This window comes from Paenibacillus sp. HB172176, from assembly GCF_011947265.1.
Lineage (GTDB): Bacteria > Bacillota > Bacilli > Paenibacillales > Paenibacillaceae > Pristimantibacillus.
This window is the reverse complement of sequence record NZ_JAATHD010000020.1, coordinates 1-56,866: the sequence shown is the minus strand read 5'-3', so window position 1 is coordinate 56,866 and position 56,866 is coordinate 1. Positions and strand designations below refer to the sequence as shown.

Genomic DNA, 56,866 nt, shown 5'->3' with positions numbered 1-56,866 from the left:
CTCGGTCTTGCGCGGCTGCTGGGCGGCGGAAGAATGCCAGGATATTCGAGCCGGGCAAGCGAGGCGAATCCCGAGCAATACGTAAGACGCGTCGTGGCGGGGGAATGGCAGGATCCAGTCCTATCCTTCTTGCTTCGCTGCGGCAGAATGCCGGTTGGCGTGCTGACCGACTACTTGGACGATGAAGAATCCCGCAACAATGCCGTCCTTATGGAATGGCGAAATCCTTTTAGAATGGAGCGATAGTTAATGGCATTAAACTACGAGAGAATTGCATCTATCGAGCATCCGCATTTTCGCGGCGTGCATCATCTGCTTCAGACGATATTTCCAGCAGAGGAGGTGCTGGCATACGAATTATGGCGTGAGCCGCTGGAGGACCCGGCGATTCATGTGTATGCCGCTTTGCACGGAAGCGAGGTCGTTGGCGCGACGGAATATCGCTATTATACGGATTTGTGCGTAGCAATGACCGATTTCACGATTATCGGCAAGTCCGGTCTTGGCATTGGGAGATTTTTGTTCAGGGAGCGGGAAAAGGATTTGCGGCAGCTCGCCTTGCAATCCGGTACCGAACCTTTAGGCATGTTCGCCGAGGTGTATGACGCTGAGCGGGCCGGCAATTATAGCTTCGGCGGCGTCTCGCCAATGAATCCATACGTGCGGCGAGAGGTGCTGTCTCATATGGGCTATAAGCGGCTTGACATGCGCTATGTGCATCCTTCCTGGGATCATGAAGGTAAGGCTGTGGAGGAGCTTGATCTTTGCTTCTTGCCGAGCGAGGAAGAGCTCGAAACCATTGATTCGTCTCTCGTGCATCGCTTTCTAGACCGTTACTACACGGCTCTTCCGCACAAGCCCAAGGAATGGCTGTCGATGATGGAGCAGCTTCAGTCGCGTGGGAAGCTCGAGCTGTTGCCGCTATGACCAAGCTGATCTTTCGCGGCACGGGAGATTCGCAAGGCGTGCCTCGCGTCTACTGTGACTGCGGAATATGCGCAGGCGCGAGATCTCCGCAGGGAATCAACAGAAGATTACGTCCTTCGCTGCAGATGTCGAATGAGGAAACGGGAACCACATGGATCGATTGCGGACCGGACTGGAGCAAGCAGATGGAGCTCGCCGGTCTTCGCGGCATCGACCGTTTGCTCCTGACGCATGGCCATTTCGACCATATCGGGGGCTTGGTGGAATGGTATGATGTGTGCAGATGGACGGAGAGGCGCGGCGAGGTCTATTGTCCTGCTGAAGTGATACCGGAGATCCATGCGCGATTCCCTTGGCTGACTTCCCGGATGGCGTTTATTGCTATCGACGAAGGATTGCGAATCGGCGAATGGACCGTTCGGGCTTGGCGCGTGAATCACGGCAAGAACGGCTATTCCTACGCCTTTCGCTTTGATTCGATGGAATCCGGATTCAAATGGGTTTATTGCCCGGACTCGATCGATCTGACGGAGCAGCAGCAAGAGCCGCTGCGGGAGGTGGATCTTCTGATACTTGGCACAAGCTTTTACAAGGAGCCTTACGCACGCGAGTCAAGATCGCTCTACGATGTAACGGAGGCGATCGAGCATGCCGCGAAGTGGAAGCCCGGCCGGATGCTGCTCACGCATCTATCCCATGACATTGATATTCGCGAGCGCAGGGCATTGCCCGAATATATCGAATATGCCCATGAAGGATTAGCGATCCATGTGTAGATTGGCCAATGAGGATTAGTCCATGCTGGCGATGACAAGCAGCTTGCCTTGCGCAATTTGAATAAAGCCTTCGCTTTCCAGCAGCACATTGCTGATTCCGAGCGATTGACCGATTGAAAGCGTTGCGTCGTGAAGCGGATATTGAAACCCGATTAACGAAATGCCGGTAACCTTTTCCGACAAGGGAAGCAGCGAAACTTGAGTATACGGGCCCGCTTTCATGCGGCATTGATCGACGACCAGCCGTATTTCGTTATGCTTGTCCCGCAGGATGGCTTCTATGCCGATATCGGCAGCTAAAGCGAGCAAATGAACATTGGCCAGCGTATGATCGAAGCGTGTTCCCGTTGCGCCCAAGAGCAGAATGACGCCCGGATGTATATCCAGCGCAAGCCGCATAGCCATTTCCGTATCCGTATCGTTTTTGTCAATCGGATCACATGCGATTGTTTTTCCACTGCAGGCTTGAATGCGTTCGAATGCTTCGGGCGAGACGGAATCGAAGTCACCTATCGCAATATCGGGATTAACGCCGTGCCGAACGAGAAAGTCCGCCCCTCTGTCCGCTGCTATGATGAAATCGGAACTATCGAACTGCTCGAGCGCCCAGTCGTCCAGATGACCGCCAGAAACGATAACAATGCGTGAGTGCATAATGGCCTCCCAGTTTTCATAATCCCATTCAGTATATCGCTGCGGCTGCCAGTCAACAACGTTAAGCGTACGACTTATTCAGTCAGGGAAGAAGAATCGAGAAGAGAAGGGGAAGAAGATGGAGAATAGAGTCAATGTTTTGTTTGTATGTCTCGGCAATATTTGCAGATCGCCTATGGCTGAAGCTGTCATGAGGCATTTGGTGGAGCAAGAAGGATTAGACGGCCAAATTCGAGTGGATTCGGCCGGCACCGGCGACTGGCATCTTGGGAGCATTCCGCATGAGGGCACGCGCAAGGTGCTTCAGCGGCATCATATCTCTTATGAGAATATGAAAGCCCGGCTTGTCATTCCGGAAGATAAGGAAGCCTTCCAATATATTCTGTGCATGGATCACAAAAACCTGAAGGATGTTCGGCGAATTTTCAACCTGAACGACGAGCAAGCGTCGAATGGTTCGACAAAGCTTATGACGTTCATGAATTTGCTCCCTGACAGCGGAGTGGACGAAGTGCCGGACCCCTATTACGACGGCAGATTCGATTATGTATTCGAGCTTGTCGAGCAGGGCTGCAAAGCGCTTCTGGAACAAATTAAAAGGGGCTTGGAACAGGGATAGCATCCATTTCCAAGCCGCTTTTTCTTTCCTATTCGATTTCGATGAAATGCCGCAGCGCCTGAGGGAGCTCCTTCTGCCAAAAGCCCCACTGATGCTTGCCGTCCTTCTCTTCGTAAAAAAGCTTCGCCTGCTTCAGCTCCAGCAGGGCTTTCATATTGCGATTGAGCGCGACGAAATCGAAGACGCCTCGATCGGTTTCATAATCGGTTTCCTGCAAGCCGACGATCATGTACATATTCAGCCAGCCGAGATCCATGCTGTTCACGATTTCGTTCTGCGCGCTGGCGTAGAAGGCGCCGGACAGCGACATAACATGCCGGAACAGCTCGGGATAGGCGAGAGCGAGCTGAAGCGAAACGGTTCCGCCGAGCGAATCGCCGGCGAGAATTCGGAAATTCGCTTCTTTCCGTACGGGATACCGCTCCTCGATATAGGGGAGAAGCTCCTCCGCGAAGAAACGGAGATAGGCCTGGTGGCGGCTGCCGTCCGGAGCGTATTCCTCCGTGCGATTCTTCTTGTTGACATCCACGCCGACGATGAGGAACGGCTCGAGTCCTTCGTCGAGAATGAGCTGCGTCGCAATCGTAGCCACTCTTCCAAAGTTGAAGAAATCCTCTCCGTCCTGACAATACAGAACAGGATAGCTGAGCAGTTCATTGTAGCCGGGAGGAAGGAAGATTCTAAGATTGCGTTCTCCTTCGGTCAGATAGCGGCTGTTTACCGTTTCTTTCAGAATCGTTCGTTTCAAATATTTCTGTTCAGTCATCTTGAATTCTCCTCGCTTATATTGAATGGAATGCGGTCGTAGTGGGTAAACAATAGTAAGGTGATCAAGGGGCGGAGTCTGTGCTGCTGTCATTTGTATTATTCTGTTATAGTCTTTTTGGAAGTCTGTTGCATATACAATTCCTTAATAGTAGATCAATTGTTAGTTAAAAAACAGCGGATTATTCCTGTTTTGCTTTGACCATTCATGCATAACAGGTTTATAATAATTCTATAACAGAGTACCCTGTATTTCAAATATTTCGATTGAGGTGAGCGTTCAAAATGAGCAAAAAGACCAAGTTGCCATACGAAGTTCAGACGGAACCGGTAACGCCGCTGTCCGTGCTGTCTCTCGATGGAGAAGTCGTAAACGCGGATGATATGCCGGAGTTGACGGATGATCAACTGAAAGAAATTATGTACCGCATGGTATTCACGCGCACATTGGACGAGCGCGCCGTAAATTTGGGCAGACAAGGCCGCCTTGGCTTCTACGCGCCTGTATCCGGCCAGGAAGCGTCCATGATTGGCAGCGAATACGCGGTTAACAAGGATGATTTCCTGTGCCCGGGCTACCGCGATATTCCGCAGATCGTATGGCATGGCTTGCCGTTATATCAAGCGTTCCTCTATTCCCGCGGTCATCAGCATGGCGGACAGGTGCCCGAGGATGTTAACGTTCTCATGCCGCAAATTATTATCGGCGCTCAGATTCTGCACGCTACGGGCATCGCGATGGCGTTCAAGAAGAAGAACGAGAAGCGCGTTGTCATGACTTATACAGGAGACGGCGGTTCCTCCGAAGGCGATTTCTACGAAGGCATGAACTTCGCGGGCGCTTTCAAGCTGCCGGTCATCTACGTGGTACAGAACAATGGTTATGCGATTACGACTCCGTTCGCGAAGCAGACCGGCGCAATGTCCATTGCACATAAAGCAGTCGCTGCCGGCATCAAAGGCGTTCAGGTCGACGGCATGGACGTTCTTGCCGTGATCAAAGCGGTCAGTGAAGCTGCTGAACGCGGCCGCAACGGCGAAGGCGCGACTTTGATCGAGATGGTTACGTATCGTTATCGTCCGCATTCCATGTCGGATGATACGTCGAAATATCGGACGAAGGACGAAGAGAACGAATGGGCGCCTAAGGATCCGCTTATCCGCTTCGGCAAATTCCTCGAAAGCAAAGGCCTGTGGTCGGACGAAGACACGGCGCGCGTGAAGGAAGAGGCGAAGGCGAAGGTAGCCGAGCAAATCAAGAAAGCCGAAGCAACGGAGAAAATGACGATTCCCGGCTTGATCGACTCGATGTACGAGACAACGCCGAAATATCTGGAAGAGCAAAAGGCCGATTTCCAATAACAAACGCGAAGTAAGGGAGGATCAATTGAACATGGCTCAAATGAATATGAAAGAAGCAATCCGCGACGCCATGCGGGTCGAATTGAAGAGAGATCCGAACGTCGTGCTGTTCGGTGAGGATGTCGGTAAGGTAGGCGGCGTATTCCGCGCTACGGAAGGTCTGCAAGCGGAATTCGGCGAGGAGCGCGTCTTCGACACGCCGCTGGCGGAATCCGCAATCGGCGGTTTGGCGGTAGGCATGGGCACGCAAGGCTTCCGTCCAATCGCGGAAATTCAGTTTGTCGGCTTCATTTATGAAGCTCTGGACCAAATGTTCGTGCAGGCAGCGCGCATGCGTTTCCGCTCCGGCGGCCGCTATAACGCGCCGATCGTATTCCGCACGCCTTTCGGCGGCGGCGTTAAAGCTGCCGAGCTTCATACGGATTCACTTGAGGGCTTGGCTCTGCAAACGCCAGGCATGAAGGTTGTAATCCCGTCGAATCCCTATGACGCGAAGGGCTTGCTAATCTCTGCGATTCGCGACAACGATCCCGTATTCTTCATGGAGCATCTGAACTTGTATCATGCGTTCCGCGACGAGGTGCCTGAGGGCGATTATACGGTCGAGATCGGCAAAGCGAATGTCGTGCGCGAGGGCAGCGACGTAACGATTATCGCTTACGGATTAATGGTTCACACGGCAGTCAAGGCGGCTGAAGAGCTGGAGAAGGAAGGCGTGAAAGCGGAGGTTATCGATCTTCGCACGCTGATGCCGCTTGATATCGATACGCTTGTTGCTTCGATTCAGAAAACGAATCGCGTTATCGTGGTGCAAGAAGCCCAGAAAACGGCGGGAGCAGCTGCCGAGGTTATCGCGCAAATCAACGAAAAGGCGATTTTGCATCTGGAAGCTCCAGTGCTTCGCGTAGCCGGACCGGATACGGTTTATCCTTTTGCCCAAATCGAGGATGCTTGGCTGCCGAATGTGGCGCGCATTAAAGCGGCAGTGAAGAAAACGATGGAATTCTAATTGTAAACTCATCTCGAGATTTAAATACGTTTCTACCAAAGGAGGTTGCCATAGGTGGCTAAATTCGAATATCGATTTCCCGAGCTTGGCGAGGGTTTGCATGAAGGCGAAATCATCAAGATGCATATCAAGCCCGATGCTGTAATTACGGACGATGACATTATTATGGAAGTGCAGAACGACAAAGCGATCGTTGAAGTTCCGAGCCCGGTTAACGGCAAGGTCCTGGAGGTACTGGTGAAGGACGGACAGGTATGCCGGGTCGGCGATGTGGTTGCAGTCATCGACGCGGAAGGCGAGGTTCCGGATCAGCATCTTCATGACGAGGCCGAGGCTTCCAAGGAAGAGGAGAAGAAGGAAGCTGTTACTGTAGAAGCAGAGGCTTCTAAGCCATCTGCCGGGGGAGAAAAGACTGCTTCCTCCAAAGCGCAGGTGCTTGCGACGCCAAGCGTTCGCAAATACGCCCGCGAGAAGGGCGTTGATCTGACGAACGTAACAGGAACAGGCAAGAACGGCCGAATTACACGCGAGGATGTCGACGGCGGCGAAAGCGCGGCTGCTCCATCCGCAGAGTCGAATGTTGCTGCGACAGAGGGCAAAGCGGCAGAAAGCGCGAAATCGGATTCGAAAGCTTCTGCGCCTGTAGCTGCGGGAACGCCTTATCGTCCGGAAGAACGCGTGCCGTTCAAAGGCATTCGCAAGGTAATCGCGAACGCCATGGTGAAATCCGTGTATACCGCGCCGCATGTTACCATCATGGATGAAGTCGACGTGACCGAGCTTGTCGCCCTGCGTTCGAAATATAAGCCTTATGCGGAGAAGAAGGGCTCTAAGCTTACGTATCTGCCGTTCATCGTGAAGGCGCTCGTGGCGGCTTGCCGTCAATTCCCGATCCTGAACTCGACGCTCGACGAAGAGTCGCAGGAAATCGTCTACCGCAAATACTACAATATCGGTATTGCAACCGATACGGACAACGGTCTCATCGTTCCCGTCATTGAGGATGCCGATCGCAAAAATCTGTTCATGATTGCAGATTCCATTCGTGATCTGGCAGCTCGCGGCCGCGACGGCAAGCTTGCAGCCAATGAGCTTAAGGGCAGCACGATCTCGATTTCCAACATCGGCTCCGCCGGCGGCATGTTCTTCACGCCGGTCATTAACTTCCCTGAGGTTGCGATTTTGGGAACGGGCCGTATTTCCGAGAAGGCCGTTGTACGCGACGGTGAAATCGTGGCAGCGCCAGTTATGGCCTTGTCCCTGAGCTTCGATCATCGCTTGATCGACGGCGCAACGGCGCAAAACTTTATGAACTATATCAAACAGCTTCTGGGTCAGCCTGAACTGTTTATAATGGAGGTTTAAAACATGGTCGTAGGAGATGCTTCATTAGATATCGACACTCTAGTCATCGGTGCGGGTCCCGGCGGATATGTTGCCGCTATTCGCGCGGCTCAGCTTGGCCAAAACGTATTAATTGTGGATAAAGAATATGTGGGCGGTGTGTGCTTAAACGTAGGCTGCATTCCATCCAAAGCCTTGATCTCGGCTTCGCATCAATACGAGTCGATCGGTCACGCTTCTTCCTTCGGTATCGAGGTTGGTGAAGCGAAGGTGGATTTCAGCAAGGTGCAGGAATTCAAAAACGGTATCGTGAAAAAGCTTACCGGCGGCGTTGCTTCCTTGCTCAAAGCGAACAAGGTGCAGTATTTCCATGGCGAAGTGATGTTCATCAACGAAAACGAAGCGCGCGTATTCAATGATCAGGAAGCTCCGCGTTACCGTTTCAAGAACTGCATTATCGCTACCGGCTCTCGTCCGATTGAGCTGAAGGCATTCCCTTACGGCGGCCGCATCGTGTCTTCGACAGGCGCTTTGTCGCTGCCTGAAATTCCGAAGAGCCTCGTCGTAATCGGCGGCGGCTATATCGGTATCGAGCTTGGCCAAATGTATTCGAAATTCGGCACGAAGGTTACCGTTATCGAAGGCTCCGATTCGATTCTTCCGGGCTTCGACAAGGATATGTCGAATATCGTGGCGAAGAAGCTGAAATCGACGAAGGTCGATATCGTTACCGGCGCGCAGGCGAAGAGCGCGGAGCAAACGGATAAGGATGTAACGGTTACCTATGCGGTTGGCGACAAAGAAGAATCCGTAACAGCGGATTATCTGCTCGTCACCGTGGGACGTCGTCCGAATACGGACGGCGAGCTTGGTCTGGACCTGATCGGTGTGAAAACAACGGATCGCGGCTTGATTGAGGTGAACGAGCAATGTCAAACGAATATCCCGCATATCTATGCGATCGGCGACATTATCGCAGGTCCTGCTCTGGCGCATAAAGCGATGTATGAGGGCAGAGTGGCGGCTGAGGCGATCTCCGGCCAGGCCAGCGTGATTGATTACAAATGCGTGCCGGCGGTCTGCTTCTCCGATCCGGAATGCGCAAGCGTGGGCTTGAGCGAGAAGGAAGCGAAGGATGCCGGCCATAGCGTGAAGGTTGGCAAATTCCCGTTCGCCATCAATGGACGCGCAATGTCGTTGAACGCAAACGAAGGCTTCGTGAAGCTTGTGTCCGACGCCGATTCCGGTCTCGTGCTCGGCGCGCAAATCATCGGTACGGAAGCCTCCAACATGATTGCCGAGCTTGCTCTGGCTATCGAGATGGGCGCTACGCTCGAGGATATCGCGCTTACTATTCATGCGCATCCTACGCTTGGCGAGATTGTTCTCGACGCTGCCGAGGTCGCGCTTGGTCATCCGATTCACACCTTCATCAAATAAGAATTGACCCCAGGGTCGTTTCTATCTCAAGAGGTCGCGCGGCACTTGTGTCTGCGCGGCCTCTTTGCGCGAGAAAGGGCATATTATAGTGAAGAGAAGCAATGAAGGAGTGAAAGCGAATGAGCGAAACCGGCGATAATGGCTTGAATGTGGGCAAGAAGGCGTCAGATTCCAGAACGCTGATGACTCAATTAATCTTCCCGCTCGATACGAATCATTACGATACGATGTTCGGCGGCAAGCTGATGGAATATATGGATAAGGTCGCGGCGATTGCCGCTATGCGTCATGCAAGATGCCGGGTCGTTACCGCGTCGACGGATAATATTGATTTTCTGGCGCCGATTCATGTCGGTGAAGTGATTGAGGTTGAAGCGTTTGTGACCTGGACGAATCGAAGCTCGATGGAGATTTACGTAACCGTCATATCGGAAAATTTGTACACAGGCGTGCGCACCATGATGGTGACGGCGTTTTTCACCTTCGTCGCGCTCAGCGAGGATGGCAAGCCGACTGGCGTTGCATCCATCCTTCCAGAGAGCGAGCTTGAGCAGAAATTGTTCGCAACGGCGCCCGAGCGTCATCGGCAAAGAAAGAAACGAAAGCAGGACAGGATTGTGAATTAATGATATAATAAGAGTTATTTTGTCATTGTTGGGGGGCGAACATAGATGAGCTGCAGCGAACGTTCCTATTTGCAATTATTGCAGGATGTGCTGAATTATGGCGCGAGGAAAGAGGACAGAACGGGAACAGGCACGATTTCGGCCTTTGGCTACCAGATGAGAATGCCTCTTCGAGAAGGGTTTCCGCTGATGACGACAAAGCGCGTTTCATTCAAGCTTGTTGCAAGCGAGCTGCTTTGGTTCATAAAAGGAGATACGAACATTCGATATCTGCTCCAGCATAATAATCATATTTGGAATGAATGGGCCTTCAAGCGGTGGGTGGAAAGCAGGGATTACACAGGACCCGATATGAGCGATTTCGGCCTTCGTGCGCAGCGTGACGAAGCGTTTGCGGCTCTGTATGAGGAGCAGATGAAACGGTTCGCGGACCTTATTCTGAGGGATGACGACTTCGCCGCGCAATACGGAGAACTGGGCAATGTATATGGAAAGCAGTGGCGGGACTGGAAAACAACGAAAGGCGAGACGATCGATCAGCTAAAGGACGTGATTCATGCCATCAAGCATACTCCCGATTCGCGCCGCTTAATCGTGTCCGCGTGGAATCCCGAGGATGTGCCGTCGATGGCGCTGCCGCCTTGTCATACCCTGTTTCAATTCTATGTATCAGAGGGCAAGCTGTCCTGTCAGCTGTATCAGCGCAGCGCGGATATTTTCCTTGGCGTTCCGTTTAATATTGCAAGCTACGCCTTGCTTACGCATCTCATCGCGCATGAATGCGGCCTGGAGGTAGGCGATTTCGTGCATACGTTCGGCGACGCGCATATCTACTTGAATCATCTGGAGCAAATCGAGACGCAGCTGGGCCGTGAGCCAAGAGCCCTGCCGAAGCTGAAGATCAATCCGGCGAAGACTTCGATCTTCGACATGGAGCTGTCCGATTTAAGCGTAGAGAATTATAACCCGCATCCTTCGATCAAGGCTCCGATTGCCGTATAGAAGAAAGGTCGGTGAAGCTGCATGTCCGTTACACTTATAGCCGCGATGGACAATAATCGCCTGCTGGGCAAGGACAACAAGATGCCTTGGCATCTGCCTGCCGAAATGGCTTATTTCAAAGAGAAAACGATAGGAAAGACAGTGCTTATGGGTAGGAAGACATTCGAATCATTAGGAGGGAGACCGCTTCCTAATCGTCGGAATGTGGTTCTGACCAGACAGTCCGGGCTGAAGCTGCAAGGATGTGAAATTGTACATTCGCCGGAGGATGCCGTGAAGCAGTATGGCTCGGCACAAGACGAGCTGATGGTTATTGGCGGCGCAGAAGTATACGGATTGCTTCTTCCTTTTGCCGACAAGCTCCTGCTGACCGACATTAACGTTGATCTTGGCGAAGGCGACGCCTATTTTCCCCTTTTTCCACGGGAGGACTGGCAGCTGGCGGATAGTCGATTCCGGGCGTCGGACGAGAAGAACAAGTATGATTTCACCTTACAAACCTATGTAAGGAAAACGTAATTACGCCTGTTCGGCAAATGTACGCTTAAACGAACATTACGTCATAAAGTGCAAATGATTATGCGGAAAATCCATTAACGAGTTCAACAAAGGAATGCTAGCATGTTATAATATGAATAATTGGATTCCCGGTATCGGACGAAATGCTGAATTGAACGAAGCAATGGGAATTAGGGATGGAGGAAAAGCGATCATGTCTACACCAACAGGGTTTATGGAATATCAGCGCGAATTGCCGGCCGATCGCGACCCGCTTGAGCGCATTAACGATTGGAATGAATTTCATAAGCATTTTTCCGAAGAACAGCTGCGCACGCAAGGCGCGCGCTGCATGGATTGCGGGACGCCGTATTGCCATACGGGCATTGAGCTTGCCGGCACGGTATCTGGCTGTCCGGTCAATAATCTGATTCCCGAATGGAATAATTTGATTTATAGAGGCTTATGGCGCGAAGCGCTGGAGCGTTTGCACAAAACGAATAATTTCCCTGAATTTACCGGACGTGTCTGTCCCGCGCCTTGCGAGGGCTCTTGCACGGTGGGACTTATCGGGGATGCGGTTACGATCAAGTCGATCGAACAAGCCATTATCGACAAAGGCTTCGAGGAAGGCTGGGTTGTCGCGCAGCCGCCGAAGATGCGCACCGGCAAGCGTGTTGCGGTTGTAGGCTCTGGCCCTGCGGGCATGGCTGCAGCTGCGCAATTGAACAAAGCGGGCCATACGGTCACCGTCTATGAGCGTGCCGACCGGATCGGCGGTTTGCTTACGTACGGCATTCCGACGATGAAGCTGGAGAAGGATATCGTTCAGCGGCGGGTAGATTTACTAATTGAAGAAGGTATTACGTTCGTGACGAATACGGAGATCGGCAAGGATATTTCGGCTAATGAGCTGATGGAATCCTTCGACGCGGTCGTGCTTTGCGGCGGCGCTACTCGCGCACGCGAAGTGGATATTGAAGGACGCGGCCTGGACGGCATTCATCTTGCTATGGATTATCTCAACGGAACAATCAAGAGCTATCTGGATTCAGGCTTCGAAGACGGTCAATTCATTGATGCCAAGGGCAAGGATGTCATTGTCATCGGAGGCGGCGACACGGGAACGGACTGCGTCGGCACAGCGCTTCGACAAGGCTGCAAATCGGTCACGCAATTCGGCACCGTCGGCAAAGCGCCGCTCGTTCGTGATTCGGCGAAGAATCCTTGGCCGCAATTCCCGAATGTCTATACGCTCGATTATGCCCAGGAAGAAGCGAAAGCCTTGTACGGCGAAGATCCGCGCGCATTCTCCGTATTGACGAAGAAATTCGTCGGCGACGAGAACGGCAAGCTGAAGGAGCTTCATACGGTGCAGATCGAACGCATTGTGGATGAAACCGGGCGCAAAATTTACAACGAAATTCCGGGTACGGAGAAGGTATGGCCGGCGGATCTCGTGTTCATCGCAGTTGGTTTTGAAGGTCCGGAATCCACTGTAATTGAACAGCTTGGTCTGGAGCAGGATCGTCGTTCGAACGTGAAAGCGGCTTATGGCAAATACACGACGAATGTTGATAAAGTATTCGCAGCAGGCGATATGCGTCGCGGTCAAAGCTTGATTGTATGGGCGATCAACGAAGGACGCGAAGCAGCGCGCGAAGTTGACAAATATTTGATGGGCTCTTCGATGTTGCCTTAGGTTAGAGGGCATGTCGTAATAAATTGCATTTTTGGAGAAGCGCCTGCGGGCGCTTTTCTTGACTTCCAAGCATATAAATGTTTTGCATAGAGCACTGCTTCGGCTGCAATCGTTAGCTGAACAATAAGAGGAATGGGGCTGTGTCATGATTAAATATGGTCTTGACCATTATGCTGAATTGCAATTTATTTCTTTCGAGGGGACGCTTGAGCAAAGGGATCATCAATGGATCGATATCTTTCTACAACCGAAGCTCAGCGAATCAACGCCTGTTCCAGACGATATTATCGCTTTCTCGATTCTGGTCATCTGCACGCATGACGGAACAGTCGTCCAGATGATTCCGCAGGATGAAGATTGCGATTGCGAATATGGCTTTACAGCTGACGAGAAGGCACAAATAACGGCCTTTGTGAACAGCGTTGAAATACAAGCGGCTATTCAAAAATTACACTCCCCTTGAGCAGGAAGGATGTGGTAAGATTCGTATAAGAATGCATGAAGGGAGAGCTTCATGATGGCCAATTCCGCTTATGTATTGACGCCAGGGGATGTGCGTATGATCAGACATTACGTGCAAGCGAAATATACCGGCTTGACGATGGACAAGCATGCCGATATAATCGCGAACGCCGTGAAACGAATCATACATAAGCAGTTGCCGGATTTCGAGCTGTCCTTGAAGGAGCGTTTGACGAGCGCGTTAATTCGCAAAACGGTGCTGGAGGAGCAAAAACCAGTGACCGCCGATGATATTTATAAGCTTTGTCTTGAACTGGATCATTCCCAAGATTCGATAGCGAAGCCTCTTCATGCTTGGCTGCGCGAGCAAGAGGTGCGACTGTTCTCTGCATCGCCCCTCGCGGGAGAGGACAATAATGGCAAGGAGGAAGCGCACCCCAAACAAGCTCTGGTTATACCTTTCCCTGTAGTCGCTCCCCCGTCCAGAATGAATCGTCGCAGAAGCCGAACATGGGTATTCGGGGCGTTGAGTCTGCTCCTGATCTCTGTGTGCAGCCTATACGGGATGCTGCAATCTGCGGCATCCGACATGAACACACCGCTCATTAACCCGCTGGAAACGGCATCAGCGCCGTTTGGCATGATGATTCCGATGGAGCTTCCGGAAGCTCCTTATCCGAATGAATTGCCAAAGGAGCTGCAGTATGAGGCGATTGATCAACATCAACTGATTGCTTTCTTGAAAAGCAGGGACTCCATGCTGGCTGAACCTGCCTTCTATGATGCGATTATGGAGGCTGCCGAAAGCTTCAATATTCATCCCGCGTTCTTGTTCGCCATTACCGGGCAGGAGCAGTCCTTTGTGCCAAAGTCGGACGGCAACGCCGAGAAGATTGCCAACAATCCGTTCAATGTGTTCTACAGCTGGCGGGATTACAATACATCCATCAAGGATTCAGCGGCTATCGCGGCGAGAACGATCGTAAGGCTGAGCAAGAACAGACCGCCGGGAATGGATGCGTTCACCTGGATTAACCGGGAATATGCCGAAGATCCGAATTGGGCCAACGGCGTTCGCGCGATATACAACAAAATTATCATTGAAACGAAGCAGTAACGAAGCAACCGGCTTGTAACGCCATAAAGGAGCGATCCAATCTTGAAGACGCTAATCATCGCGGAGAAGCCTGATATGGGCAGGAACATTGCGGCTGCCATCGAACCGAAAGCCAAAAATCATCGCACGTACATGGAAGGCGAGCGCTATATTATCACATGGGCAATCGGTCATTTGATTGGACTTGCCGAGCCGGATGCCTATGATGATCGATACAAAAAATGGAATATCAATGATTTGCCGATTATACCGGAGAAGTTCAAGCTTGTGCCGAACAAGAAGACGATGGATCAGCTCAAGGTAATCAGCGAGCTGTCTAAGCGCTGTGACGCGCTCGTAAACGGCTGCGATGCGGGGCGGGAGGGTCAATATATCTTCTCGCTTATTCAGCGTCATCTGAAGCTGAAGCAGCCTGTGAAGCGTCTCTGGATTTCCGATTTGACTCCGGAGACCATTCGCAAAGGCTTTGCGGAGCTGAGGGAAGGCTCCGAATACGAGCCGCTCACCAGAGCGGCGACAGCCCGCAGCGAAGCGGATTGGTTAATCGGAATGAACGGCTCCAGGGCCTTCACAACGAAGCACAACGTGCTGCTCTCGGTCGGTCGGGTGCAGACGCCTGTTCTGGCGCTCATCTATGATCGACAGAAATCGATAGAGGCATTCACTTCCTTGAAATTCTTTGATGTGGAGGGGCAGTTTGTCCAAGAGGAGACAAGCTACCGGGGAATGTGGCAGGGGGAGAGGATGACCGATGGGGATAAGGCCGGCGCGATTGCGGCCAAGGTGAAGGGGAAGCCGGCCCAGATTGTCTCATACGATCGCAAAAGCGTGAAGGAATTTCCATATAAGCTGTATGATCTGACTCTGCTGCAGCGGGAGGCGAACGGGAAGTTCGGCTTCTCCGCCAAGAAAACGCTTGATATTGCGCAGTCGCTCTATGAGAAGCATAAAGTGATTTCCTATCCGAGAACCAATTCGAACTATGTGAATGAACAGAACATACCCGAAATGCACAAAACCTTATCCGCTCTGCAAAATACGGAATACGGAGAGTGGGTTCAGGGCGCCAACCGCAGTATTGTGCATAAAGGGAACAAATATGTATGCAACCCGGCCAAGGTAGAGGATCATCATGCCATTCTGCCGACCAATCGCAAAGCGGGAGCTTTATCCGCGGAAGAGAGAAAGCTCTATGATCTTGTCGTGCGAAGATTTCTCTCCCAGTTCTATCCGCCGGCTGAATATGAAGCGCACAGCGTTATTACCGAAGTCGAGCAAGAGAGCTTCAAGACGAACGTGAAGGAGCTTGTCCGTATCGGCTGGAAAGCAATCTACGAGGATCAAAAAGAGAAGAAGGAACCCTCCGGCAAGAAGGATAAAGACGGAATTGCGGAGGAAGAGGATGAGGTGAATGAACCGTTCGTGTTGTCTTCAGGGGATCCGGCCCTCTGCATAAACGCAGAGGTGAAAGAGAAGGATACACAGCCTCCCAAGCCTTATACGGAAGGGACGCTGCTCAGGGCGATGGAAAGCGCGGGCAAGCAGATTGAAGACGAGGAAGTCCGGGATGCAATGAAGGATGGGGGACTTGGCACGCCTGCAACCAGGGCTGCCACGATAGAGAGACTGAAGAATGTCGGCTATGTCTCCATGGCCGGCAAAAGAATTATGATTAGTCAGAAGGGCAGAACGGCTATTGAATTAATTCGGAACGCGGGAGTGGAGCTGCTGACCTCTCCGGAGATGACCGGGATGTGGGAGAAAAGGTTGAATGAAATTGCCCGCGGCAGCGCTTCTGACGAACAGTTCATGGTTAATGTGAAGAAATTCGCTACGATGATTGTCGAGAAGGTAAGGCGGCAATCTCGCATGGATAAAGCCTTCTTCGAAGGAGAGGCCGAGCAGTCGCCTGCCAAGAGAAGAACGACCAAGAGCAAATCAGGCGCAGCCAAAGCAACTGTAAGCTCCCCCTCACGGAAGGCATCCTCCAGGAAGCTTTCAACTGGCGGTAAGGCTCAGGCATCAGAAGAGCGTACTGAACCAACAATCATCGGAGGCTGTCCGCGCTCAGGCTGTGGCGGCACAATATTTATGGGGCGCAAGGGCTATGGCTGTTCACATTATAAGTCAGGGTGCTCATTCGTCATTTGGAAGGAATGCTTCGGTCGTCGCTTGACCGATTCGCAAGTGAAAGCACTGATTGAGAAAGGCAAAACGGCAAAGCTGAAGCTCGTGCTAAGCAACGGGGAAGAGATGAGCGGTCGGATTGTGATGAAAAATAAAGAAACAGGCGAGTTAGCAACGGAGCAATAGGAAGAACGCACGTGAATTGGACGTCATGGGACACGCAGAATCAGGCATAGGCTAAAGCATCAAATGAAATTGGAGATGATGCGAGGCTATGCCTATTTCCACGCCGCTTGTTGTTCTAACCGTTAAGACAGCCTTTCCGAAGGCGGAGCTGTCAATTCCGTACATTGCCAAGGGCTCCAATCCTCAGGCCGTAAAAATAATGAATGACACGATAATGTCTCATGTGAAAAGGCTGGTGAGCAGTCAAGGCAGCTTGGAGGATCCGAAGGCGGAAATGCTGGGCTATTATGAATTGAAAACGAATGAAAAAGGCGTATTTAGTTTATCTCTCTACAACTACGCCTTCACTGGAGGCGCGCATGGCATGACCTTGCAGCAATCCTTGACGTTCATGACGGATACAGGGGCTTTGTTCGAGTTGGAGCAGCTCTTCAAGCCGGGAAGCGATTATATGGCCAGAATAAGCAAAATCGTAGCAGCGCAAATTGAAGAAAGAGGCATTGAGACGCTCGAGCCTTTCAAGCAGATCTCGGAGCAACAGTCATTCTATGTGGCCGACCGCTCGCTGGTCATCTACTTCCAATTGTATGAGCTTGCGGCTTATGTGTACGGCTTCATCTACTTCCCGATCTCTGTGTATGCCCTGCAAGACATTATTGCGGAGGAGAGCCCGCTTGGCGTAATGCTTGCAGGCGATTAGCGTTTCAAGTAAGAATGGATGGCCGAAGGAACATCAATCAGGCGTTCCAATGTCAGGAAGGCGCCTCTGGGCTGCACATCGATCTGCACCACGTTGTAATGCCATTCCTCCTCGCTGCGCATATGAATCGCGTGAATGCCTGCAGTCAAAGCAGGCACAACATCGGTACGTATCGAGTTGCCAATCATCCATGTCCGCTCTCGATTGAAGCTGCCGCTTGCCAATATATCCTCCAGCGCTTCATTATTCTTCAATTGCCGAATATAGACGCGGGATTCGAAGAAGCGGTCAAGCTTCATCTTCTCAATCTTGCGGGACTGGATCAGCGGTTCGCCGCCGGTATAGAGATGCAGCTCATGTCCTTCGGACGCGAGTCGCTCCAAGGTCTGTTCCATATTGGGGTAAGGCTCGGTATCGTGGTCATAGACGCTGTAGCCGAGCTTCCATAGGAAATCAACCTCTGTATCTGAGCGGCGGCGCCCGGTAATTGCACAGAAATGCTCGTAGGTTTCAACAAAGGATTGCGGGAAATGCTCGCTCTTGAAGCCAGTCTCGGCAATAAGGGCAACGTCTCTCTCCAGTTGCATGGCTCGTACGGAAGCGGGGGTGACGACCCCATAACCGTTGAACCATGTTGTAACGGTATCTATAAACTGATCGACTATAAAGAAAAAGTATTTGTTGCAATAGATTAGCGTGTCATCCAAATCAAATAATATTTGCTGCTTCATCCTCTGCATTTCTCCTTTGCGGCAGCTTCTGCTATTGTATGATCAATCTACCGCAAAAGACAGTGCCCAGTCAACGGACGAGCCTTCCAAAGGGGACAAATGGCAGAAATCGTGAAATCAACCGGTGTGCTTCTGCGCGTATTTCAATTGAGCGGCGGTTAGTTGGCTCTTGATAAACGCGATGCGTCTTCGAACGTAGAAATCTCTGCTGTCGCTCTTCAAATCCCCGGGGCTGATCACCTCCTCCGTTGCATTGTCGATAATGGTCAGCCGTCCGTCCTTATAAAACTTAAACGTCAAATCGCGGCATGGACGAGCCTTCTCTACATAGCGGAAATTTTCACAGTTCTTTTTCATGATGATCTAGCCTCCTCGGAAATGTTTTATAGGCGAAACAGGAACGTTTGTTCTTTTTCTATTATAGCAAACATTTGTTCGGGTGGAAAGTGTTTTTTATTTGCCGTAAACTAGCTTTATAGATACGCAATAGTGTTTCGGACAGAAGGGATGCGTGACATGTTAAAGATAAAGAAATTAACGAAACGAATTCCAGGCGGGCCCAAGGTGCTCGACGATATCAGCTTCGATGCTTATGAAGGAGATTTTATTGCGGTGAAGGGAAGCAGCGGGAGCGGCAAATCGATGCTGCTCAAATGCTTGGCTTTGCAGGAAAAATGGACTTCGGGTACATACATGTTTGAGGGGAAGGATGTCCTTAAGGAGGGATTTGCCGCGAAATATAAAGTGAAGCGGCAGGTTGCTTATCTGGAAGAGAAGCCGTTCCTGTTCCAGGACAAAACCGGTTTGAAAAATGTTATTATCGGCTCGGTGAGCCAGACACCGACATGGCGCAGATGGACGGGCATCGTGCGCAACGACGATTATATGGGCGCCATGGATATGATTGAGAAGAGGGGCTTGCTCGATAAGGCGAAAATGAAGGCGAAGCATCTGAGCGGGGGAGAGAGACAGCGCATCGCCATAGCGAGAGCGTTGGTTCACGGGGCGAAGGTGATTGTGGCGGACGAGCCTGTCTCGGGGCTCGACCCGCATGCCGCCGATCAGGTGCTGAGCGAGCTTAAGGCTCTATGCAAGGAAGAAGGATTGATCGTAATTGCGGTGCTGCATCAAGGCGACTGGGCGGAGCGCTACGCGGATCGGATTCTCGGTCTGAACAAAGGCCAATTGGTCGTGGATGTGTACGGAAGACGATTAACAGAACGGGAGAAGCAGCTGATCTAATCTGCTTCTGCGCGAATCAATCCATCGAACAAGTCCAAGCTCCGGCAAGCGGGAGTTTGGGCTTGTTCGCGTTGCCTGCCGGAATGCCGGGACGAAAAGGCTCATATGCTAGTACGGGAGGTGATGCGCGTGCTGGCCGCTTATCTCGGATTTGTACTGGCTTTTGGCGTCTGCATTGTGATTCTGTTAATAGGAATAAAAGCGCAGAGAGGGATTGAGAACAGTCGATATCAAAGCATGCTGCCATACGGCGAGGAGACGCAGCTTATGCAAGACAAGCACGAACTTCATCGATATGGCTTCGCGCAGCTGCTGCGAAGGAAAATGAATGGCATCTCGGCCCTTGGCTTGTCCTTTAATGTAATGGCATTAATCGGGGGGGCAGCGCTAATCTACGGTCCTGCCGTACAAGCCGGAGGTTTCACGGTCATTGCGGTCGGTCTTCCCGTCGTTGCCCTCTTCTCCATCCTGGTCTCCGCCTCGATCGCGGAGCTTTCTTCCCAGATGCCGACAGCAGGCGGAATTTATCATGCGGCGCTTCGCCTCGGAGGCAGGCGCCTCGGGATGCGCGTGGGCATTTATCAATGGCTCGGGCAGCTTGCGATGCTCGCGCTGTTCATCGGAGGCGCGGCATACCTAACGGACGGCTATGCGGCGCAAAGACTTGGTTATGGAATCAGCTTCTACAGCTTTTGGAGCTGGAGTCTGGTTATCTCGGCCTCCTATTTCGCCGTCAACAAATGGGGCGCAGCCATGAATCGTTTTGTTCAATTCGGCGCATTCTGGGGCCAATTGCTGCTTGCCGCTCTGATCATAGGGAGCCTTGCCTGGACATTCTGGCCCTTGGGGTTCGATCCGTCCGAACTGTATCATTGGCAAAATGCGGATTTGACCGGCGGAGTTTCTCCAGCTTCATTCGCTGTGGGCTTGCTGCTGCTCTCCAAGCTCTTTCTCGGCAACGAGGGAGCTGCGCAGGGCGCGGAAGAAATTATTGAGCCTCGAATCAAATCGCCGTGGGCAGTATTTCTCTCTTCGGCTTATATGTATGTGATCGGCTTCGTACTGCTCTTCTTCATGTCCTTGATTCTCTTGACGGCGGGAGGCGTTTCCTCGGCAATGGCATCGACTAGCCTGATTGATAACGGTATCCCGTTTCTGTTCCAGCAGCTTGCGGGCAGCGGCATTCTTGCTTCGCCTCTTATTCAACTGCTTATTCTTATCTCGCTGTGGCAGAGCGGGTCTCAGTCGATGTCGCATTGTTCAAGGCTGCTATTCAGTATGGCCAGGGACGGAAGCGTGCCTTTTAGCGGGAAACTGGGCCATGTACGCGCTGACCGCCGCATTCCTCTTAACGCGCTCCTTGCGAGCGGGCTATCGGCTCTAGCGCTGCTCGCATTGGCTTCAACCGCAACTGCTGGCTTCCCTGTCTTGCCTCTGTTGTCGCTCTCCATTCTCTGCTTGTATTCAAGCCACGGCATCTCAATCGGTTTAAAACTAAAGCAACAACTGGACAGTCGCGGGCGGACATTTCTCCATGCCGCGCGCAAAGACGAGCGAGGACCTTGGCAACTGGGCAGTTGGAGCACGGTCATTCATATCCTGGCTCTTCTCTGGCTGGGGATATCCATCCTGCTGGCCATTCTCTGTCTGCCATCCTTCGGCTTGATTGTGACTGCCGCAGCGACGCTTCTGTCTACAGCTCTCCTAATGAGATATGGAGCGACTGGAGGCGTATCCCCGCAGAAGTCCATGGACAAAAGGCGCGAAAGCGAGGATTGGTCGAGAATCGAACGCGATTATTCCGCATAGCTGTTTATTTTACGCAATATTCAGGCAATTGACGGGAAATAGTATGGGAAGGATGGGATCATTTCCCGGGGAACCGCAAAAAGCTACAGGTTTGATAGCGTTTCGACATGATTGCATGCGAAAAAATAATTAAAGCTGTGAAATAGATATGATTATAGCGAATGAAAGAACGATTTTGCCAAGGAATGGCTTTTGCTATTATACTATACTTGCAGCATGCACACAGAAGAGGTGTACAACTTATGAATGTCAATCGAACCCGCCCCATCATTTCATCCGTTCAAGTCGGAGAGCCCGTCTTGATCGACCACGGAAACAAGCAGGTGCTCAGCGGAATATGGAAGCGGCCGAGCGATCATCCGATCTATGCGAGCAGGCTGGGCATGGAAGGCGACGCGCAAGCCGATACTGTGAATCACGGAGGAGAAGACAAAGCGATCTGCGCGTATTTCGGATCAAGATATTCCTATTGGGAAGCCGAGTATGGAAGACCCTTTCCGAATGGCTCCTTCGGGGAAAATATTACGATCAGCGATTGGACCGAGGAGGAAATCTGCATCGGCGATGTAATCGCAGGCGACGAGGTCGTGCTTCAGGTTAGCCAGCCGCGACAGCCTTGCTTCAAGCTGGGGCTGCGGCATTCGCTGGCGGAATTGCCCGTTCGGGTGCGGGAAACCGGGTATTCGGGCTTTTATTTCCGCGTTATTCAGGAAGGCAACATTCGTTCGGGAGAGCCGTTAAAGGTAGTGCAGAAGCATTCGGCGGGCTGCAGCATCATGCAGGCGAATCAAGTGATGTACGTCCATACCGGGGATCGGGTCAAAATCGAACAATTGCTTACGGTGGAACCCTTGTCCGAGAGCTGGAAGAAACAGCTTCAGAGCCGGTTGAACAAGCTTTAGATTCATATTATGAGGGATGGGAGCTGTTGCGTCGTATGAGTTTGGCGAAAGCGCTGGGATACGATGAGTTCGAGAAATTGTTAATCATTAACGCGGATGATTTCGGGCTGTGCCATTCGGTTAATGGAGCGATTCAGCAGTTATTGACAGAGCATGCGGTAAGCTCGGCAACCATAATGATGCCTTGCTCCTTCAGCAGAGCCGCCGCCAGGTGGAGTGCATCCAATCCCCAATACGATGTTGGCGTGCATCTGACCTTTACCAGCGAATGGGAGCCTTACAAATGGGGGCCGGTCACAGCCAACGGCGATGTTTCGTCCCTGGTAACGAAAGAAGGCTATTTCCCGACGGGAAGCAAAGCATTCGAGGAGCAGGCAATGAAGGAGCATGTGAAGCTTGAGCTGCGGAACCAGATTGAACAGGCGATCAGCCTTGGCATGACGCCGACGCATGCGGACAATCATATGGGAAGCTTGTACGGCTTGCAAACGGGCAACCATTTTCTGGCCGAGACGCTGGAGATATGCGCCGAATACGGCTTGCCGTTTCGGCTGCCGCGGTTTTTGAACATGGAGAAGGGGCAGGTAGCGCCGAAGGAGATGGAGGAACAGGCGAAGCAAATTGCCGCGCTTGCGGACGCCAAGGGTGTGGTCATTCTGGATTATTTGATTGGCTTGCCGTTCCAGCTCGGGGCAGCGGAAACGCTCGACAGCTTCAAGGCCGACATGCTTGAGCTGCTTGGCAGTCTGAAGCCCGGCGTGTCGGAGCTGATTATCCATCCTTCTCTGGTGACAGACGAGCTGCGTTCCTTCCATATGGAGCCCGAGAAACGCGGGTTGGAGCACGCCCTGTTCCTTGATTCGGAATTTTCCACTCACATTCAAAAGCTTGGCATTCGCGTTATCAAGTGGAGCGAGCTCCAGAAGCTGCAGCGCGATCGCAAGAGAGCCTGACAATCCAATCCATCATTAATTCGATCATTGAAGGAGAGAACCCGAGTGTCTTATGAATCCATAGCGAGATTGGCTGGAGATGTAAAAGAAAACGTTAACAAAGTCATTGTCGGCAAAGAGGATATTATCGATTTGCTGCTCATCGCATTCATCACTTCGGGCCATGTGCTGCTTGAGGATGTTCCAGGAACCGGCAAGACGCTCTTGGCCAAGTCGTTCGCGCAGTCCTTGCATCTCGATTTCAAGCGGATTCAATTCACGCCCGACTTGCTTCCGTCCGATCTGAGCGGCATTCACTTCTACAATCAGAAGCTGGGAGAATTTCAATTCCGTCCGGGACCGCTCTTCACGAATTTGCTTCTGGCCGACGAGATCAATCGGGCAACGCCGAGAACGCAATCCAGCTTGCTCGAATGCATGGAAGAGCGACAAATCAGCATCGACGGCGAGACAATGAAGCTGCGGCCTCCGTTCATGGTTATCGCGACCCAGAATCCAATCGAGCAGCAAGGAACGTTCCCGTTGCCGGAAGCGCAGCTCGACCGATTCCTGTTCAAAATCAAGATGGGTTATCCGACAACGGAAGAAGGCGTGAAGCTGCTTCATCGATTCCGGGACAGCAACCCGCTTGCCGAATTGTCGGCGGTCGCGGGCGATGAGAGCATCCAAAGCGCGCAGCGAGCCTTCTCCTCCGTAAAGATATCCGATGAAGTTGTGCGTTATTTGCTTGCTATCGTCGAGAGCACGCGAAAGCGCGACGATGTGGCGGTAGGCGTAAGTCCTCGCGGGAGCCAGGCATTGCTGCGAGCGGCGCAGGTGCATACGATTTTGAGAGGACGGGATTTCGTAGCGCCTGACGATATTAAAGCGATGGCGAAGCCGGTGCTCTGCCACCGCATCGCGCTTCGCGGCATATCACGCACGGCGGGACAAGCGGAGCGCATCATCGAGGAAATTATTCATCAAATCGAGGTTCCGGCAGAAGCAGACCTGTCTGTACAGTAGGAGGAGCTGATCATGGCTATCTTATGGTTCGTCATCACGGCTGTCCTCTTAATGGGGGCTCAGACCTATCTATTCAAAAAATGGGCGCTCAGCAAGCTGACTTTCGAGAGGAGATTCAGCTCGAAGACCTGTTTCAACGGCGAGACGGTAGAATGGGTGGAGCAGCTGTCCAATCGAAAATGGCTGCCTGTTCCTTGGCTGAGGGTCGAATCCCAGCTCTCATCGCATCTCCGCTTCGGCAAGCAGGAAAACCTCGATGTAAGCAGCGGTCAGATGTATCAGAACCATCGAAGCTTCTTCACGCTAGCTCCTTACACGAAGATTACGAGGACCCATCGCATCACGCCGGACAAACGGGGCTGGTACAAGATGAATACGGTTACTTTGACGGGAGGAGATCTGCTCGGAAGCGCTCAGAACTCCATTCAGCTTTCGCTTCAGGAAGAGCTGATCGTCTTTCCGCTGCCGGCAGAGGTGCCGCTTGATCAGCTGCCGTTCCGAAGCTGGCAGGGCGAGAACCCGGTTCGCAGACATGTCATCACCGACCCGTTCTCGATTGCGGGCACGAGAGGATATCAGCCGGGAGATACGCTTCGACAGGTGAATTGGAAGGCGACTGCCAGAACAGGAGAGCTGCAGGTGCATCAATACGACTATACCGCCACGCGTTGTATGATGATCTATCTCAATGCCGAGGATGTCGAGGGCATGTGGAGAGCAATTTCGAATGAAGCCTTAATCGAACGCGGCATTGAATGGGCCGCGGGCGTCGCCGAACGCGTCATTGCGCAAGGCATGCAGGTTGGCTTCATGGCGAATATGCCGATCATGGGCACGATCGAGAGCGCTTATGCGGAGCCGCTGAGCGGACAAGATCATCTGTATGGTTTGTACGAGCTGATGGCCAAGCTCGCGATGGAGCGCACCCAGAAATTCACGGAGCTGCTTGAGGAAGCCGTAGAGCTTAGGTATGCCAATCGGGATGTCTTGCTGCTGTCGGCTTATTGGAATGATGAGCTGGAGCAGCTGGCTGAAGAGCTGCGGCATAATGGCAATGCGGTGGCATCATGGCTCATTCCCGAGAAGAACGAAGGAGCTAAGACGGGCAGTGCCGGGAAGGAGGGCGTCGCATGATCGAGGGGAGGGGTTCAATCGCCCGGCTTGCTTATGTCGGGATGGGTCTGGTGGAGATTCTATTCTACCTGCCGTTATTGCTTGTTGTTGGCGTGTATACCTTGCCTGATACTGCAGCGTTCATCTGGCTGGCTGCTCTGAGTCTCCTGTATGCGATCACGGCATTATTGTACAGACTGAACTGGACGCATAAGCCGTTATGGCGTATTCTGTTGTCTGCCGCGCTTAGCCTGGGCTTGATTGCGTCTGTTCTTCTGACGGCAGGGGAGGGGATGAAGCTGCCGGCTTTGCTTGCTTGCGGATTCATCGGGGCGTTGCTGACAGAACGCGGCTTTGCAATGCGCAGAGCGGGGTGGAATCAATCCTTCAGCTCAGCGCATCAATTTTTCGGAATTATGGCATACTTGGTTATCCTGTTCCTCAGGGCTATCTATCTGCATGAGCTGGACGCCTATGTACGTTTCCTGAACTTCAGCGGCATGGCAGCCGTTCTTGCTTTCCTTGCCCTTATGAATGAAAGACATCTGCGTAAGGAGCTGCTGGAATCTCGCAAGACGAAGGCGGCTGCAGCTTCTCAAAGACGAAATCGCGCGATGATGATCATCCTGTCGGCTGTTCTTATCGTGATTGCCTTCTTCCATCAATTGCAAAATAGTCTTAATCATGCCATTAAATCGTTCATGAAGTGGATTTTCTCCTGGTTCGGCGGATCGGAGTCGGCGCCTCCGCCTCCCGAAACGGCCCCCCCTCCCATACAGCCGCCGCTTGCTGCCGAGGCGAATGAGCGATCTCCAATTCTGGAGTTTATCGAAGAGTGGATCAAAAACATCGTATTGGTGCTCGTAGCCATTGCGCTGCTGGTTGCGTTGTATTTGATTATGAAGCGAGTCGCCGCTTATGTGATGAAGCTGTACGTCAGGCTAATGAACAAGGATCTTGACAATCGGCGAAAGGGCAAGGATGAATCGGGATACGAGGATGAAGTCGAAAGATTAATGTCGTTAAATGAATGGGGCAAGCAATTCGGCAAGAGATTCAAAGGAAAATCCCTTCATCCGCTCGACAAATGGGACGAGCTTACGGCCAACGATGCCAGAATTCGGTCATTGTTTCGTCAAATGCTTCGCAAGGAGATGCGGGAAGGCTATGAGCATCGGAGCTCGTTGACGCCCAGGGAAACGGCAGAGGAGCTTGGCAGGAGGACTGACGACAGATTGGGGGAAGAGCTGGAGGCATTGGTGCAAACCTATGAGGCTGCCAGGTACGGCGGGAAGCTGCCTAGCGATGAGCAAATCGCGAAGCATAGCAGCTGGCTCAAGCTGGTACACAAAAAATAACGGCAAATCGCCGTTATTTTTTGCTTGCTTCTACTCGTCCCAGCATATGATCAACGATTTTCTTGCCATGAAAGCGGCCGGATTCAATGAAAATTTCATTCGCTTCATGACGGGAAGCAACCACGCCGGCCAGATAAATACCGGGGATGTTCGTCTCCATGGTGTTCTCGTCAAAGGTCGGATAGCCTTCCTTCTCCATCGTTATGCCCGACTCTGTCAGGAATTGGCGATCAGGATGGAAGCCCGTCAAAGCCAGAACAAAATCGTTCGCAAGGTGAAAGCGCCCTTCGGGACCTTCTACCGAAATTTCTCTCGGTGAAATTTCAACGACTCTTGACTGGAAATACATCCCGATGATTCCGCTCTCGACCTTCTTCTCGAACATTGGCCTGACCCAGGGCTTAATGCTTGGAGAATATGATTCTCCCCGATAGACGATGGTTACCTCAGCGCCTATACGCTCCAGCTCCAGCGCGGCGTCAATAGCCGAATTGCTGCCCCCGATAATAGCAACCTTCATCCCCGCATACGGATGCGCTTCGCGGAAGAAATGACTTACTTTATCCATATTCTCTCCCGGAATGCCAAGCTCATTCGGATGGTCGAAATAACCGGTTGCGATGATGACATGGCTGCAGCGATATTCCAGAGGACTGTCAAATCGGTCATGTCCTGTCAGTTGAAATCCTTCGCCGGCTCTTACGATGGAAGTGATGGTTTCATAAGGTTGAATACGAATGCCGTGCCGCTGGGCGGCTATCCGATAATAATGCAAGGCTTCCAGGCGCGTGGGCTTCTCGCTTGCCGTGGTGAACGGAATATCTCCGATTTCCAGCTTCTCCGACGTGCTGAAAAATTGCATATAGGTCGGATATTGCGATATGGAATGAACGAGATTGCGTTTCTCGATAACGAGCGCTGAAATGCCGTTCTTCTGCAGCTCGATGGCGGCCGCCAAGCCGCAGGGCCCCGCGCCAATGATAATCGTATGTTCCATGTTCAAGGGAAAATCCTCCTTCATGCAGCTGTTCATGCAGTTATTGGATACAAAAATTAAGGCAAAAGCTTATCTTGAACCCCCAATCTTTTGATGTATAATGAAAAGAAAAACAAGTTATAGGGATGGGGGAGAGACGATGCGAAGACGATTTGTCATCGAGGCCGTGATGATCGCCACTTATGGACATTTGCTCGTGCCGCGCTATCCGGTGGATTATGTGATTCCCTATTCATCAATCGCCGAATTGTACGAAATACGAGAAAGCAATGATCCCGTGATGGACGATCTGGATGAAGATCAATATGTGAAGACGAAGGTGAATGAACTTATCCTCTTCTTCGAGGATGCGCTCAACCGCAAAAAAATCGAAAAGGCGATTGGGGCGCCTTGGCGCGAGAGCACGCCGCTATTGCTTAGCGAGCAAATTCAGTTCACGATCGTCAATGCCATGGATACCGCGCAATACGGCGAGCTGTTCGATCCGGTAGAAACCGAGCTGTTACTCACGGGCATCCGCCTCCAAATTCCGCTCCTGACCGATCAATTCGACTTTCAGGACAAATTAATCGAAGCTGAAGTTCCCGTTCAGATTTACGATATCGAGGATTTCGAATTCGCCGTGGAAGAAGGAATTTCCGCGATGGATATCGAAGGCTGAGGCGCGATTCGAAAAAAGCTTTGATTAGGAATTATCCGAATTCCTTCGATCGATCGCCTCGGCCATGGTTTTGTCCGTCAAATGGGCATAGATTTGCGTTGTTTCGGGAGAGGCATGTCCAAGCTGCTCCTGCGTTTTGTAAATATCATTCTGCAAATAATAATCGGTCGCGAAGGAATGCCGCAGCTTATGCACAGACAGATACGGCTTGCCGAAATGCTTCGCATATTTGATCACCATCGCCTGGATGGCGCGCTTGGTCATTCTCGAGCCCTCGTTCTTGCCGTTTGCAACAGCAAGGAACAGCGCCTTCTCTCTGCGCGGCGCCTTGTATCGGGCAGATCGCAGCTCCAGATAAGAAGCGAGATCCTCGGTCGCCTCCTGCCGGAAATAGACGGGCGTTTTGAAGTTATCGTCATTCTTGCCTTTGCGATAGACGTAACAAAGCTTCTTCTTCATGTCAATATCATCCATATTCAGATTGACAAGCTCCGATACCCGGAGACCGGAATGAAGAATGAAGGATATAATGCAAGCGTCGCGCACCTTGTTCTGTTCGAAGGCGTACAAGGCTTGTTTGTTGCGGCTAATCTCCTGTCCGTAATGCACCTTAACGAATGACAGAAACTCCGAAATTTCTTCCTCCTGCAGCAGCTTCCCCTCCAGCTTCGCCGCTGTATCCTTTGGCTTGTGCGTGCGCTTAATCGCGACCTTCGCCATTACATTCCGCTTCAGCAATGGATAGAATTCATCATCTTCGGCAATTTGGCTCAAGTAATGAAACAGGGAACGAAGGGAGCTGAGCTTCCTGGAAATCGTAATCCGTTGATTGCGCTCCACCTTGTAAGTGGATAGATACATCCGATATCCGTCTATGCTCTCCATCTTGAGCGTCTCAAGCTCCTTCAACGTTACATTCTTCATAGAATCCGCCTCCGACAAGCCTTCGGCCATGAGCCACTTCAGAAAGGTTTCATAATCCCTCATATATTCAACGAGCGAAGCGGGGGAGAGATCCGGAAGCTTATACTGAATAAATTGCTCAATGTACCAAGGCATGCAAGGCAGCTTGGCATCCAGCTCTTGTCGTTCCTTCTGCTTCAGTATATTCAAGATCGCATCGCCCCTTTCTCTTCCTACATTGTAGCAATTGACATAACGGGATTCAACACACATTCTATTTCGTGGGATGGGAAGCAAATTTATGTAATTCCTTCAATAAGGTTACATAATTCTGAAGCCCATGATACACTCTATCGTGTTGCAAACGACCATTCGCAGGACCGAATAGATAACTTCAATGGACAAGGAGGCAAAGAAACATGATGAAGAAAAAGATCTGGCAAGCTTTAATCGCATTCAGTTTGATAACAGCGCTTGTCACCACAGCGCCAAGCACTGCGGTTTATGCCGCTTCATCTTCAACGCTTTCTTATGGAAGCTACGACGGGGATGTCCCTGATTTGCAATTTCGATTGAAGACGCTAGCCTACTTTAATGCGGACGTTACCTCTTTCTTCGGAGAAGTAACGCGATATTCCGTCTTGCTGTTCCAGCAAGATTACGGTCTTACGGTGGACGGTATTGCCGGTCCTGAGACCTGGGCTGCGCTGAAGAAGGCTTCGGTGAATCAACATGAGCTTGATTTGCTCGCCAGAATTATATATGGCGAAGCCCGCGGCGAGATCTACGAAGGGCAGGTTGCTGTAGGCGCGGTTGTAATGAATCGACTGGCTTCGGCCCATTTCCCCAATTCCGTGCAAGGCGTGATTGAACAGCCTGGCGCCTTCACAGCCGTAAGCGACGGACAATATAATAAGGTTCCCGACGAAACGGCGTACCGGGCCGCACTCGATGCTGTCGCGGGATATGATCCCACCGACGGAGCGCTTTACTATTTCAACCCTGAAACGGCGACATCAAGCTGGATTTGGACGCGTAAGCAAACCGGCAAGATCGGCCATCATATTTTTGCGGTATAAACTATTCTTGCCATTGCAAAATAGTTACTCCACTCTGAAGGCCAGAAGCGTTAACAGACGCTTCTGGCCTCTTTCTCGTGAATTTGCAAGCGGGATTCATTCCTTGCCGCCGAACATGCTATAATAATGAGGTTAAATGGAAAACGGAGGTGAACATGCATGGCTGGCAGCAAGATGACCGTCGAGATTTGGTCGGACTTTGTATGTCCGTTCTGCTATATCGGGGAAACAAGGTATGAAATGGCATTGAAGCAATTCGAGCATCAAGGCCAGATTGAAACGGTATTCCGCAGCTTCGAGCTTGACCCGGGGGCAGTGTCCGACGAAGGCATGACAACATCAGAGATGCTCTCGAAAAAATACGGCTTGACGATGGAGCAAGTGAGAAGCTCCAATGAGCAGATGGTTCAGCGCGCCGCCGATGCGGGTCTGACCTTCCATCTGGATGATTTGCGAGTGCTTAATACCTTCGATGCGCACCGACTGTCCCATTACGCGGCGGAGCAAGGAAAGCAAGAGGAGCTTGCCGCTCTGTTGTTCCAGGCCTATTTCGACCATAATCGGGATATCTCGGATAGCTCTGTTCTGGTCGAATACGCCGTTCAAGCAGGGCTTCAGGAAGAGGGAGCGAGAGAGGCGCTTGGCTCGCATCGTTATGCGGATGAGGTTAAGCGAGATGAGGCGGAAGCTGTCGAGCTTGGCGTGCGAGGCGTTCCGTTCTTTGTCATTGACCGCAAATATGCCATTTCCGGTGCTCAGGATACGAACGTATTCCTGGAAACGTTAAACAAGGCTTGGCAGGAGAGAAATGCGGCACAATAACGATTCGAAATACGATCAGGGGGAATTTCTATTGACAGCAACGGCTAACAATCTGCTTCTATTCATTGGCTCGTACTCCGAAGGAGAGGATGAAGGCATACATATCTGTTCCTTCGACGGCGACCGCGAAGAGCTTGCCAGGCTAAGCTCGATTAGCGGGGTGAAAAATCCGACCTTTCTTAACGTTGACGAGAATCGGAAATTGTTGTACGCCATCGGAGAAGGAGAGGATGCGGAAGGCAAGAAGGCGGGAGAAGCGGTATGCTTCTCTTTCGATTCTGTGAGCGGCGGCTTGACGGAGTTAGGCCGCAAACAGACGGTGCATGCGACCACCTGCCATATTCAGCGCGATTCATCCAATGCATACTTGACCGTTACAAGCTATCATGGGGGATTGGTCGGATTATTAGCCTTGAATCCGGATGGCAGTATCGGCGAAGTGCTGGATGTGCAGCAGCATGCCGGCAGCAGCGTGCATCCGAATCAGGATCGGCCGCATCCGCATTCCAGCTTCTATAGCAGAGACGGACATTATTTGTTCGTTCAGGATCTGGGTCTCGATCTTATCGTCACTTATCGCATTGTTGACGGGAAGCTGGTCAAGCATCAGGAGACGGCGCTGCCGCCGGGCTCCGGTCCCAGACATCTCGTCGTTCATGGGACCCTCGATATGGTTTATGTCATTAATGAATTGAATTCAACGATTTCCGCTCTATCTTTCAACAGCAAGACCGGCTTGCTTGCACTCGAGCAAACGGAGAGCACGCTGCCAAGGGACTATGGAGGCGAGAACGGCTGCGCTGAAATCGCGATTTCAAACGATGGACGATTCTTGTACGGCTCGAATCGCGGCCATGACAGCATCGTCGTCTTCGCTATTGATCCTTTAACGGGAGGCATGACTACGATTCAGCATATTTCAACCGAGGGCGGACATCCAAGGCATTTCGCGCTCACGCCGGATGGGCGGCACATGCTTGTTGCCAATCGGGATGCGAATAATGTGGTCATCTTCCGTGTTTCGCCGAATCAGGGTACCTTGTCGTATTCGGGCAAGCAAGCGGCATTCAGCAAACCGGTATGCGTTATACCTAAAAAACTCTAATTCACGAACCAATTGGGAAGGGAACGAATATCAAGTTGACAACCAAAGACGAGCAAAAGCCTGCGCTTAAACCAACGAAAATTTTAAGATGCAAAAACCCGGAATGCAAGGCCTGGATCCGGGATATATTCACGGATAAAGAGCAGTTGGAGCAAACATGCCCGATTTGCAAGGGCCCCATGCTTCGCAGCATGAAGCATTTGCCGCCCGTTCAGAATAAGATCAAACGTGCGCCGCGCAAGAAGAACGATTAACTTTTCAAGCAGGAAGCAAGAGATGGGATGTCAGCCGGATGAAGAAATTCAAAAAATTTTATATCGAAACGACAAGTATATGCAATTTATCCTGCCATTTCTGTCCGCCGACGGAACGCGCAAAAGGCTTTCTTTCCGTAGAGGATTTCGCGAAAACGCTCGATCAAGTGAAGCCGCACACGGATTATATTTATTTTCATGTGAAAGGCGAGCCCTTGCTTCATCCCAAGCTAGACGAGCTGCTTGATATAAGCCATGAGAAGGGCTTTAAGGTCAACATTACGACAAATGGCACCTTGATCGTGAAAAATAGAGAGAAGCTGCTCGGGAAGCCGGCGCTAAGACAGATGAACTTCTCCTTGCACAGCTTCGACGGTCATGCCGGCTCGAAGGACAAAGCGGGCTATCTGGCTGCGATTATCGCATTCGCGAAGGAAGCGGTCGCTTCAAGCGATATAATCATTTCATTCCGCTTATGGAATCTGGACATGGACAATGAGGTGAATCGTCAGAGTCAAAAAAACCGGGAGCTGCTCGGGATGATCGAGAAAGCGTTCGAGCTCGATTATCATATTGAAGAGAAGTTCAAGCCCGGCACGGGCGTGAAGATCGCGGAGCGCATCTATCTGAATCAGGATCCTGAGTTCAAATGGCCCGCGCTGCATGAGCCGGAGGATGACGGGAAAGGATTCTGCCATGCGCTGCGCAGCCAAGCTGGCGTGCTGATTGACGGTACCGTCATTCCATGCTGCCTCGACGGCGAAGGCGTCATCAATCTTGGCAATATTCACAGGAAGCCGTTCTCCGAAATTGTCGAAGGAGATAGAGCCAATCGGCTCTACGACGGCTTCTCGCGAAGAGAAGCCGTCGAGGAATTATGCCGCAAATGCGGCTATCGCCAACGCTTCGGTTGAGTGGAGCAATGGATAAGAAAAGAGTCGACGCTAACTAAAGAGGGCAGCCATTAGTCGCAGAGACTATCGGCTGCCCGTATTTGGTTTGACTGAAGCTGCGCGGAGCGGCTTAGGATGTTAACTTCATATTCGCCTGAGCTTGCACCAATGCCTTCACGCGTTCCAGTCCTTCCCACATATCTCCGGGTCCGTCGTAGATAAGCACATAAGCGCCATTATAGCCGCTGTCTGCAACGGTCTCCAGCATGGCGCTCAGCTCCTCCGCATCCGGAATGCCTGATGCATCGTAGGTTGGCTTCACGTGGATGGATTGGCTTCGCGAGCAGGTAGCGGCAATCTGTTCCAGCTTCCCGGGATCTTTGTAATTGCCGAAGTCCGTAATAAAGCCGACTCGCTGATGGGTCTGCGAGAGCAGGGAGAGAGCGGCATGAGATGTTGACGTTAAGGATTTGAAGTTCTCGGTAATGATCTGCACATTCAGAGCCGAGGCGTAATCGGCAAGCGCCGATAAGGTCTTTGCGCTAAGCGCAATAGCCGCTTCGTCCGTGGGCGGCGCTTCGCCGGCAATGACGCGGATGCGTTTCGCACCGGTCTTGGACGCGATTGCAATCCAGCGTTTGATGAAGGCGATATCGGCTGTCCGCCGGCCATCATTGTGAGAAGTGATGTCGCCATAATCCAATAATAAGGTATCAAATGAGATCGAAGCCGCTTCAAACGCAGCCGATAAAGCTAACAGAAAATCATCGCTGCTCTCCGGAAAGTGAAAATGGCAAATTTCCAGAGCCTGATACCCTCTGCGCGCGGCTTCGCGAGGAAGCTCCAGCAGGGAGGTCAGGAGCGGCTGCTCCTGCTGCTTCTCTCTCTGAATCGATGCCTCCTCATCCCAATAAGTTAGCCGTAGCGGCCCCAAATGACGATGCAAGCTCCAACTGCTGATTGATAAATAACTCATGGTCATTAAAACCTCCTTAGCTTCTTATCTGCGCCAGTTCACGACGCCGTTGTCGTCGAGCGTGCCGAGAATCACATCGGCGATATGAGGATCCTCGAGCACGGTATTGCGAACCTTGTGATTGATTTCGGTTGCTTCCGCGAGCGAAAAGCCATTTTTCAGCTCTATGTAGGCTTCTACATGGTAGAAGCGGCCCTCTTGAATAATTCTCATGCGGGTAATATCGCTTACCTCCGGGTGCGAGAAGATCAGATTGCCGATGCGATCCTCCACGTCGCGAGGAGCCGCAACTCCGATCAAGCCCGCCATATTGTCATAACCCACCTTGAAAGCTACGCCTACCATTAAGAAGGCAATCAGTATGGTGGCGATGCCGTCCATGAGCTGGAAGGAGCTGAAGGTCGCGAAAAATACCGCGATCAAGGCGAGAAGCGAGCCCAGCGTAGCCACGATATCCTCATAGAAAACAAGCCTGGTTGGCGGGGCGGCTTTGCCCGCGTTGCGGAACGAGGCGAAGAAGATGCCGAGACCCTTCGCGTCGGAGCGGGATTCATGCACGATTTCCTTCATGGCTTTGATTAGTACGGAGCCGTCCATAATGATGGAGATGGCCAAGACAATGAAGTTAAGCCAGAAATCGCTTGATTCCTCCGGATGCTTGATGAGCTCGACGCCTTTATGGAAGGTTTCGTAAGCCATGACGGTAACGACGATGACCGCGAACATGCATACAATATTAATGACCCGGCCGAAGCCGGTCGGGAACCGTTCGCTCGGCTTGCGCTCCGCAAAGATGCTTCCGACGAAAACAAAGGTTTGGTTAATCGCGTCCGCAACGGAATGCATGGCCGATGCGAACATGGCGCCGCTTCCGCTGAAGCTTGCGGCAATCGCTTTGATAATGGCGATGCCGGTGTTGCCGAGCGCCGCGGCAAGCGAAGAGGTATTTCCTTTTTTGATTGAAGCCCATAAGCTGTTCATTGCTGCTTTCATCCTCCGATTTTCTTGGTTTGAATGATGTCATTATATTCCTAATCGATTGTTTGATCAAATGTTCTTATAATGGAGAAGATGACAGAGAGGGAGGAGGCGGTTAGCTGTGCTTACGACGGAGAGAATCGACAGTGCTGCTCAACAGCAAGAAGCATTCCGCGTACGGATGGAGGTTTTCGTCAAGGAGCAAGGCGTTCCGGCGGAAATCGAAATTGACGAGCACGAGAAGGAAGCTTCACATGTGCTGATCAGATACAATGATTATGCAATTGGAACCGGCCGCATCAGAGCGGTCGACGGTATTGCCAAGCTGGAGCGCGTATGCGTGCTGCCCGCTTATCGCATGGTGAAGGCTGGCGCGGCAATTATGCGGGAGCTGGAGCGCATCGCGTCTGAGAAGGGGCTTAAGCAGGCGAAGCTGCATGCGCAGACGCATGCGGCGGCCTTCTATGAGAAGCAGGGTTATTCCATCGTGTCTGACGTGTTTCTGGAAGAGAATATTCCGCATGTGAAAATGGTGAAGCAGCTCCGTTAGCTTGGCAGGAGCGGCTGCGATAGAAAGGCCTGTCCGACGTCTCGCCGAGACGTCGGACAGGCCTTCTTCGGTTTTGCAGATTGCCAGCAGTTGATTGGTCCTTAGCCGGTGGACGGACTATTCGGCGAATAGCCTTTCTGATTTTTATTCTCCGAGGTGGACTCGGCTAGATGATTCTCCGCTTGCTTGCTGTTCGCTTTATACGCGACGTTGCGCGCTTCGGCTGATTTCTGCTTATGTCTGCCCATGCTGCCACTTCCTCTCTGTCATGCCTCGCGAATCTTATGCATAAGCGCGCGAGCGATCTATTGTGCCATTCCGCAAAGTCACGCGCTTCTATAGCATATCCAGCTTCACGACTTCTACTCGATTGGAGAAGAAGGTCGCTCCGCCGCCCATATCCGCAAGTCGCTGCGGCGTGAGCGAATTGACGGATTGTCTGCCGAGCTGTTCATCCTCCCACCATAAGCCTTGCGTCACGAGAACGCCTTGCAGCACGTCGCGTCCGATCTTTAAAGTCAGCCTTGCCTGGCCGCGGTCATTGCGCACCAGCACCAGCTCTCCTTCATGCAGATTGAGCCTGTCGGCATCCTCCTCCGACATATGAACGGTCGGCTGCTTCTCCAGCTTCTGCAGACTGGATTGATTGGCGAAGGTGGAATTGATAAAGCTGTGATTCGGTCCGGCAATCAGCCAGAAAGGATATTTCAGGTCCTCTTTCAAATCGGAATGCTCGGGAACCGGGGAGAGGCCCCTGCGAAGCATGCGAGAGGAATACAGCTCGATTTTGCGCGACGGCGTCCTCAGCCGATCTCGCCATGAAAGCGCCTTGCCGCCGCCCACCTTCATCCATCTTTTCTCTCGCAATGCTTCATAGGTGATGCCTTCGAGAAGCGGGTTGTTCCTAACGTCAAGAGCGATATCAATCATTTGCTCCTCGGTCAAGTCGAAATACTCCGGCTCGAAGCCCATGCGCAGCCCCAGTTCTTTGAACAGCGTGAAGTTGGATTTGCTCTCGCCGGCCGGCGGCAGAATCGGTTCGCCCAATTGCATGTACAAATGCCAATAGGAGGCGTACAGATCCCGATTCTCGAAATGGGATGTAGCAGGCAGAACGAGATCTGCATATTTGCAAGTGTCCGTCAGGAACAAATCATGGGTTACCGTATAGAGATCGTCCCGCAGCAGCCCTTCGCGAACCTTCGTCTGATCGGGCGCGACAACGGCGGGATTGCTGTTGTACACGAAGAGCATGTGAATCGCCGGCGTCAAATCGACAAGCGCGTCGCCAAGCTGGTTCATGTTGATGCTGCGTACATCGGAACGAGGAAGCAAATCCGGCCGTTCAAGCTGACCCGCATTCAATCTGGAATACCAGCCATTGCCTTTCATTGCTCCTCCGCCAAGCTTATTCCACTGGCCTGTCAAGGCGGGAAGACAAGAGATGGTACGGATAATCATGCCTCCATTGTCATGATGCTGAAGGCCGTTGCCGATGCGAATGAAGGAAGGCGAGGTTTCGCCGTATAGCTTGGCCAGCCGCTCGATGTCCTCCTCAGGAACTCCGGTTATGCCAGACACATGGGAAGGCGTGTAGCGCTCCGCCTGCGCCGCGAGCTCTTCATAGCCAATCGTATTATCCCGTACGAAGCTCTCGTCAACCCATCCGTCCCGAATCAAAATATGCATCATGCCAAGAGCGAGCGCGGCGTCCGTTCCCGGTCGAAGATGAATGAATTCATCCGCCCAGGCCGATGTGCGATTGCGATGCACGTCAATGTGGATGATGCGCGCCCCCCGCTTGCGGGCTTCCGTAGCAAGCATCACCTGATGCATATTCGTCGATACGAGATTGCAGCCCCATATCAAAATCAGCTTCGAATGCACGGTATCCTCGGGATCTATGCCTGCGCAGGCCCCCATCGTGTACCCATAGCCGGCTGCGCCTGCGGCGTTGCAAATCGTACGGTCGAGCCTGGATGCGCCCAAGCGATGGAAGAAGCGGCGATCCATGCCCTCTGCGTTCAGAATGCCCATATTGCCATAGAAGCTGTAAGGGAGAATGGCCTCTGCGCCATGCTGCTCGATAATCATGCGCATATTAGCGGTCAGTTCGTCATAGGCCTCTTCCCAAGATATCGGTTCGAAGGCAAGCGTTCCCTTCGGGCCCGTTCTGCGAAGCGGAGTCAGAATGCGCTCCTTATGATGCACGCGCTCGGGAAGCTTGCGAACCTTGTTGCAGATCGCGCCTTTCGTAACCGGATGATGGGGATCGCCCGTGACGGAGGTTACCATGCCATCCTTCAGAGTCACATGGAGACCGCATGTATCCGGGCAATCGAAGGGACATACGGAGGGGACAACGCCGTTTGTTTGAAATTTTGTCATGAATATCATCACTCCGTTATTTCCGGCTTCACGTTCAGCCTTATTCATATGAAATTCGAATCTCGCATTATTGTGCAAGCTATCCTCTATTATAGCGGCAAAGGCCGGTTCTTCAAATATTGCGACGGTGGAAATCCGAGGGAACGCTTGAATACGCGCTGGAAGTAAGAAACATCCGAATAGCCGAGATATTGCGCAATTTCAGCTACGGTAAGCAGCGATTCCTTCAGCATATAGACCCCTGTCTTGATCCGCACGGCGTGGGTGTAGTCGCTGATGGTCTGGCCGGTTATTCTGCGGAAGACGGCAGCCGCGTGGTTCGGACTGCGCCCGATGCAATCGCCAAGGCATTCCTTCGTGATTCGCTGCCTGTAGTTGGCTTGGATGTAAGCCTTCATCTTCTCCACATGCTGCAAGGAAATATCCGCCTCCGCGCCGCGATTCAGCTCGCGCCCCCACAAGGAGAAGGCCTCGAGCAGGAAGGACAGCGTTCGAATCTCAAAGTAATCGGGTTGCTCCTCCCACTCTTCCCATACGCCCCGCAGCCGCTCCAGACAATAGTCATAGCACCCTGCCTTCGCATGAACAACCTCTTTCCCTCCCCAGTACGGCATGTCGGCATACAATATGGGGGAGGGAGCGAACGAGAAAATGAATTTCTCGTGAAATACGGTGGGCACGCTCTTGCCATAATACGAGGCTCCTCTCGGGATATAGAGAAAATCGCCTTTGTCCGCAAGCAGCTTCTTGCCCCCGATCCAGTAGAGGCATTTGCCATAAGTGACAATGATGAATTGGGCGAAAGGCGCGCTCTCGACCGTATCCTCAAACCAGTTCATGCCTTGCTCCTTCACAAGTTCTTTCAGCTCAATCATAGCTCACCTCATCATACTATAATCTATCTATCATACTATACTTCATGTACGATTAGAGTTCAATGGACTACAATGAGAACAGTCAAAGCAGAGATCAGTCTAATTCTGGAGGGAAAAAACAATGAGTCACACCAAGATCGTATGTACGATGGGACCGTCGAGCCAATCTATTTCGATATTGAAACAAATGATGGGAGCCGGCATGAACGTTGCCAGATTGAATATGGCGCACGGCGAGCTCTCCGACCATAGCGGAAGAATCGGGCTTATCCGACAGGCTGCGGGCGAGGCGAATAGCGTCGTTGCCGTCATGATGGATATTAAAGGACCCGAGATTCGAATCGGTACGTTGGAGGAGAGCGGCTATGAGCTGCAAACCGGCGACAAATTAACGCTGACGACAAGACAAATCGTCGGCAATGGAAGCTGTGTAGCGGTGAATTACGAGGACATGACCTCGGTGATCAAGCCCGGCCACACGATTCTCATTGACGATGGACTTATCGAGCTGCATGTCGAAGCGGTGGAAGATACGGAGATGCATTGTTTGGTTATGAACGGCGGGCCGCTCAAGCCGCGCAAAGGCGTGAATCTGCCAGGCATCAAGACGACGCTTCCCGGCGTGACGCAGCGGGACGAGCATCATATCCGTTTCGGCATCGACGAAGGCGTGGACATGATTGCGATGTCGTTCGTTCGCAAGGCGGAGGACGTGCTTCAAGTGAGGCAAATTCTTGAGAATGCGAACGCTGCGCATATTCAAATTATTTCGAAAATAGAAAATCGGGAAGGCGTCGACAATCTGGACGCCATTATCGAGGCGTCTGACGGCATTATGGTTGCAAGGGGCGATCTGGGCGTGGAAATTCCCGCCGAGGATGTGCCGATGATTCAGAAGACGATGATCGAGAAATGCAACGCGGCGGGCAAGCCGGTCATCGTTGCGACGCAGATGCTGGATTCCATGCAGGTTAATCCAAGACCGACGCGCGCCGAGGTGAGCGATGTAGCGAACGCTGTGCTGCAAGGCGCGGACGCCATTATGCTGTCCGGGGAATCGGCTGCGGGCAAATATCCGCTCGAATCCGTCAAGATGATGGCGACTATAGCGGAACGCGCGGAATCGACTATTGATTATGAAGAGCAGTTTCAATCTCGCATGACCCAGCATTCGGGATCAATTACCGATGTGATCTCTCAGGCCGTTGTAAGCTCCTCGCTTCAGCTCGGAGCCAAGGCGATTCTGACGCCGACGGAAAGCGGATTTACGGCGCGTATGGTATCGAAATATCGTCCGAAGGCGCCGATTATCGCTATTACTGCGCATGATGAGGTGCTGAAGCGCTTAACGCTCGTACGCGGTGTTATTCCGATCAAGGGCGAGTCGACGCCGTCGACGGACGAGATGTTCCGGACCGCGATTCGGGGCGCCGGCCGCACGCAATTGCTAAGCAGCGGCGATTATATCGTCATCTCCGCCGGCGTGCCAAGCGGCAAAGCGGGCGCGACGAATCTGATCCGCATTCATCAGATGGAATAGCGGTGTCGACTTGTCAGTTATTGTCTATTGACAGGACAAGCCGAAGAGTGCCACAATAGCTGAGGCTTAATTAAATAGGAGTTCATTCGTATAACCCCATAAGAAGGCGGAAGCCAAGGATGGGGGTATCTACGGGAAGCCTTTCCTTCCTTGCTGCGAATAGCTGATTTGGTTTCGAACAAATCGGCTATCCGCAGCTTTTTTTGTTTTCATGAAGAATAATGAAGCTGGCGTTATTCAAGCGCATCCATGCGAGAGGAGAAGATGGAAAGTGAAATACGGCATAAGCGTCTTTTTTGGAGCTGCGAGTTACGGCATTCTGTCCACCTTCGTGGTGCTCGCTTATGATCAAGGCTACAGCTTGGGGGAGGTCGTCGGCAGTCAAATGATGCTGGGCTTTCTCATGACCTGGCTATACGCATCATGGAGATTGAGAGGGAAGCGGGCACGGGCGAAGAGCAGCGATGCCGCGAGGTTGGATTCTGAGCAAGAGAAGCGGTCATTCGTTGAAAAGGCCCCGTTGAACGTTGGAACAGCTTCTATTCAATGGAAGCATCGCATTCTGCTTATGCTCGCGGGCATGCCGACGGCCATTACGGGAATCTTCTATTATAAATCGTTGCAGCTGCTGCCTGCGTCCATCTCTATCCTGCTCTTGTTCCAGTTCACCTGGATTGCTGTTCTGTTTCAATCGATTCGCGAGCGGAAGCGGCCGAGTCTTCCCATTATAGGGACACTTTTTATTCTGCTTGCAGGCACGGCGTTAGCTTCAGGCGCGCTCGATCAGGAGGGATCCCCACTGAATTTTGCGGGAGCGGGTCTTGGTTTGCTTGCCGCTGTGAGCTACACGCTCTTCATCTTATTTAGCGGAAGAGCAGTGCCAAGCGCTGCGTCGGAGCTTCGAAGCAAATGGATGATGGCGGGAGCGATGCTGATCAGCTTCCTAGTCTTCCCGCCGCAGTTTCTATGGAACGGGGAGCTTGCAGGCGAGCTCTTCCTGTTTGCTGCTATTCTAGGCGTTTTCGGCGCGTTCATTCCCCCGATTCTGTTCGCTTACGGCGTGGGGAAGGTTGGAGAAGGAATGGCTGGCATTCTCGGAGCGGCGGAGCTGCCGGTCGCGGTATGTCTGTCTACCTTCGTGCTGCATGAGAATGTGAGCGTTCTGCAATGGTTGGGGGTTTTGTTCATTCTCGCCGGCGTGGCGATGCCCGAGTGGATTCGGAGAATTGCTGTGAGGCGGAACAAATTGAAAACGAAGGCTTGCCCAGAAGTTTAATTCACGGCGTAATATTGTCATTGACAAGAGTATGGACGAGGCTTAAAATTCTAATAGAATTGTCTAAATATGGGGAATGAAGAGTAGAATGGGGGAGTTAATATGTCAATCATTGAAGAAAATGCGGTTGTATTATTTCAAGGCGACAGCATCACGGATACGGGGCGCAATCGGGAAGTTAGCGGGAGCCTTGGAACGGGCTATGCCAATCTGATCGCTTCGCAATTCGGGCTCAAATATCCAGAAAAGAACGTTTCCTTCTTGAATCGCGGCTGCAGCGGCAACCGTGCTGTCGATTTGGAGAGACGCTGGCAAACGGACTGTCTTGATTTGAAGCCGACATGGGTGTCGATCTACATCGGCATCAATGATACATGGCGCAGGTATGATAATAATGATCCAACCTCGACAGAGGCTTATTATTCCAGCTGCCGGAACTTGATTGTTCAAACGAAGGAGAGACTGGACGCCAATCTCATTCTTATTGAGCCGTTCGTGCTTCCGGTGCCGGAGGATCGCAGAGCATGGAGAGAGGATCTGGATCCGAAAATCATTGCCGTGCGCGCTCTTGCAGAGGAATTCAAAACCTTGTATGTGCCGCTTGACGGTTTGTTTGCCGCTGCAAGCATGAAGACTGGACCTGCCTATTGGGCGCCAGACGGTGTGCATCCTTCCGCTGCGGGACACGCGTTGATTGCAGAGGCTTGGTTGAAAGCGGTTAAAGCTTAAGTCCCGATTGAAGCAGACAACTGGTAAAGAATTTTTAATAATCATTTTTTCGCTGTCCTTTTTCCATGAGCTGGGATTATAATAAGGATGTCGGGCCGACGAAATACGGCTGAAAGGAGATGATTATATTGAACGACCACTTTGAGGTGATCTCCGTTTAGGCGGAGAGAGCTGCTTGCGAGGAGGCCTTCGGGCCTCTTCTTGTTTTATGAGAAAATCAAAAATTCAAAGAAAGGGAGGATGATTAGCATGAAGTTTGCTATGGATTGTCAAATGTTGCAACGCAAACGCCTAAACCAATTTGAGGAGGATTTTGAGCGTGAACTACAAAAATGGAAGAGATGTTCTTCCCCCTAGTCTGCTGCAGGAGCTGCAGAAATATATTCAAGGTGATTTGATCTACATTCCGAAGCCGGCTGACAAACGAGCCAGTTGGGGCGAAGTCAGCGGCACACGTCGCATGCTCGCCGAGCGCAACAAGGAAATTGTGCAATATTATGTAAGCGGAGTGACGATTTCCGAGCTGGAGCAGAAATACCATCTGTCGAATGAAAGCATTCGCAAAATTATTGTGAAGACCCGTTAAATGAGCGTTATGTATTTCATTATCGCGAATATGACTCGTATTTCTATAAACCAAATTCCGCGTATTGAAACGCGTATTAAAAAAGAACCTCTGTCGCCGCTTCCGTTGAAGCGTTCGCAGAGGTTCTTTTTGCCATGCGATGCCGTGTGTATCGTTAAATTGTGGTGGGCAGCTGCAGCACGGTTCGCGGATATTTGTAATCATCTCTATAGCACAGCGTATCCCCGTCGTAGGTCGATTGCGACAGCCGATGCGAGATTTCGAATACGGGAAGCTCGGGATGAACATGAAGCGCAGAGTTATAGAAATTACAGGATTCGAAATGGAATTGCAGTGTCGTAATAATGATGACGCAGCTCGTGAAGGTGCAGTTCTTAAAGCTGAAGCCGTCGAAAGCAATCGTCTCGTTCGTAAAGCATTCGTTCATAATACATTTCATTCGCAACTCTCCTCTGTTAGGGTTAGGCAACATAGAACTATCGTATCAGAGGCGCTATGCAATGTTTGTCACAACATGCCCCCGTCTCCATAATAGTTCTCGACATGGCCATAGCCGCTATTGTCGAATGCTGACTATAATTATTATAAGTAAATCTTATGTTAAAAAAGCTTAAAAATTTCGTTTAACAGCTATAAAAAAAGTTTATATAACATACCTCACACCCTCAGTAAACTAATCTATCCGTGACGATCAAGGAGGATACGGCAGGAAAAAGGAGGACCCGTCGCCCCAGCTTACCTCTGACAAAGAGAGCTCAAAATAAGGGAGTATATGGGAGTGTACTGGAAATGACCTCCACGCGAATCCATGTTAGCCTTTTAAGTGTTCCAAAAAAATAGAGAGTGAAAGGTTGGGGTAGCAAGTGAGAGGCAAGTTAGTTATCTTGTTGGTATTGTGCGCGTTGATGATCAGCGCATGCGGCAACAACACGAGCAATAACAACAACACGAACACAGGAAGCGGCGGTAATACCGCGAACGAGACGAACAATGGTTCAAATGGCGGCTCGAATGACGGCAAGGCAAAAACAACACTGGAAAAAGCACAGGAGCAAGGCTACGTGACAGTCGGCTTTGCCGGTGAGAATCCATACGCCTATAAGGATGAGAACGGCGAATTGACTGGCGAGGCGGTTGAAATCGCGAAGGTCGTACTTAAGCGATTGGGCATTGACGAGATCAAAGGGGAGCTAACCGAATTCTCGGCGTTGATCGCAGGTCTGAATTCGAATCGCTTCGATCTGATCACAGCGGGGATGTTCATTAATCCGGAGCGTTGCGAGGCTGTATTGTTCGCGGATCCGGAATACAGCATCGGCGAAGGCATCGCGGTGAAAGCCGGCAATCCGAAGGCCCTTAAGAGCTATGCGGATATCGCCGACAAAGGCGCGAAGGTCGCTGTCATGACGGGCGCTGTCGAGATTGGCTATCTGGAAGCTTCCGGCGTGAAGGAAAGTCAAATGGTGATGGTTGCCGATCAGGATGCGGCGGTAAGCGCCGTGCAGTCCGGCAGAGCGGATGCCATGACGATGACGGGTCCCGCGCTGCAATCCAGACTGGAGCAAGCGAATGATTCGAAGCTTGAGCGTGTTATGGATTTCGAACAGCCGATCGTGGACGGCGCAAGCGTAAGAGGTTATGGCGCAGCGGCATTCCGTATGAAAGATACTTCATTCAGAGACGCATACACGGCCGAATTGAACAAAATGAAAGAAAACGGAGAGCTGCTTGAAATTCTGAAGAAATTCGGATTCACGGAGCAAGAAATGCCTGGTGACGCAACATCCGAACAGCTCTGCACGCCCGCAGCGTGATGTCTAATCTGATACATTGGCTGCCGTTCCTTAGGGACGGCGCCATTGTCACCATTCGAATTACGTTGATGGCCGGCGTCGTCGCCATGCTGCTATCCGTTCTGTCGGGCATCGGACGTTTGTCGACAGTGCCGCCTATCCGCTGGTTAGCGAGTACGTATATTGAGTTCTTCCGGGCATCATCCTTGCTCGTGCTGCTGTTCTGGGTCTACTTCGCTTTGCCGATTGCCGGACTCGAGCTCACGAAGACATGGTCGGCCGTGCTCGCAATAGGACTTAATATCGGAGCTTACGGCGGGGAAATTGTTAGAAGCGCGGTGCTTGCTGTTCCGAATGGACAGTATGAAGCGTCTACGGCGCTCAATTTAAAGCCGATGCAGCGATTTTTCCGCATCGTGCTGCCGCAGGCCTTCATCCGAATGCTTCCGCCGATGGGCAATCTGTGGATCGAGATGCTGAAGTCGACTTCGCTTGTCTTCTTCATAACGATGGCCGATTTGACCTATGAGGCGATGATTCTGCGCAACAATTATTATAATGACACGCCGCTTATTTTCGGTTTGTTGCTTGTTATTTATTATCTTTTATCCAGTTGTGTCTCCTTCACGGTTCGCTTGCTGGAACGCAAATTTTCCGTATGGAGGTGACAATCGATGTTATGGAATTGGGATTATGTAGAAGAATTAATGCCCATCTTGATGAAGGCGATACCGGCAACGCTGCTGGCGACCGTATGCGGCTTTGCGCTTGCCGCGATTGTGGGCATGGTGTTCGCCATGGCGATCCGATCACGATCTGCGATCGTGCGCAGAACGACAAAGGGCATTGTTGATTTTATTCGGAAGACGCCTTTGCTCGTGCAGTTGTTCTTCTTATTCTACAGCTTGCCGATGCTGACGCCGTTCGGCATGACCGCCTTTGTGACGGGAGTTATCGGACTTGGGCTGCATTATGCGACCTATCTGTCCGAGGTGTATCGCTCCAGCATTGACGCTCTGCCGAAGGGACAGTGGGAAGCGGCGACGGCGCTGAACTTGTCAAAGACGAAAACTTGGTTTTCCATTGTCATACCTCAAGCTATTCCTCCGATTATCCCGATTATGGGCAATTATTTGATCGTTATATTCAAAGAGACTCCTACTCTATCGGCGATTACGTTCATCGAGCTTCTGCTCAGAGCGAAAAACGAGGTTTCCAAGTCGTACCACGTATTCGAACCTTACACCATTGTAGGCATTATCTTTATCGTGATTAGCTTGCTCATGTCATTTGGAATCAGCAGATTGGAGAGAAGGTACCTGCAAAGGCCTTCCGCATAAGGTTGAAAGGGGAACGAAGCATGAATGGCGTTTTGAATGAAAGAGATTCGGCCGATCCGGAGAAGGAGGCGGTCAGCACGACGAAACAAACGAAGGAACCGTTTGTTCGATATGAGAATGTGACGAAATCGTATGGAGATTTGGAAGTTATTCGCGGCATGGATCTTACGATACATCCTGGCGAGAAGCTTGCGCTTATAGGCCCAAGCGGCTCGGGGAAAACAACGCTGGGACGTATGCTGATGACGCTCGAAGAGCCGACAAGCGGCATGATTACCATTGACGGTGAACCGCTGTGGAAGATGAAGAACAAGAAAGGCATGCTGGTGCGAGCGGATGAGAAGCATCTGCATCGGATGAGAGAGAAGGTCGGCATGATCTTCCAGCATTTCAACCTGTTCCCGCATCTGACGGTGCTCCGTAATGTGACGCTTGCTCCTACATCTGTGCTTAAGATGTCCAAGGAAGAAGCCAATGAACGCGCGGTCGATATGCTGCGCAAGGTCGGCCTCAGCGATAAGCTGGATGTGTATCCGGCACAGCTGTCCGGCGGACAGAAGCAAAGGGTTGCCATCGCAAGAGCGCTTGTGATGCAGCCGAAAGTGGTCGTATTCGACGAAGTGACCTCGGCGCTTGATCCAGAGCTGGTCGGAGAGGTGCTGGAGGTTATTAAGGAAATTGCCGTCGAAAGCGAAACCGCGATGTTGTTGATTACGCATGAGATGGATTTCGCAAGAGATATCGCGGATCATGTGATCTTCGCTGCGGACGGACTTATTGTCGAGCAAGGCAAGCCGCAGCAATTGTTCGACCAGCCTAAGAGTGAACGTTTACAGGCTTTCTTAAGCCGGTTTCTATAATAAACGGCGCCTTGGCGCCCAATAAATAATCAATAAAGAGTACATCAGCGGCGAAGAAGCCGTTAGATACAAGACGATTGCAGTAAGCAAGAAAGTAGGAATGCACATGACAGAAACAGCAAAGCCTCAACTTCACTATCGAAAACCCTCGGCCCGAGACGGAGGAAGCGTATGGGAGCTGATAAGGGATGCCAAGACGCTTGATCTAAACTCCTCTTATTCGTATCTCATGCTTTGCGATATGTTCCAGGATACTTGCTGCTTGGCAGAAACAGGAGAGGAGCTTGCAGGCTTCGTATCCGCCTTCCGCAAGCCGTCCGATCCGAATACTTTATTCGTCTGGCAGATCGGGGTCTCCTCGGCGCAGCGGGGCAAAGGCATAGGCAAAGGCTTGATTAAAGCGCTCTTGTCGCGTCCGGAAAATGCGGACATCTCTTTCATGGAAGCGACGATCGGACCTGATAATATCGCGTCCAGGCAATTGTTCATGTCTCTCTCGAATGAACTCGGCGGGTCATGCAATATGTCCGAGCATTTCGACTCGACAATGTTCCCTGGCGAAAAGAAGCATGACGACGAATTATTGTTCCGCATCGGGCCGCTTAAGCTCGATCGAATCTCCGCTCCAGCTCCATCCATTCCATTGAAGGAGGAAACAAAATAAATGAAAACAAATGAAAATAATATTGAAATGCCGACCATGAAGGTGTTCGATCAATTGGAATCCGAAGTGCGCAGCTATTGCAGAAGCTTTGAAACGGTCTTCACCAAAGCAAGCAACGCTACGCTCTGGGATAAGAACGGCAACGAGTTTATCGATCTGTTCGCCGGAGCCGGCGCGCTGAATTACGGTCATAACAATGAGCGTATCCGCGCGAAGCTGATTGATTATTTGATGAAGGACGGCATTACGCATAGCCTCGACATGGCGACGGAGGCGAAGGAAACCTTCTTGTTGGAGTTTCAGGAAAGCATTCTGAAGCCGCGAAACCTTGATTACAAGGTGATGTTTCCTGGGCCTACCGGTACGAATTCAGTAGAGAGCGCGATGAAGATCGCTCGCAAGGTGACGGGGCGCACGAATATTATCTCCTTCACGAATGCCTTCCATGGCATGTCGCTCGGCTCGCTTGCCGCAACCGGCAATTCCTTCAAACGCAAAGGAGCGGGCGTTCCGCTTAGCGGAACCACGTTCATGCCGTATGACGGCTATATGGGACCGCTTGTCGATACGACAATTCTGCTGGAGAAGCTGCTTAAGGATCCGGGCAGCGGCGTGGAGACACCGGCGGCGATCATCGTGGAGACGCTGCAAGGCGAAGGAGGGCTGAATTCGGCAAGCGCGAACTGGCTGCGCAATCTGGAAGCTCTCTGCAAGAAGTTCGATATTCTGTTCATTATCGATGATGTGCAGATGGGCTGCGGCCGTACGGGAACCTTCTTCTCCTTCGAGGAAGCGGGTATCAATCCGGATATCGTATGTCTGTCGAAATCGATTGGCGGCTATGGCTTGCCAATGGCGCTCACGCTCATTAAGCCCGAGCATGATATTTGGAATCCGGGCGAGCATAACGGCACCTTCCGCGGGAATAACCTGGGCTTTGTCGCAGCGACCGAAGCTTTGTCCTATTGGAAGGACGCTTCTTTCGAGAAGGCCATTGCGAATCACGCTGCAGTAATCTCTTCCTTCTTGAAACGGATGGCTGCGCAGTATAAAGGCAAGATCACCGATGTAAAGGGTAAAGGGCTTATTCAAGGTCTCGTCTTCAAGGAGCATTCCGATGCGTCGAAGCTATGCGGCGAGGCTTTTAATCGCCAGGTTATTATGGAAACCTCCGGCGCGTTCGACGAGGTAGCGAAGCTAATGCCGCCGCTGACGATCGAGCCCAAGCTTCTGCAAGAAGGCTTGAACCGGATCGAGGCTTCTCTGAAGGCGATGTATGGCAGCGCCGAAATCGCGGAAGAGAAAATTCCTGCCGCAACAAGAGCATAATTATTGGAATTTGGAGTGCAAATGGATAGGGAACAAGATCTTATCCCTTAAGATCTTTACTATATAAAGGAGTGAATAAACATGATAGTGAAACATTTGAATGACATTGTGAATACGAAGGATGACGTAGATACTTCCACATGGAATGCGAGAAGATTGTTGCTCAAGAAGGATGGACTGGGCTATTCCTTGCATGACACTGTGATTAAGGAAGGCACCGAAACGCTGATATGGTATAAAAATCATGTCGAATCGGTCTATTGCTTCGAAGGCGAAGGCGAAATCGAGGTGATTGGCGGGGAAACCTATCCCATTACGCCGGGCACGCTGTACGTGCTGAACGGTCACGAGAAGCATCTGCTTCGCGCGAAGAAGCAAATGCGCATGGTTTGCGTATTCAATCCGCCTCTGTCCGGCGCCGAGGTGCATGACAAGGACGGCGTCTATCCGGTGGATGAAACGGTAGAAGCGTAATACTTGATGGAGCAGCAGTCAGCGATTCGTTCGACGGCATTCTAGGATGAAATGGTCAAAGAACCTGTAATTTAGGAGCTGAATCGTCTGTATGAATGGCTTCTAGCTTGATTGTGTCAAATGGATTGGAAAAATGAATGGAGCGAGTTCCAGCCAACTGGCTGAAAAATGATATTAATAGGAGATGATTGGAAATGAGCGAACAACAAACTGCAGTGAAAAAGGTAACGGATAAATACCCTTCTCGAGTGGCGCCTCAGGCTGAGCTTAGCGAACGCAAAGATCCAGTACTCTACAGCCAATGGACCGATAAAAGCGCACTTACGAAGGAGCAGCATGATTTCTATGAGAAGAATGGCTATCTGTTCCTTGAAAATTTCTTCTCAGAGAAGGAAATTGAGGAATGGCGCCAAGAGCTTGCCCGTCTTCAAGCGGCTTATCATGATGAGGAAGCGGTTCATGTTATTCGCGAGCCCGCGAGCAAGGAGGTTCGTTCCATCTTCTCCGTGCACGAGAATAATAAAATCTTCATGGATCTGTCGAAGCATCCAAGATTAACGGCGATTATGGAGCATATTCTCGGCTCTGAAACCTACATTCATCAGTCTCGCATCAATTTCAAGCCTGGCTTCACCGGCAAGGAATTCTACTGGCATTCCGATTTCGAAACCTGGCATGTGGAAGATGGCATGCCGAACATGCGCGCCTTGAGCTGTTCCGTAGCGCTAAGCGACAACCATCCGTTCAACGGGCCGTTGATGGTCATTCCGGGCTCCCACAAGGAATTCGTCTCCTGTGTCGGCGCGACGCCCGAGGATCATTTCAAAGAATCTTTGCGCAAACAGGAATACGGAGTGCCGGACAAGCATAGCCTAACAGAACTGGCGAAGAAAGGCGGCATTGAAATGCCGGTCGGCAAAGCGGGCTCCATTCTGCTCTTCGATTGCAACCTTATGCATGGATCGAGCAGCAATATCTCGCCTTATCCTCGCAGCAATGTATTCATGGTCTACAATAGTGTCGAAAATAAACTGGAGGCGCCGTTCTCGGGTCAAAAGCCTAGACCTGATTACATCGCAGCGCGCGACTAATCTATGAACCCATTTCTCATTGTTGCTTTCATCCTGGCCATTAATATCACCTACGTGTCCATCTTCACTTTGAGGCTCATTCTGGTTATCAAAGGAAAGCGGAACGCCGCAGCGCTGCTGTCCATGGTCGAGGTATTCATCTACCTCGTCGGGCTGCAAATTGTGCTGGATCGACTGAACAATCCGATCTATCTCGCCGCTTATTGCGTCGGATTCGGACTGGGCGTCTACCTCGGCAGCCGCATTGAAGAGGCGCTCGCGCTTGGTTATTCCGTCATACAGGTGATTGCCGATACGGTTGAGACGGGTCTGCCCAATCGCCTTCGCGATTATGGCTACGGCGTTACAACCTGGCATGGCGAGGGGAGAAGCGGCGCTCGATTAGTGATGCAAGTGCTCGTCAAGCGCAGCAATGAGAAGAAGTTGATGGATCGAATCGCGACGGAAGCGCCGAAAGCCTTCGTCATCTCGCATGAGCCGAGACATTTCCGTGGAGGCTTCTGGGCGAAGCTGCTGGAGAAGTAAGAAGTAGGGCGTGGCTTTCCGCCACACCGCCCGCAGGGAACTGTGCGCGGTGCAGAAGAGAGCTGTTGAACAAGCTGTACCGGTAAGCAAGCGAAGCTTTTGTTTCGTCAAAGTAATGGTTGCGGCTTCGCGTTCCAGAAAGAGAAGGACATCCCTTGCAGGATGTCCTTCTTTCTCGTTGATGTCATGCCGGAGTTTAGTGCCCAAAAAAAGGATGGTGTACAAATTATTATCAGAAAAGCTATTTTACAAAAACAGATATTGAGTTGAGCAGCGTCTAACGCTTATAATATAGCGAGAAATAATACAAAGCAGAAAAGGTGTTCATTCATGAGTATTCTAAATGTAGAACGGTTAAGTCACGGCTTCGGCGATCGCGCCATCTTTCAAGATGTTTCCTTCCGCTTGCTTAAGGGCGAGCATATCGGATTAATCGGAGCAAACGGTGAAGGCAAATCAACCTTTATGAATATTATAACAGGCAAGCTGCAGCCGGATGAAGGCAAGGTGGAATGGTCGAAGCGCGTGCGCGTCGGCTATCTGGATCAGCATGCGGCGCTGAGCAAAGGTATGACGATGCGCGATGTGCTGAACAGCGCGTTCCAATATTTGTTCGATATGGAGCAAGAGATGAACGACATGTACGGCAAGATGGGAGAGGTGTCGCCAGAGGAGCTCGAGAAGCTGCTCGAGGATGTCGGCACGATTCAGGATACGCTGACGAATCAGGATTTCTATCTAATCGATGCGAAGGTTGAAGAGACAGCGCGAGGTCTGGGTCTGACGGATATTGGACTGGACAAGGACGTGCATGATCTCAGCGGCGGGCAGCGCACGAAGGTGCTGCTGGCGAAGCTTCTGCTCGAGAAGCCGGATATTCTGCTTCTCGATGAGCCGACGAACTATCTCGACGAGGTTCATATTGCTTGGTTGACGAGATATCTCCAGGAATATGAGAATGCGTTCATCCTGATATCGCATGATATTCCGTTCCTGAACAGCGTTATCAACCTTATCTATCATATGGAGAATCAAGAGCTGTCGCGTTATGTCGGCGACTATGATCATTTCCAGCAAGTGTACGAGATGAAGAAGCAGCAGCTGGAATCGGCCTTCAAGCGTCAACAGCAGGAGATTGCGGATCTGAAGGATTTCGTCGCTCGGAATAAAGCGAGTGTTGCGACGCGAAACATGGCGATGTCCCGTCAGAAGAAACTGGACAAGATGGAGGTCATCGAGCTCGCGAAGGAGAAGCCGAAGCCGCAGTTCAATTTCAAGGAAGGGCGGACGGCTGGGCGCTCCATCTTCGAAGCTGTCGAGCTCGTTATCGGTTATAACGAGCCTTTGTCTCGAGCGCTGAACCTGTCCATGGAACGCGGTCAGAAGATTGCCCTGGTCGGGGCGAACGGCATCGGGAAGACAACCTTGCTTCGCTCTATTTTGGGAGAAATCAAAGCTTTGTCCGGAACGGTCGAGCTCGGAGATAACCTCGAAATCGGCTATTTCGAACAAGAAGCGAAGGATGCTAATTATAACACTTGTATTGAAGAGGTCTGGCAGGAGTTCCCTTCATTCACACAGTTCGAGGTGCGCGCCGCGCTGGCCAAATGCGGCTTGACCACGAAGCATATCGAGAGCAAAATCGCCGTGCTGAGCGGCGGCGAGAAAGCCAAGGTGCGCTTGTGCAAGCTCATCAACCGCGAAACGAATCTGCTCGTGCTCGATGAGCCCACGAATCATCTCGACGTCGATGCGAAGGACGAGCTAAAACGAGCTTTGAAGGCGTATAAGGGCAGCATTCTGCTCATCTCCCATGAGCCGGAATTTTACCGCGATGTTGTGACAGAAACCTGGAATTGCGAGGACTGGACGACGAAAGTGTTTTAGATTTTGGATGGATTCGATGTGCAATGCGCGAACAGGCAAGCTCATCCATTGTATAGTCAAGATCAGTCGGCATATCAACGCTCGTTAGGCGTGTGATTCGCTCCTGTTTAATTCTAGGGAGGTCGCACGGCAGAAACGGGAAAATCTGTACAAGCGAGACTCTGCTCAAAAATCAATTCTCTTTTATTTTGTTATTATACATTGAATCGAACTAATGTTCGTGTTATGATGTAGCCAACGAAACACATTTTAACAACCGAAAGCACCGGAGATTTTCAGGTCATTTGACTTGGATTTCTCCTTTTTGTGTTTCCTGAATTTGTTAGCGATGGTATAATGGGAGGGATTGAAATGAAAAAAATGTTAGAAATTGAGTTAAACAAGCTTAATGAAAAAAGCATTTGTATTCGTTTTATGTATTTCTCTTTATCGGAATTGAATGTTTTGAAGAGCATGGATGGACTAAGGTGGCAGAATGATTCACGAACTTGGTTGATGCCGTATACGCTGGATCATGTGGAAAGACTGCTTCAATTGTTTCCTCGAGATGTCTTTCGTGTGGAGAAACAGTTGATGGATGAATGCTATTTATTGCAACAGACCTTTTTGCAGCCAATTCCCAAGGGATGGGGAGTCATTGAAGAAACAGAGGTAATTTGGCCGCTTAGCTTGCAAAAAAAATTACGTGAAGCCTTGCAGATGCGCGGCTACAGCGTGAAAACAATTAGAGCCTATATGGGTCAGGTAGAGCGCTTCATTGCATTTTCTCAAAATCAGAATGCAGAACCAGAGCCGGTATTGTTGCAAAGATACACATTAGAGCTGCTCCATCGTGAATGCTCTAGATCTTACGTCAATCAAGCAATCAGCGCCGTTCGATTTTATTTCGAGAAGGTGCTGCAGATCTTGGATACGAGCGCATATATTCGCCCGCGAAAGGAAAGCAAGCTTCCTAATGTGCTTTCTGTTTCAGAAGTAAGAAAACTGATCTCGAGTTTAACCAATTATAAGCACAGAGCTTTGTTAACTCTTACTTATTCTTCCGGATTGAGAGTGGGAGAAGTCGTGCGTATGAAACTATCTGATATTGATCCTGAACGCGGAACTTTAATTGTAAGGCAGGGTAAGGGGAGAAAGGATCGAATGACGATGCTTTCCGAACAAGCTTTTAAGTTGCTTCGTGAGTATGTGCATGTGGAGCGGCCAGCATTGTGGCTGTTTCCGGGGCAGGATTCTGGGAAGCATCTGACTGAGCGTTCCGCACAAAAGATTTTTGAACAAGCCCTTCGTCTGTCGGGCATAAACAAAAAGGCTAGCATTCATACTTTACGGCATTCCTTTGCCACTCATTTGCTCGAGAATGGCATTGATATTCGCTATATTCAAGAGCTTTTGGGACACAAAAACAGTAAAACCACAGAACGGTATACTCATGTCAGTATTAAAGATGTTCGTCGTATTAAGAGTCCTTTGGATATCATGGATTAACAAGCTGGGATGTTGAGACGGCGGGGTTACGTGAAAATTATAGAGAATGTGGTTTGCTTTACCCTACGCAAATCCCCCGCCTATCATCCCCATTAAGAAATACACATCTCCAACCTTATTAACGACTTTAGCGACATACATAAATAAGTAGTTATATGAAAGATCGGCAAGAGATAACGGAAAGGAGTAAGTTTATTGAGGACACTATTTTATTACAATTGGCAGATTAGAGATGAATGGCTCCAGGTTTTTGAATCGATACCTGTGATAGAATTGTTAAGGGATCGAAAGTCAGGAGTAGGATCGTTTCTCAAAACTATGTTTCATATCATAGATGTAGAATATAGTTGGATAAGAGCTATCAAGAATGAATCCGATATTATTTTTCAGTTTGAAGACTATAAGGATCTTCATCCAATGAGAAATCTATCAAAAAAATTGAGATTAGAAATTAACGAATTCATAAATAATTGGTCTAATGAAATGGAGTATGATATCGTAACTCCTTCATGGATGGAAAAGACTTTTTATAAGGGCGAAGTATTAAGACATATATTAGTTCATGAAATTCATCATATTGGACAACTTTCAATCTGGTCGAAAGAAATAGGAATAGAAGTAGTTAATTCAAATTTCATCGGAAGAGAACTGTTTGAAAAGAAATAATAAAGGTATATTTGAAAGCAATTCAAAGAAGGCCGATCCTTCATATAACACCGTATTCACGCTGCGTCGACTCCGTCTCCTTGGTCCGGACCGAAGCTGGAAGAGAACGGCTAAAATAAAGCCGTTCTAGTAGCAGGGAAGCAGATTCAGCCGGACAACCTTGCACAGCCTAACCGCGTCGCGGCCGTTCCCTCCGGTCACTTAAGGCAGTGAAGGTTCGTGAATACAAAAACGTTATAGGAAACTGGCTAAAGCATAAGTGCTATAGTGAATTGACTGAATTTTTCTGAAATTGAGGTATGGAATTCCCTTATTTTAATGACATGTTTAATCCCAAACCCATCTTTTAACTACATTTTTGGATTCTGATTTATTGTAAACCTATTTTTATAATAGGGACGGGTAGATGTCTGTATTTAAAAGTATCTAATTTCGAATGACATTGTGAAAGAATGAATGGACATATTCGCACCATAAATTTACAATTAAATAAAAAACTTTGAAAGAGATATATGGATTTGAATAATTGAAACCCAATAAAGAAGAAAAAATGTGTATTAAAAACGTTGTAAAAAGCTGAAAGAAAATAAGGGAGTATGAAAGTGATTCAGGGAAGAGCCAGCATCCTATAACACCGTATTCACGCTGCGTCGCCTCCGGCTCCTTGGTCCGGACCGAAGCTGGAATAGAACGGCTATACTGGAGCCGTTCTAGTAGCAGGGAAGCATAGTCAGCCGGACAACCTTGCACTGCCTAACCGCGTCGCGGCCGTTCCCTTCGGTTACTTAAGGCAGTGAAGGTTCGTGAATACAAAAACGTTATACGAAATCACTTAAAATCGTAAAGAGCAGGTGCAATAGATGGGGCTATTCTTAACTGAATTTATTATAATATTATTTTGGCTTGGCATTAAATTGACAGTATTGATTTTTTATAATGACAGCAATCCAAATTCATATTTTGCACAATACATTTACCACTCTTCTTTTGCATTCCACTTTATTTTAGTTTTTATGTTAATGGCACTAGTCATTTTCTTAATCCGGTATAAGATACAAGAATTAAAGGCGTTAAGATCGCTTAAATCTAGAGTTTCAATTGCATTATTAAGAATTGTAAGACCTCTGATATATTGTTTTATTTTATTAATTTTTTTGATTTACTCGATACAAATTCAAAGTGATTTTAAAAAATACATATCCAACCCAATAATAAATAACATCTTGATAATTGATAAATATGAATTATCAGATGGAGCAAGAATTAGTAATAGTATATTACCTTACGAGATAACATCACATGACGACTTCTATTATTTGTATAAAAAAACTGATTTAATACTCGGACATTCATATTCTATACAATATTTTAAAAACCATAAAAATGAAAATATAATATTAGGAATGAAAGAAGATATGTAGTAGTTTCAAAGAAGAAGTGACTTCGTATAACACCGTATTCACGCTGCGTCGCCTCCGGCTCCTTGGTCCGGCCGAAGTTGGAAGAAGTGGATTCGGGGAAGAAAATTCAGTAGCAGGGAAGCCAATTCAGCCGGACAACCCTGCACTGCCTAACCGCGTCGCGGCCGTTCCCTCCGGTCACTTAAGGCAGTGAGGGTTCGTGAATACAAAAACGTTATGAGAAATTCTCGCAAAACCTAATGGCATAGGAGAAGATTCGATGAAGCGAATGATGATAATTGGGTCTG

At 50.6% G+C, this 56,866-nt stretch carries 59 protein-coding genes (1 of these 59 cut by a window edge); 47 read left to right on the top strand and 12 right to left on the bottom strand.

Annotated elements, in window-relative coordinates; genetic code table 11:
* The 3 genes in view from HFP08_RS21420 to HFP08_RS21410 are tightly spaced (at most 3 nt apart) and all read left to right on the top strand, a layout consistent with a single transcriptional unit that may run on beyond the window.
* Positions 1-246: the 3' portion of a GNAT family N-acetyltransferase gene (locus tag HFP08_RS21420; protein WP_240941687.1), read on the top strand. It extends 405 nt beyond the left edge of the window; only the last 246 of its 651 coding nucleotides appear in the window; the start codon falls outside the window, past its left edge; its stop codon occupies positions 244-246.
* 3 nt (positions 247-249) lie between these two features.
* The gene (locus HFP08_RS21415) at positions 250-927 is read left to right on the top strand and encodes a GNAT family N-acetyltransferase (protein WP_168122655.1); all 678 of its coding nucleotides are present in this window, start codon (positions 250-252) and stop codon (positions 925-927) included.
* Complete coding sequence (locus tag HFP08_RS21410) at positions 924-1,703, top strand: MBL fold metallo-hydrolase (protein WP_168122654.1); 780 nt, start codon at positions 924-926, stop codon at positions 1,701-1,703. Before HFP08_RS21415 ends, HFP08_RS21410 begins: the two co-directional genes overlap by 4 nt.
* A 15-nt stretch (positions 1,704-1,718) precedes the next feature.
* Here HFP08_RS21410 and HFP08_RS21405 read toward each other — a convergent pair whose 3' ends face one another.
* On the bottom strand, positions 1,719-2,357 hold the full coding sequence (locus HFP08_RS21405; protein WP_168122653.1) for a thiamine diphosphokinase: 639 nt from the start codon (positions 2,355-2,357) through the stop codon (positions 1,719-1,721).
* A 118-nt stretch (positions 2,358-2,475) separates the two neighbouring features.
* Here HFP08_RS21405 and HFP08_RS21400 point away from each other — a divergent pair, with 118 nt between their 5' ends.
* The gene (locus HFP08_RS21400) at positions 2,476-2,976 is read left to right on the top strand and encodes a low molecular weight protein-tyrosine-phosphatase (protein ID WP_168122652.1); all 501 of its coding nucleotides are present in this window, start codon (positions 2,476-2,478) and stop codon (positions 2,974-2,976) included.
* 28 nt (positions 2,977-3,004) lie between these two features.
* On the opposite strand, the gene HFP08_RS21395 is transcribed toward HFP08_RS21400, so the two are convergent.
* Entirely contained in the window at positions 3,005-3,742 is a 738-nt protein-coding gene (locus HFP08_RS21395; protein ID WP_168122651.1) for an alpha/beta hydrolase, read from the bottom strand.
* A 284-nt stretch (positions 3,743-4,026) separates the two neighbouring features.
* Here HFP08_RS21395 and pdhA point away from each other — a divergent pair, with 284 nt between their 5' ends.
* The 12 genes from pdhA (at position 4,027) to HFP08_RS21335 (ending at position 17,316) form a co-directional block, all read left to right on the top strand.
* Positions 4,027-5,103, top strand: a complete 1,077-nt coding sequence (pdhA, locus tag HFP08_RS21390; protein WP_168122650.1) for a pyruvate dehydrogenase (acetyl-transferring) E1 component subunit alpha — start codon at positions 4,027-4,029, stop codon at positions 5,101-5,103.
* 31 nt (positions 5,104-5,134) lie between these two features.
* Positions 5,135-6,112 (top strand): alpha-ketoacid dehydrogenase subunit beta, encoded by a 978-nt coding sequence (locus HFP08_RS21385; protein ID WP_168122649.1) that lies wholly within the window; start codon positions 5,135-5,137, stop codon positions 6,110-6,112.
* A 54-nt stretch (positions 6,113-6,166) separates the two neighbouring features.
* Positions 6,167-7,477 carry a dihydrolipoamide acetyltransferase family protein gene (locus HFP08_RS21380; protein ID WP_168122648.1) on the top strand — a complete coding sequence of 437 codons (1,311 nt, stop codon included), beginning with the start codon at positions 6,167-6,169 and terminating at the stop codon, positions 7,475-7,477.
* Between the two features lie 3 nt (positions 7,478-7,480).
* Positions 7,481-8,896, top strand: a complete 1,416-nt coding sequence (lpdA, locus tag HFP08_RS21375; RefSeq protein WP_168122647.1) for a dihydrolipoyl dehydrogenase — start codon at positions 7,481-7,483, stop codon at positions 8,894-8,896.
* Between the two features lie 119 nt (positions 8,897-9,015).
* Positions 9,016-9,522, top strand: coding sequence for an acyl-CoA thioesterase (locus HFP08_RS21370; RefSeq protein WP_168122646.1), 507 nt, complete (start codon positions 9,016-9,018; stop codon positions 9,520-9,522).
* 45 nt (positions 9,523-9,567) lie between these two features.
* Entirely contained in the window at positions 9,568-10,524 is a 957-nt protein-coding gene (locus HFP08_RS21365; protein WP_168122645.1) for a thymidylate synthase, read from the top strand.
* Positions 10,525-10,545: 21 nt separating this feature from the next.
* A complete protein-coding gene (locus HFP08_RS21360; RefSeq protein WP_168122644.1) occupies positions 10,546-11,043 on the top strand; it encodes a dihydrofolate reductase in 498 nt (165 codons plus the stop codon).
* A 193-nt stretch (positions 11,044-11,236) separates the two neighbouring features.
* Positions 11,237-12,724: a glutamate synthase subunit beta gene (locus tag HFP08_RS21355; RefSeq protein ID WP_168122643.1), complete on the top strand. Its 1,488-nt coding sequence runs from the start codon at positions 11,237-11,239 to the stop codon at positions 12,722-12,724.
* Between the two features lie 145 nt (positions 12,725-12,869).
* Positions 12,870-13,187, top strand: a complete 318-nt coding sequence (locus HFP08_RS21350) for a hypothetical protein (protein WP_168122642.1) — start codon at positions 12,870-12,872, stop codon at positions 13,185-13,187.
* 51 nt (positions 13,188-13,238) lie between these two features.
* Positions 13,239-14,303, top strand: coding sequence for a glucosaminidase domain-containing protein (locus HFP08_RS21345; protein ID WP_168122641.1), 1,065 nt, complete (start codon positions 13,239-13,241; stop codon positions 14,301-14,303).
* Positions 14,304-14,345: 42 nt separating this feature from the next.
* Positions 14,346-16,616: a type IA DNA topoisomerase gene (locus tag HFP08_RS21340; protein WP_168122640.1), complete on the top strand. Its 2,271-nt coding sequence runs from the start codon at positions 14,346-14,348 to the stop codon at positions 16,614-16,616.
* Positions 16,617-16,704: 88 nt separating this feature from the next.
* A complete protein-coding gene (locus HFP08_RS21335; protein WP_168122639.1) occupies positions 16,705-17,316 on the top strand; it encodes a DUF3298 and DUF4163 domain-containing protein in 612 nt (203 codons plus the stop codon).
* Here the strand turns inward: HFP08_RS21335 and HFP08_RS21330 are convergent.
* Positions 17,313-18,047, bottom strand: a complete 735-nt coding sequence (locus HFP08_RS21330) for an HAD family hydrolase (RefSeq protein WP_168122638.1) — start codon at positions 18,045-18,047, stop codon at positions 17,313-17,315. The two genes, HFP08_RS21335 and HFP08_RS21330, sit on opposite strands and share 4 nt — an antisense overlap.
* Positions 18,048-18,164: 117 nt before the next feature.
* Positions 18,165-18,404: a hypothetical protein gene (locus tag HFP08_RS21325; RefSeq protein WP_168122637.1), complete on the bottom strand. Its 240-nt coding sequence runs from the start codon at positions 18,402-18,404 to the stop codon at positions 18,165-18,167.
* A gap of 159 nt (positions 18,405-18,563) precedes the next feature.
* Between HFP08_RS21325 and HFP08_RS21320 the strand changes: the two genes are divergently transcribed.
* The 7 genes from HFP08_RS21320 (at position 18,564) to HFP08_RS21290 (ending at position 26,429) form a co-directional block, all read left to right on the top strand.
* Entirely contained in the window at positions 18,564-19,289 is a 726-nt protein-coding gene (locus HFP08_RS21320) for a phosphonate ABC transporter ATP-binding protein (RefSeq protein WP_168122636.1), read from the top strand.
* 129 nt (positions 19,290-19,418) lie between these two features.
* On the top strand, positions 19,419-21,098 hold the full coding sequence (locus HFP08_RS21315; protein WP_168122635.1) for an amino acid permease: 1,680 nt from the start codon (positions 19,419-19,421) through the stop codon (positions 21,096-21,098).
* A 242-nt stretch (positions 21,099-21,340) separates the two neighbouring features.
* Positions 21,341-22,000, top strand: a complete 660-nt coding sequence (locus tag HFP08_RS21310; RefSeq protein ID WP_168122634.1) for an MOSC domain-containing protein — start codon at positions 21,341-21,343, stop codon at positions 21,998-22,000.
* Between the two features lie 35 nt (positions 22,001-22,035).
* On the top strand, positions 22,036-22,953 hold the full coding sequence (locus HFP08_RS21305) for a polysaccharide deacetylase family protein (RefSeq protein WP_168122633.1): 918 nt from the start codon (positions 22,036-22,038) through the stop codon (positions 22,951-22,953).
* A gap of 45 nt (positions 22,954-22,998) precedes the next feature.
* Positions 22,999-23,958, top strand: coding sequence for an AAA family ATPase (locus tag HFP08_RS21300; protein ID WP_168122632.1), 960 nt, complete (start codon positions 22,999-23,001; stop codon positions 23,956-23,958).
* A gap of 12 nt (positions 23,959-23,970) precedes the next feature.
* The gene (locus tag HFP08_RS21295; protein WP_168122631.1) at positions 23,971-25,092 is read left to right on the top strand and encodes a DUF58 domain-containing protein; all 1,122 of its coding nucleotides are present in this window, start codon (positions 23,971-23,973) and stop codon (positions 25,090-25,092) included.
* Positions 25,089-26,429: a DUF4129 domain-containing protein gene (locus tag HFP08_RS21290; RefSeq protein WP_168122630.1), complete on the top strand. Its 1,341-nt coding sequence runs from the start codon at positions 25,089-25,091 to the stop codon at positions 26,427-26,429. The genes HFP08_RS21295 and HFP08_RS21290 overlap by 4 nt, the downstream gene beginning before the upstream one ends.
* Positions 26,430-26,442: 13 nt before the next feature.
* Here HFP08_RS21290 and HFP08_RS21285 read toward each other — a convergent pair whose 3' ends face one another.
* Complete coding sequence (locus HFP08_RS21285; RefSeq protein WP_168122707.1) at positions 26,443-27,426, bottom strand: YpdA family putative bacillithiol disulfide reductase; 984 nt, start codon at positions 27,424-27,426, stop codon at positions 26,443-26,445.
* Positions 27,427-27,565: 139 nt separating this feature from the next.
* Between HFP08_RS21285 and HFP08_RS21280 the strand changes: the two genes are divergently transcribed.
* Positions 27,566-28,087, top strand: coding sequence for an ADP-heptose synthase (locus tag HFP08_RS21280; protein WP_168122629.1), 522 nt, complete (start codon positions 27,566-27,568; stop codon positions 28,085-28,087).
* A gap of 24 nt (positions 28,088-28,111) precedes the next feature.
* On the opposite strand, the gene xerS is transcribed toward HFP08_RS21280, so the two are convergent.
* On the bottom strand, positions 28,112-29,200 hold the full coding sequence (gene xerS, locus HFP08_RS21275) for a tyrosine recombinase XerS (RefSeq protein ID WP_168122628.1): 1,089 nt from the start codon (positions 29,198-29,200) through the stop codon (positions 28,112-28,114).
* A 212-nt stretch (positions 29,201-29,412) separates the two neighbouring features.
* Between xerS and HFP08_RS21270 the strand changes: the two genes are divergently transcribed.
* The 5 genes from HFP08_RS21270 (at position 29,413) to HFP08_RS21250 (ending at position 33,164) form a co-directional block, all read left to right on the top strand.
* Positions 29,413-30,069 carry a cell wall hydrolase gene (locus HFP08_RS21270; protein ID WP_168122706.1) on the top strand — a complete coding sequence of 219 codons (657 nt, stop codon included), beginning with the start codon at positions 29,413-29,415 and terminating at the stop codon, positions 30,067-30,069.
* Positions 30,070-30,228: 159 nt separating this feature from the next.
* Positions 30,229-30,891: a DsbA family oxidoreductase gene (locus tag HFP08_RS21265; protein WP_168122627.1), complete on the top strand. Its 663-nt coding sequence runs from the start codon at positions 30,229-30,231 to the stop codon at positions 30,889-30,891.
* A 31-nt stretch (positions 30,892-30,922) separates the two neighbouring features.
* Entirely contained in the window at positions 30,923-31,996 is a 1,074-nt protein-coding gene (locus tag HFP08_RS21260) for a lactonase family protein (RefSeq protein ID WP_240941685.1), read from the top strand.
* Positions 31,997-32,031: 35 nt separating this feature from the next.
* Positions 32,032-32,250, top strand: coding sequence for a cold-inducible protein YdjO-related protein (locus HFP08_RS21255; RefSeq protein ID WP_168122625.1), 219 nt, complete (start codon positions 32,032-32,034; stop codon positions 32,248-32,250).
* 38 nt (positions 32,251-32,288) lie between these two features.
* Positions 32,289-33,164: a radical SAM/SPASM domain-containing protein gene (locus HFP08_RS21250; protein WP_168122624.1), complete on the top strand. Its 876-nt coding sequence runs from the start codon at positions 32,289-32,291 to the stop codon at positions 33,162-33,164.
* Positions 33,165-33,273: 109 nt separating this feature from the next.
* Here HFP08_RS21250 and HFP08_RS21245 read toward each other — a convergent pair whose 3' ends face one another.
* Both HFP08_RS21245 and HFP08_RS21240 read right to left on the bottom strand, forming a co-directional pair.
* Positions 33,274-34,119, bottom strand: coding sequence for a sugar phosphate isomerase/epimerase family protein (locus HFP08_RS21245; RefSeq protein WP_168122623.1), 846 nt, complete (start codon positions 34,117-34,119; stop codon positions 33,274-33,276).
* A gap of 24 nt (positions 34,120-34,143) precedes the next feature.
* The gene (locus HFP08_RS21240) at positions 34,144-35,100 is read right to left on the bottom strand and encodes a cation diffusion facilitator family transporter (RefSeq protein WP_168122622.1); all 957 of its coding nucleotides are present in this window, start codon (positions 35,098-35,100) and stop codon (positions 34,144-34,146) included.
* A 118-nt stretch (positions 35,101-35,218) separates the two neighbouring features.
* Between HFP08_RS21240 and HFP08_RS21235 the strand changes: the two genes are divergently transcribed.
* Entirely contained in the window at positions 35,219-35,647 is a 429-nt protein-coding gene (locus HFP08_RS21235; protein ID WP_277345874.1) for a GNAT family N-acetyltransferase, read from the top strand.
* Positions 35,648-35,748: 101 nt separating this feature from the next.
* Here the strand turns inward: HFP08_RS21235 and HFP08_RS21230 are convergent, their stop codons facing one another.
* The 3 genes from HFP08_RS21230 to HFP08_RS21220 all read right to left on the bottom strand — a co-directional run bounded on the left by HFP08_RS21230 (position 35,749) and on the right by HFP08_RS21220 (position 38,910).
* Complete coding sequence (locus HFP08_RS21230) at positions 35,749-35,895, bottom strand: hypothetical protein (RefSeq protein WP_168122621.1); 147 nt, start codon at positions 35,893-35,895, stop codon at positions 35,749-35,751.
* A gap of 88 nt (positions 35,896-35,983) precedes the next feature.
* Positions 35,984-38,035, bottom strand: a complete 2,052-nt coding sequence (locus HFP08_RS21225) for a molybdopterin oxidoreductase family protein (RefSeq protein WP_168122620.1) — start codon at positions 38,033-38,035, stop codon at positions 35,984-35,986.
* 89 nt (positions 38,036-38,124) lie between these two features.
* Positions 38,125-38,910: a helix-turn-helix domain-containing protein gene (locus HFP08_RS21220; protein WP_168122619.1), complete on the bottom strand. Its 786-nt coding sequence runs from the start codon at positions 38,908-38,910 to the stop codon at positions 38,125-38,127.
* 121 nt (positions 38,911-39,031) lie between these two features.
* On the opposite strand from HFP08_RS21220, the gene pyk reads away from it, so the two are divergent.
* From pyk to HFP08_RS21200, 4 genes are all read left to right on the top strand, one after another.
* Positions 39,032-40,450 (top strand): pyruvate kinase, encoded by a 1,419-nt coding sequence (gene pyk, locus HFP08_RS21215; protein ID WP_168122618.1) that lies wholly within the window; start codon positions 39,032-39,034, stop codon positions 40,448-40,450.
* A gap of 271 nt (positions 40,451-40,721) precedes the next feature.
* Complete coding sequence (locus tag HFP08_RS21210) at positions 40,722-41,726, top strand: EamA family transporter (RefSeq protein ID WP_240941683.1); 1,005 nt, start codon at positions 40,722-40,724, stop codon at positions 41,724-41,726.
* Positions 41,727-41,828: 102 nt separating this feature from the next.
* Positions 41,829-42,455, top strand: a complete 627-nt coding sequence (locus tag HFP08_RS21205) for an SGNH/GDSL hydrolase family protein (RefSeq protein WP_168122616.1) — start codon at positions 41,829-41,831, stop codon at positions 42,453-42,455.
* A 319-nt stretch (positions 42,456-42,774) separates the two neighbouring features.
* Entirely contained in the window at positions 42,775-43,041 is a 267-nt protein-coding gene (locus HFP08_RS21200; protein WP_168122615.1) for a CD3324 family protein, read from the top strand.
* Between the two features lie 154 nt (positions 43,042-43,195).
* On the opposite strand, the gene HFP08_RS21195 is transcribed toward HFP08_RS21200, so the two are convergent.
* A complete protein-coding gene (locus tag HFP08_RS21195; protein ID WP_168122614.1) occupies positions 43,196-43,480 on the bottom strand; it encodes a hypothetical protein in 285 nt (94 codons plus the stop codon).
* 424 nt (positions 43,481-43,904) lie between these two features.
* On the opposite strand from HFP08_RS21195, the gene ehuB reads away from it, so the two are divergent.
* From ehuB to HFP08_RS21130, 13 genes are all read left to right on the top strand, one after another.
* Complete coding sequence (ehuB, locus tag HFP08_RS21190; protein WP_240941682.1) at positions 43,905-44,855, top strand: ectoine/hydroxyectoine ABC transporter substrate-binding protein EhuB; 951 nt, start codon at positions 43,905-43,907, stop codon at positions 44,853-44,855.
* Positions 44,855-45,502: an ectoine/hydroxyectoine ABC transporter permease subunit EhuC gene (gene ehuC / locus HFP08_RS21185; RefSeq protein ID WP_168122613.1), complete on the top strand. Its 648-nt coding sequence runs from the start codon at positions 44,855-44,857 to the stop codon at positions 45,500-45,502. The genes ehuB and ehuC overlap by 1 nt, the downstream gene beginning before the upstream one ends.
* Before the next feature lie 6 nt (positions 45,503-45,508).
* On the top strand, positions 45,509-46,174 hold the full coding sequence (gene ehuD / locus HFP08_RS21180) for an ectoine/hydroxyectoine ABC transporter permease subunit EhuD (protein WP_168122612.1): 666 nt from the start codon (positions 45,509-45,511) through the stop codon (positions 46,172-46,174).
* 20 nt (positions 46,175-46,194) lie between these two features.
* A complete protein-coding gene (gene ehuA / locus HFP08_RS21175; RefSeq protein ID WP_168122611.1) occupies positions 46,195-47,034 on the top strand; it encodes an ectoine/hydroxyectoine ABC transporter ATP-binding protein EhuA in 840 nt (279 codons plus the stop codon).
* Positions 47,035-47,140: 106 nt separating this feature from the next.
* Positions 47,141-47,698: a diaminobutyrate acetyltransferase gene (gene ectA, locus HFP08_RS21170; RefSeq protein WP_240941676.1), complete on the top strand. Its 558-nt coding sequence runs from the start codon at positions 47,141-47,143 to the stop codon at positions 47,696-47,698.
* A complete protein-coding gene (gene ectB, locus HFP08_RS21165; protein WP_168122609.1) occupies positions 47,699-49,027 on the top strand; it encodes a diaminobutyrate--2-oxoglutarate transaminase in 1,329 nt (442 codons plus the stop codon).
* A gap of 81 nt (positions 49,028-49,108) precedes the next feature.
* Positions 49,109-49,501, top strand: coding sequence for an ectoine synthase (locus HFP08_RS21160; RefSeq protein ID WP_168122608.1), 393 nt, complete (start codon positions 49,109-49,111; stop codon positions 49,499-49,501).
* A 194-nt stretch (positions 49,502-49,695) separates the two neighbouring features.
* Positions 49,696-50,592 carry an ectoine hydroxylase gene (thpD, locus tag HFP08_RS21155; protein WP_168122607.1) on the top strand — a complete coding sequence of 299 codons (897 nt, stop codon included), beginning with the start codon at positions 49,696-49,698 and terminating at the stop codon, positions 50,590-50,592.
* Positions 50,593-50,595: 3 nt separating this feature from the next.
* Positions 50,596-51,117: a DUF2179 domain-containing protein gene (locus HFP08_RS21150; RefSeq protein ID WP_168122606.1), complete on the top strand. Its 522-nt coding sequence runs from the start codon at positions 50,596-50,598 to the stop codon at positions 51,115-51,117.
* Between the two features lie 330 nt (positions 51,118-51,447).
* Complete coding sequence (locus HFP08_RS21145) at positions 51,448-53,004, top strand: ABC-F family ATP-binding cassette domain-containing protein (RefSeq protein WP_168122605.1); 1,557 nt, start codon at positions 51,448-51,450, stop codon at positions 53,002-53,004.
* A gap of 351 nt (positions 53,005-53,355) precedes the next feature.
* Entirely contained in the window at positions 53,356-54,492 is a 1,137-nt protein-coding gene (locus HFP08_RS21140) for a tyrosine-type recombinase/integrase (protein WP_240941674.1), read from the top strand.
* A gap of 195 nt (positions 54,493-54,687) precedes the next feature.
* Positions 54,688-55,158 carry a DinB family protein gene (locus HFP08_RS21135; RefSeq protein ID WP_168122604.1) on the top strand — a complete coding sequence of 157 codons (471 nt, stop codon included), beginning with the start codon at positions 54,688-54,690 and terminating at the stop codon, positions 55,156-55,158.
* Between the two features lie 860 nt (positions 55,159-56,018).
* Positions 56,019-56,579 carry a hypothetical protein gene (locus tag HFP08_RS21130; RefSeq protein ID WP_168122603.1) on the top strand — a complete coding sequence of 187 codons (561 nt, stop codon included), beginning with the start codon at positions 56,019-56,021 and terminating at the stop codon, positions 56,577-56,579.
* The last annotated feature ends 287 nt before the right edge of the window (positions 56,580-56,866 follow it).

Excerpts from the sequence above, each read along its gene's own strand:
- HFP08_RS21415 (WP_168122655.1), top strand. The coding sequence starts at position 250 with ATGGCATTAAACTACGAGAGAATTGCATCTATCGAGCATCCGCATTTT.
- HFP08_RS21410 (WP_168122654.1), top strand. The coding sequence starts at position 924 with ATGACCAAGCTGATCTTTCGCGGCACGGGAGATTCGCAAGGCGTGCCT.
- HFP08_RS21405 (WP_168122653.1), bottom strand. The coding sequence starts at position 2,357 with ATGCACTCACGCATTGTTATCGTTTCTGGCGGTCATCTGGACGACTGG.
- HFP08_RS21400 (WP_168122652.1), top strand. The coding sequence starts at position 2,476 with ATGGAGAATAGAGTCAATGTTTTGTTTGTATGTCTCGGCAATATTTGC.
- HFP08_RS21395 (WP_168122651.1), bottom strand. The coding sequence starts at position 3,742 with ATGACTGAACAGAAATATTTGAAACGAACGATTCTGAAAGAAACGGTA.
- pdhA (WP_168122650.1), top strand. The coding sequence starts at position 4,027 with ATGAGCAAAAAGACCAAGTTGCCATACGAAGTTCAGACGGAACCGGTA.
- HFP08_RS21385 (WP_168122649.1), top strand. The coding sequence starts at position 5,135 with ATGGCTCAAATGAATATGAAAGAAGCAATCCGCGACGCCATGCGGGTC.
- lpdA (WP_168122647.1), top strand. The coding sequence starts at position 7,481 with ATGGTCGTAGGAGATGCTTCATTAGATATCGACACTCTAGTCATCGGT.
- HFP08_RS21370 (WP_168122646.1), top strand. The coding sequence starts at position 9,016 with ATGAGCGAAACCGGCGATAATGGCTTGAATGTGGGCAAGAAGGCGTCA.
- HFP08_RS21365 (WP_168122645.1), top strand. The coding sequence starts at position 9,568 with ATGAGCTGCAGCGAACGTTCCTATTTGCAATTATTGCAGGATGTGCTG.
- HFP08_RS21360 (WP_168122644.1), top strand. The coding sequence starts at position 10,546 with ATGTCCGTTACACTTATAGCCGCGATGGACAATAATCGCCTGCTGGGC.
- HFP08_RS21355 (WP_168122643.1), top strand. The coding sequence starts at position 11,237 with ATGTCTACACCAACAGGGTTTATGGAATATCAGCGCGAATTGCCGGCC.
- HFP08_RS21350 (WP_168122642.1), top strand. The coding sequence starts at position 12,870 with ATGATTAAATATGGTCTTGACCATTATGCTGAATTGCAATTTATTTCT.
- HFP08_RS21345 (WP_168122641.1), top strand. The coding sequence starts at position 13,239 with ATGATGGCCAATTCCGCTTATGTATTGACGCCAGGGGATGTGCGTATG.
- HFP08_RS21335 (WP_168122639.1), top strand. The coding sequence starts at position 16,705 with ATGCCTATTTCCACGCCGCTTGTTGTTCTAACCGTTAAGACAGCCTTT.
- HFP08_RS21330 (WP_168122638.1), bottom strand. The coding sequence starts at position 18,047 with ATGAAGCAGCAAATATTATTTGATTTGGATGACACGCTAATCTATTGC.
- HFP08_RS21325 (WP_168122637.1), bottom strand. The coding sequence starts at position 18,404 with ATGAAAAAGAACTGTGAAAATTTCCGCTATGTAGAGAAGGCTCGTCCA.
- HFP08_RS21320 (WP_168122636.1), top strand. The coding sequence starts at position 18,564 with ATGTTAAAGATAAAGAAATTAACGAAACGAATTCCAGGCGGGCCCAAG.
- HFP08_RS21310 (WP_168122634.1), top strand. The coding sequence starts at position 21,341 with ATGAATGTCAATCGAACCCGCCCCATCATTTCATCCGTTCAAGTCGGA.
- HFP08_RS21305 (WP_168122633.1), top strand. The coding sequence starts at position 22,036 with ATGAGTTTGGCGAAAGCGCTGGGATACGATGAGTTCGAGAAATTGTTA.
- HFP08_RS21295 (WP_168122631.1), top strand. The coding sequence starts at position 23,971 with ATGGCTATCTTATGGTTCGTCATCACGGCTGTCCTCTTAATGGGGGCT.
- HFP08_RS21290 (WP_168122630.1), top strand. The coding sequence starts at position 25,089 with ATGATCGAGGGGAGGGGTTCAATCGCCCGGCTTGCTTATGTCGGGATG.
- HFP08_RS21285 (WP_168122707.1), bottom strand. The coding sequence starts at position 27,426 with ATGGAACATACGATTATCATTGGCGCGGGGCCCTGCGGCTTGGCGGCC.
- HFP08_RS21280 (WP_168122629.1), top strand. The coding sequence starts at position 27,566 with ATGCGAAGACGATTTGTCATCGAGGCCGTGATGATCGCCACTTATGGA.
- HFP08_RS21270 (WP_168122706.1), top strand. The coding sequence starts at position 29,413 with ATGAAGAAAAAGATCTGGCAAGCTTTAATCGCATTCAGTTTGATAACA.
- HFP08_RS21265 (WP_168122627.1), top strand. The coding sequence starts at position 30,229 with ATGGCTGGCAGCAAGATGACCGTCGAGATTTGGTCGGACTTTGTATGT.
- HFP08_RS21250 (WP_168122624.1), top strand. The coding sequence starts at position 32,289 with ATGAAGAAATTCAAAAAATTTTATATCGAAACGACAAGTATATGCAAT.
- HFP08_RS21245 (WP_168122623.1), bottom strand. The coding sequence starts at position 34,119 with ATGAGTTATTTATCAATCAGCAGTTGGAGCTTGCATCGTCATTTGGGG.
- HFP08_RS21240 (WP_168122622.1), bottom strand. The coding sequence starts at position 35,100 with ATGAACAGCTTATGGGCTTCAATCAAAAAAGGAAATACCTCTTCGCTT.
- HFP08_RS21230 (WP_168122621.1), bottom strand. The coding sequence starts at position 35,895 with ATGGGCAGACATAAGCAGAAATCAGCCGAAGCGCGCAACGTCGCGTAT.
- HFP08_RS21225 (WP_168122620.1), bottom strand. The coding sequence starts at position 38,035 with ATGACAAAATTTCAAACAAACGGCGTTGTCCCCTCCGTATGTCCCTTC.
- HFP08_RS21220 (WP_168122619.1), bottom strand. The coding sequence starts at position 38,910 with ATGATTGAGCTGAAAGAACTTGTGAAGGAGCAAGGCATGAACTGGTTT.
- pyk (WP_168122618.1), top strand. The coding sequence starts at position 39,032 with ATGAGTCACACCAAGATCGTATGTACGATGGGACCGTCGAGCCAATCT.
- HFP08_RS21205 (WP_168122616.1), top strand. The coding sequence starts at position 41,829 with ATGTCAATCATTGAAGAAAATGCGGTTGTATTATTTCAAGGCGACAGC.
- HFP08_RS21195 (WP_168122614.1), bottom strand. The coding sequence starts at position 43,480 with ATGAAATGTATTATGAACGAATGCTTTACGAACGAGACGATTGCTTTC.
- ehuC (WP_168122613.1), top strand. The coding sequence starts at position 44,855 with ATGTCTAATCTGATACATTGGCTGCCGTTCCTTAGGGACGGCGCCATT.
- ehuD (WP_168122612.1), top strand. The coding sequence starts at position 45,509 with ATGTTATGGAATTGGGATTATGTAGAAGAATTAATGCCCATCTTGATG.
- ehuA (WP_168122611.1), top strand. The coding sequence starts at position 46,195 with ATGAATGGCGTTTTGAATGAAAGAGATTCGGCCGATCCGGAGAAGGAG.
- ectA (WP_240941676.1), top strand. The coding sequence starts at position 47,141 with ATGACAGAAACAGCAAAGCCTCAACTTCACTATCGAAAACCCTCGGCC.
- ectB (WP_168122609.1), top strand. The coding sequence starts at position 47,699 with ATGAAAACAAATGAAAATAATATTGAAATGCCGACCATGAAGGTGTTC.
- HFP08_RS21160 (WP_168122608.1), top strand. The coding sequence starts at position 49,109 with ATGATAGTGAAACATTTGAATGACATTGTGAATACGAAGGATGACGTA.
- thpD (WP_168122607.1), top strand. The coding sequence starts at position 49,696 with ATGAGCGAACAACAAACTGCAGTGAAAAAGGTAACGGATAAATACCCT.
- HFP08_RS21150 (WP_168122606.1), top strand. The coding sequence starts at position 50,596 with ATGAACCCATTTCTCATTGTTGCTTTCATCCTGGCCATTAATATCACC.
- HFP08_RS21145 (WP_168122605.1), top strand. The coding sequence starts at position 51,448 with ATGAGTATTCTAAATGTAGAACGGTTAAGTCACGGCTTCGGCGATCGC.
- HFP08_RS21140 (WP_240941674.1), top strand. The coding sequence starts at position 53,356 with ATGAAAAAAATGTTAGAAATTGAGTTAAACAAGCTTAATGAAAAAAGC.
- HFP08_RS21130 (WP_168122603.1), top strand. The coding sequence starts at position 56,019 with ATGGGGCTATTCTTAACTGAATTTATTATAATATTATTTTGGCTTGGC.